55 protein-coding genes and 1 pseudogene are annotated in these 56229 nt (G+C 68.0%); 28 read left to right on the top strand and 28 right to left on the bottom strand.

Annotation, left to right across the window (positions count from 1 at the left end; genetic code table 11):
• The 6 genes and pseudogenes from Q0309_RS14440 to Q0309_RS14465 all read left to right on the top strand — a co-directional run.
• Positions 1 to 226 (top strand): annotated as a pseudogene (locus Q0309_RS14440) (phosphoribulokinase); the annotation flags it as partial.
• A 227-nt stretch (positions 227 to 453) separates the two neighbouring features.
• Positions 454 to 1377: a CbbX protein gene (cbbX, locus tag Q0309_RS14445; RefSeq protein WP_299442562.1), complete on the top strand. Its 924-nt coding sequence runs from the start codon at positions 454 to 456 to the stop codon at positions 1375 to 1377.
• A 51-nt stretch (positions 1378 to 1428) separates the two neighbouring features.
• Positions 1429 to 2127: a ribulose-phosphate 3-epimerase gene (gene rpe / locus Q0309_RS14450; RefSeq protein WP_299442565.1), complete on the top strand. Its 699-nt coding sequence runs from the start codon at positions 1429 to 1431 to the stop codon at positions 2125 to 2127.
• Positions 2128 to 2234: 107 nt separating this feature from the next.
• A complete protein-coding gene (locus tag Q0309_RS14455) occupies positions 2235 to 3002 on the top strand; it encodes a hypothetical protein (protein WP_299442568.1) in 768 nt (255 codons plus the stop codon).
• A 134-nt stretch (positions 3003 to 3136) separates the two neighbouring features.
• Positions 3137 to 4240: an efflux RND transporter periplasmic adaptor subunit gene (locus Q0309_RS14460; RefSeq protein ID WP_299442571.1), complete on the top strand. Its 1104-nt coding sequence runs from the start codon at positions 3137 to 3139 to the stop codon at positions 4238 to 4240.
• Between the two features lie 9 nt (positions 4241 to 4249).
• Positions 4250 to 7315: an efflux RND transporter permease subunit gene (locus tag Q0309_RS14465; RefSeq protein ID WP_299442574.1), complete on the top strand. Its 3066-nt coding sequence runs from the start codon at positions 4250 to 4252 to the stop codon at positions 7313 to 7315.
• Between the two features lie 8 nt (positions 7316 to 7323).
• Here the strand turns inward: Q0309_RS14465 and Q0309_RS14470 are convergent, their stop codons facing one another.
• A complete protein-coding gene (locus tag Q0309_RS14470) occupies positions 7324 to 7785 on the bottom strand; it encodes a DUF3429 domain-containing protein (protein ID WP_299442578.1) in 462 nt (153 codons plus the stop codon).
• Between the two features lie 199 nt (positions 7786 to 7984).
• Between Q0309_RS14470 and Q0309_RS14475 the strand changes: the two genes are divergently transcribed.
• Both Q0309_RS14475 and ubiA read left to right on the top strand, forming a co-directional pair.
• Positions 7985 to 8710, top strand: coding sequence for an alanyl-tRNA editing protein (locus Q0309_RS14475; RefSeq protein WP_299442581.1), 726 nt, complete (start codon positions 7985 to 7987; stop codon positions 8708 to 8710).
• 117 nt (positions 8711 to 8827) lie between these two features.
• Complete coding sequence (gene ubiA, locus Q0309_RS14480) at positions 8828 to 9772, top strand: 4-hydroxybenzoate octaprenyltransferase (RefSeq protein WP_299442584.1); 945 nt, start codon at positions 8828 to 8830, stop codon at positions 9770 to 9772.
• A gap of 16 nt (positions 9773 to 9788) precedes the next feature.
• On the opposite strand, the gene Q0309_RS14485 is transcribed toward ubiA, so the two are convergent.
• On the bottom strand, positions 9789 to 10541 hold the full coding sequence (locus Q0309_RS14485; protein WP_299442587.1) for a winged helix-turn-helix domain-containing protein: 753 nt from the start codon (positions 10539 to 10541) through the stop codon (positions 9789 to 9791).
• Between the two features lie 133 nt (positions 10542 to 10674).
• Here Q0309_RS14485 and ribA point away from each other — a divergent pair, with 133 nt between their 5' ends.
• Positions 10675 to 11820: a GTP cyclohydrolase II gene (ribA, locus tag Q0309_RS14490; RefSeq protein WP_299442804.1), complete on the top strand. Its 1146-nt coding sequence runs from the start codon at positions 10675 to 10677 to the stop codon at positions 11818 to 11820.
• A gap of 21 nt (positions 11821 to 11841) precedes the next feature.
• Here ribA and Q0309_RS14495 read toward each other — a convergent pair whose 3' ends face one another.
• From Q0309_RS14495 to Q0309_RS14580, 18 genes are all read right to left on the bottom strand, one after another.
• A complete protein-coding gene (locus Q0309_RS14495) occupies positions 11842 to 12333 on the bottom strand; it encodes a hydrogenase maturation protease (protein WP_299442590.1) in 492 nt (163 codons plus the stop codon).
• Positions 12330 to 13649: a Ni/Fe hydrogenase subunit alpha gene (locus Q0309_RS14500; protein ID WP_299442592.1), complete on the bottom strand. Its 1320-nt coding sequence runs from the start codon at positions 13647 to 13649 to the stop codon at positions 12330 to 12332. Before Q0309_RS14500 ends, Q0309_RS14495 begins: the two co-directional genes overlap by 4 nt.
• Positions 13649 to 14428 (bottom strand): oxidoreductase, encoded by a 780-nt coding sequence (locus Q0309_RS14505; protein WP_299442595.1) that lies wholly within the window; start codon positions 14426 to 14428, stop codon positions 13649 to 13651. The genes Q0309_RS14500 and Q0309_RS14505 overlap by 1 nt, the downstream gene beginning before the upstream one ends.
• Entirely contained in the window at positions 14428 to 15285 is an 858-nt protein-coding gene (locus tag Q0309_RS14510; RefSeq protein ID WP_299442598.1) for an FAD/NAD(P)-binding protein, read from the bottom strand. Before Q0309_RS14510 ends, Q0309_RS14505 begins: the two co-directional genes overlap by 1 nt.
• Positions 15269 to 15760 carry a Crp/Fnr family transcriptional regulator gene (locus Q0309_RS14515; protein WP_299442601.1) on the bottom strand — a complete coding sequence of 164 codons (492 nt, stop codon included), beginning with the start codon at positions 15758 to 15760 and terminating at the stop codon, positions 15269 to 15271. Before Q0309_RS14515 ends, Q0309_RS14510 begins: the two co-directional genes overlap by 17 nt.
• Positions 15723 to 16901 carry a 4Fe-4S dicluster domain-containing protein gene (locus tag Q0309_RS14520; protein WP_299442604.1) on the bottom strand — a complete coding sequence of 393 codons (1179 nt, stop codon included), beginning with the start codon at positions 16899 to 16901 and terminating at the stop codon, positions 15723 to 15725. Before Q0309_RS14520 ends, Q0309_RS14515 begins: the two co-directional genes overlap by 38 nt.
• A gap of 129 nt (positions 16902 to 17030) precedes the next feature.
• A complete protein-coding gene (locus Q0309_RS14525; RefSeq protein ID WP_299442607.1) occupies positions 17031 to 17522 on the bottom strand; it encodes a thioesterase family protein in 492 nt (163 codons plus the stop codon).
• On the bottom strand, positions 17519 to 18523 hold the full coding sequence (gene hcrB, locus Q0309_RS14530) for a 4-hydroxybenzoyl-CoA reductase subunit beta (protein WP_299442610.1): 1005 nt from the start codon (positions 18521 to 18523) through the stop codon (positions 17519 to 17521). Before hcrB ends, Q0309_RS14525 begins: the two co-directional genes overlap by 4 nt.
• A gap of 4 nt (positions 18524 to 18527) precedes the next feature.
• Entirely contained in the window at positions 18528 to 20825 is a 2298-nt protein-coding gene (gene hcrA / locus Q0309_RS14535; RefSeq protein ID WP_299442613.1) for a 4-hydroxybenzoyl-CoA reductase subunit alpha, read from the bottom strand.
• Positions 20822 to 21295: a 4-hydroxybenzoyl-CoA reductase subunit gamma gene (hcrC, locus tag Q0309_RS14540; protein ID WP_299442616.1), complete on the bottom strand. Its 474-nt coding sequence runs from the start codon at positions 21293 to 21295 to the stop codon at positions 20822 to 20824. The genes hcrA and hcrC overlap by 4 nt, the downstream gene beginning before the upstream one ends.
• Complete coding sequence (locus Q0309_RS14545) at positions 21292 to 22926, bottom strand: benzoate-CoA ligase family protein (RefSeq protein WP_299442619.1); 1635 nt, start codon at positions 22924 to 22926, stop codon at positions 21292 to 21294. The genes hcrC and Q0309_RS14545 overlap by 4 nt, the downstream gene beginning before the upstream one ends.
• Before the next feature lie 28 nt (positions 22927 to 22954).
• On the bottom strand, positions 22955 to 23674 hold the full coding sequence (locus Q0309_RS14550; RefSeq protein ID WP_299442622.1) for an ABC transporter ATP-binding protein: 720 nt from the start codon (positions 23672 to 23674) through the stop codon (positions 22955 to 22957).
• Positions 23671 to 24429 (bottom strand): ABC transporter ATP-binding protein, encoded by a 759-nt coding sequence (locus Q0309_RS14555; protein ID WP_299442625.1) that lies wholly within the window; start codon positions 24427 to 24429, stop codon positions 23671 to 23673. Before Q0309_RS14555 ends, Q0309_RS14550 begins: the two co-directional genes overlap by 4 nt.
• Positions 24422 to 25453: a branched-chain amino acid ABC transporter permease gene (locus tag Q0309_RS14560; RefSeq protein ID WP_299442628.1), complete on the bottom strand. Its 1032-nt coding sequence runs from the start codon at positions 25451 to 25453 to the stop codon at positions 24422 to 24424. The genes Q0309_RS14555 and Q0309_RS14560 overlap by 8 nt, the downstream gene beginning before the upstream one ends.
• A 6-nt stretch (positions 25454 to 25459) precedes the next feature.
• The gene (locus Q0309_RS14565) at positions 25460 to 26296 is read right to left on the bottom strand and encodes a branched-chain amino acid ABC transporter permease (protein WP_299442631.1); all 837 of its coding nucleotides are present in this window, start codon (positions 26294 to 26296) and stop codon (positions 25460 to 25462) included.
• Between the two features lie 136 nt (positions 26297 to 26432).
• Positions 26433 to 27623, bottom strand: a complete 1191-nt coding sequence (locus Q0309_RS14570; RefSeq protein WP_299442633.1) for an ABC transporter substrate-binding protein — start codon at positions 27621 to 27623, stop codon at positions 26433 to 26435.
• Positions 27624 to 27998: 375 nt separating this feature from the next.
• Complete coding sequence (locus tag Q0309_RS14575) at positions 27999 to 28514, bottom strand: GNAT family N-acetyltransferase (protein WP_299442636.1); 516 nt, start codon at positions 28512 to 28514, stop codon at positions 27999 to 28001.
• Positions 28515 to 28524: 10 nt separating this feature from the next.
• Positions 28525 to 28998 (bottom strand): GNAT family N-acetyltransferase, encoded by a 474-nt coding sequence (locus Q0309_RS14580; protein WP_299442639.1) that lies wholly within the window; start codon positions 28996 to 28998, stop codon positions 28525 to 28527.
• A 149-nt stretch (positions 28999 to 29147) separates the two neighbouring features.
• On the opposite strand from Q0309_RS14580, the gene Q0309_RS14585 reads away from it, so the two are divergent.
• Positions 29148 to 29888, top strand: a complete 741-nt coding sequence (locus Q0309_RS14585; protein ID WP_299442642.1) for an SDR family NAD(P)-dependent oxidoreductase — start codon at positions 29148 to 29150, stop codon at positions 29886 to 29888.
• 290 nt (positions 29889 to 30178) lie between these two features.
• On the opposite strand, the gene Q0309_RS14590 is transcribed toward Q0309_RS14585, so the two are convergent.
• Together Q0309_RS14590 and ccrA are read right to left on the bottom strand one after the other, a co-directional pair.
• A complete protein-coding gene (locus tag Q0309_RS14590) occupies positions 30179 to 31864 on the bottom strand; it encodes an acyl-CoA dehydrogenase family protein (RefSeq protein WP_299442645.1) in 1686 nt (561 codons plus the stop codon).
• Positions 31865 to 31949: 85 nt separating this feature from the next.
• Positions 31950 to 33233, bottom strand: coding sequence for a crotonyl-CoA carboxylase/reductase (gene ccrA, locus Q0309_RS14595; protein WP_299442649.1), 1284 nt, complete (start codon positions 33231 to 33233; stop codon positions 31950 to 31952).
• A 250-nt stretch (positions 33234 to 33483) separates the two neighbouring features.
• Between ccrA and Q0309_RS14600 the strand changes: the two genes are divergently transcribed.
• Positions 33484 to 35499, top strand: a complete 2016-nt coding sequence (locus Q0309_RS14600; protein ID WP_366940632.1) for a protein meaA — start codon at positions 33484 to 33486, stop codon at positions 35497 to 35499.
• A 121-nt stretch (positions 35500 to 35620) separates the two neighbouring features.
• Here the strand turns inward: Q0309_RS14600 and Q0309_RS14605 are convergent, their stop codons facing one another.
• Positions 35621 to 36241 (bottom strand): polymer-forming cytoskeletal protein, encoded by a 621-nt coding sequence (locus Q0309_RS14605; protein ID WP_299442652.1) that lies wholly within the window; start codon positions 36239 to 36241, stop codon positions 35621 to 35623.
• Positions 36225 to 37547: a M23 family metallopeptidase gene (locus tag Q0309_RS14610; RefSeq protein WP_299442655.1), complete on the bottom strand. Its 1323-nt coding sequence runs from the start codon at positions 37545 to 37547 to the stop codon at positions 36225 to 36227. Before Q0309_RS14610 ends, Q0309_RS14605 begins: the two co-directional genes overlap by 17 nt.
• A 602-nt stretch (positions 37548 to 38149) precedes the next feature.
• On the opposite strand from Q0309_RS14610, the gene Q0309_RS14615 reads away from it, so the two are divergent.
• The 3 genes from Q0309_RS14615 (at position 38150) to Q0309_RS14625 (ending at position 40568) form a co-directional block, all read left to right on the top strand.
• A complete protein-coding gene (locus Q0309_RS14615) occupies positions 38150 to 38626 on the top strand; it encodes a phosphatidylglycerophosphatase A (protein ID WP_299442659.1) in 477 nt (158 codons plus the stop codon).
• Positions 38623 to 39204 (top strand): CinA family protein, encoded by a 582-nt coding sequence (locus tag Q0309_RS14620; protein ID WP_299442663.1) that lies wholly within the window; start codon positions 38623 to 38625, stop codon positions 39202 to 39204. Before Q0309_RS14615 ends, Q0309_RS14620 begins: the two co-directional genes overlap by 4 nt.
• A gap of 92 nt (positions 39205 to 39296) precedes the next feature.
• A complete protein-coding gene (locus tag Q0309_RS14625) occupies positions 39297 to 40568 on the top strand; it encodes a class I SAM-dependent RNA methyltransferase (RefSeq protein WP_299442666.1) in 1272 nt (423 codons plus the stop codon).
• Between the two features lie 11 nt (positions 40569 to 40579).
• Here the strand turns inward: Q0309_RS14625 and Q0309_RS14630 are convergent, their stop codons facing one another.
• Complete coding sequence (locus tag Q0309_RS14630) at positions 40580 to 40891, bottom strand: STAS domain-containing protein (protein ID WP_299442670.1); 312 nt, start codon at positions 40889 to 40891, stop codon at positions 40580 to 40582.
• 268 nt (positions 40892 to 41159) lie between these two features.
• Positions 41160 to 43178: a methyl-accepting chemotaxis protein gene (locus Q0309_RS14635; RefSeq protein WP_299442672.1), complete on the bottom strand. Its 2019-nt coding sequence runs from the start codon at positions 43176 to 43178 to the stop codon at positions 41160 to 41162.
• 27 nt (positions 43179 to 43205) lie between these two features.
• Here Q0309_RS14635 and Q0309_RS14640 point away from each other — a divergent pair, with 27 nt between their 5' ends.
• The gene (locus Q0309_RS14640) at positions 43206 to 43406 is read left to right on the top strand and encodes a hypothetical protein (protein ID WP_299442675.1); all 201 of its coding nucleotides are present in this window, start codon (positions 43206 to 43208) and stop codon (positions 43404 to 43406) included.
• Positions 43407 to 43951: 545 nt separating this feature from the next.
• On the opposite strand, the gene Q0309_RS14645 is transcribed toward Q0309_RS14640, so the two are convergent.
• Entirely contained in the window at positions 43952 to 44137 is a 186-nt protein-coding gene (locus Q0309_RS14645; RefSeq protein ID WP_299442677.1) for a hypothetical protein, read from the bottom strand.
• A gap of 361 nt (positions 44138 to 44498) precedes the next feature.
• Between Q0309_RS14645 and Q0309_RS14650 the strand changes: the two genes are divergently transcribed.
• From Q0309_RS14650 to Q0309_RS14710, 13 genes are all read left to right on the top strand, one after another.
• Positions 44499 to 45233: a DUF1538 domain-containing protein gene (locus tag Q0309_RS14650; RefSeq protein ID WP_299442679.1), complete on the top strand. Its 735-nt coding sequence runs from the start codon at positions 44499 to 44501 to the stop codon at positions 45231 to 45233.
• Between the two features lie 20 nt (positions 45234 to 45253).
• Complete coding sequence (locus Q0309_RS14655) at positions 45254 to 46045, top strand: DUF1538 domain-containing protein (RefSeq protein ID WP_299442681.1); 792 nt, start codon at positions 45254 to 45256, stop codon at positions 46043 to 46045.
• Complete coding sequence (locus Q0309_RS14660; protein WP_299442683.1) at positions 46042 to 46392, top strand: P-II family nitrogen regulator; 351 nt, start codon at positions 46042 to 46044, stop codon at positions 46390 to 46392. Before Q0309_RS14655 ends, Q0309_RS14660 begins: the two co-directional genes overlap by 4 nt.
• Positions 46389 to 46823: a CBS domain-containing protein gene (locus tag Q0309_RS14665; protein WP_299442686.1), complete on the top strand. Its 435-nt coding sequence runs from the start codon at positions 46389 to 46391 to the stop codon at positions 46821 to 46823. Before Q0309_RS14660 ends, Q0309_RS14665 begins: the two co-directional genes overlap by 4 nt.
• Before the next feature lies 1 nt (position 46824).
• On the top strand, positions 46825 to 47817 hold the full coding sequence (locus Q0309_RS14670) for a calcium/sodium antiporter (RefSeq protein ID WP_299442690.1): 993 nt from the start codon (positions 46825 to 46827) through the stop codon (positions 47815 to 47817).
• A gap of 11 nt (positions 47818 to 47828) precedes the next feature.
• On the top strand, positions 47829 to 48611 hold the full coding sequence (locus Q0309_RS14675; RefSeq protein WP_299442693.1) for an SDR family oxidoreductase: 783 nt from the start codon (positions 47829 to 47831) through the stop codon (positions 48609 to 48611).
• A gap of 98 nt (positions 48612 to 48709) precedes the next feature.
• Complete coding sequence (gene folB / locus Q0309_RS14680) at positions 48710 to 49135, top strand: dihydroneopterin aldolase (RefSeq protein WP_299442696.1); 426 nt, start codon at positions 48710 to 48712, stop codon at positions 49133 to 49135.
• A 604-nt stretch (positions 49136 to 49739) separates the two neighbouring features.
• Positions 49740 to 51635, top strand: coding sequence for an excinuclease ABC subunit UvrC (gene uvrC, locus Q0309_RS14685; RefSeq protein WP_299442699.1), 1896 nt, complete (start codon positions 49740 to 49742; stop codon positions 51633 to 51635).
• Between the two features lie 59 nt (positions 51636 to 51694).
• Complete coding sequence (locus Q0309_RS14690) at positions 51695 to 52666, top strand: Rpn family recombination-promoting nuclease/putative transposase (RefSeq protein ID WP_299442701.1); 972 nt, start codon at positions 51695 to 51697, stop codon at positions 52664 to 52666.
• Positions 52667 to 52704: 38 nt separating this feature from the next.
• Entirely contained in the window at positions 52705 to 53271 is a 567-nt protein-coding gene (gene pgsA, locus Q0309_RS14695) for a CDP-diacylglycerol--glycerol-3-phosphate 3-phosphatidyltransferase (protein ID WP_299442704.1), read from the top strand.
• Positions 53268 to 54521 (top strand): gephyrin-like molybdotransferase Glp, encoded by a 1254-nt coding sequence (gene glp / locus Q0309_RS14700; RefSeq protein WP_299442707.1) that lies wholly within the window; start codon positions 53268 to 53270, stop codon positions 54519 to 54521. The genes pgsA and glp overlap by 4 nt, the downstream gene beginning before the upstream one ends.
• Complete coding sequence (gene moaD / locus Q0309_RS14705) at positions 54518 to 54769, top strand: molybdopterin converting factor subunit 1 (RefSeq protein ID WP_299442710.1); 252 nt, start codon at positions 54518 to 54520, stop codon at positions 54767 to 54769. Before glp ends, moaD begins: the two co-directional genes overlap by 4 nt.
• A gap of 4 nt (positions 54770 to 54773) precedes the next feature.
• Positions 54774 to 55244 (top strand): molybdenum cofactor biosynthesis protein MoaE, encoded by a 471-nt coding sequence (locus tag Q0309_RS14710; protein WP_299442713.1) that lies wholly within the window; start codon positions 54774 to 54776, stop codon positions 55242 to 55244.
• Positions 55245 to 55325: 81 nt separating this feature from the next.
• Here Q0309_RS14710 and folD read toward each other — a convergent pair whose 3' ends face one another.
• Positions 55326 to 56222: a bifunctional methylenetetrahydrofolate dehydrogenase/methenyltetrahydrofolate cyclohydrolase FolD gene (gene folD, locus Q0309_RS14715; RefSeq protein WP_299442716.1), complete on the bottom strand. Its 897-nt coding sequence runs from the start codon at positions 56220 to 56222 to the stop codon at positions 55326 to 55328.
• Positions 56223 to 56229 lie beyond the last annotated feature (7 nt).

Here is a 56229-nt window from a genome sequence, read left to right on the forward strand (position 1 = left end):
CGCCCGCTGGAGCCCGACGGCGGACGAATCCCTGGTGGTGATCCGCTTCAAGAACCCGCGCGGCATCGACTTCTCGTACCTGACGTCGATGCTCCACGATAGCTGGATGTCGCGCGCCAACTCCATCGTCATCCCCGGCGGCAAGCTGGACCTGGCGATGCAGTTGATCCTGACGCCGATGATCGAGCGTCTGGTGGACCGCGCGCGGCGCGCCCGCAACGGCTGAGGACCTATACGGCTCCTCTCTTTGTCGCCACCTTACGCCTGCCCCCGTGCCCCATCGGGGACAGGCGTCGGCGGGCCGGCCCGTCTCTGGCACCGGACGGGCCGGGTGGGGAAGGCTCCTCCCTCCCAGCCTTCCCCACCCTCCGGCCCTGCGGCATATCGTTTCCGTGGCTTTGACCTGTTGGCCCGCGGGCCGGCAGCCCCATGATCTAGGCAAGAGGACACCCGATGCAGGACGCCAGCGAAGAGACCCCCACCTCGGTCGACCTGCAGCAGGAGTTCGAGAACTCCGGCGTCAAGGAGGTTCTGGAGGACCTGGACGCGACCCTCATCGGGCTGGCGCCGGTCAAGCAGCGCATCCGCGAAACCGCCGCGTTGCTGTTGGTGGAACGCGCCCGCAAGCGGCTCGGCCTGGCGCACGACACGCCGACCCTGCACATGAGCTTCACCGGCAACCCGGGGACCGGTAAGACCACGGTGGCGCTGCGCATGGCCGACCTGCTGCACCGCCTGGGGTATATCCGCAAGGGGCATCTGGTGTCGGTCACCCGCGACGACCTAGTGGGCCAGTACATCGGCCACACCGCGCCGAAGACCAAGGAAATCCTCAAGAAGGCCATGGGCGGCGTGCTGTTCATCGACGAGGCGTACTATCTGTACCGCCCCGAGAACGAGCGCGACTACGGCCAGGAAGCCATCGAGATCCTGTTGCAGGTGATGGAGAACCAGCGTGACGACATCGTGGTGATCCTGGCCGGCTACGGCGACCGCATGGACAAGTTCTTTGAGAGCAACCCGGGGTTCCGCTCGCGCATCGCCCACCATATCGACTTCCCGGACTACACCGACGAAGAACTGTTCCACATCGCCGGGCTGATGCTGAAGGACCAGAACTATACCCTGACGCCGGAGGCCGAGACGGCCCTGCGCGAATACGTCGGCCTGCGCCGCACGCAGCCCCATTTCGCGAATGCGCGGTCCATCCGCAACGCGCTCGATCGCGCCCGGCTGCGCCAGGCCAACCGCCTGTTCCAGAGCGCCAGCGGGCCGCTCGACGCCGCCGCGCTGTCGGCCATCGACGCGCCCGACATTCGCGCCAGCCGGGTGTTCCAAGGCGCGCCCGACTCCGAACCGGACCCCAACGCCAAATAAGTCTTCGCGGCACCGGCCCGCGCCCCACTTCACGAGAGGGACGTCCTTGCCATGACCTTTGATCGTTCGCTGAAGATCGCCCCGTCGATCCTGTCCGCCGACTTCGCCAACTTCGGCGCCGAGTGCCGGGCCATCGAGGCCCAGGGCTGCGACTGGGTGCACGTGGATGTCATGGACGGCCACTTCGTCCCCAACATCACCTTTGGTCCGGCCATGTGCAAGGCCATCCGCCCGCACGTAAGAACCGTGATGGACGTGCACCTGATGATCGCGCCGGCCGACCCGTACCTGGAGGACTTCGCCAAGGCCGGCGCCGACGTCCTGACCATCCACCCGGAGGCCGGGCCGCACCTGGACCGCTCCCTTCAGTTGATCCGTTCGTTGGGTTGCAAGGCCGGCGTGGCGCTCAATCCGGCGACGCATGAATCGGCGATCGAACACGTGCTGGACGGGATCGACTTGGTGCTGGTGATGAGTGTGAACCCCGGCTTCGGCGGGCAGAGCTTCATTCCCAGCGCGGTGGAGAAGGTGCGCCGCGTGCGGGCGATGATCGGCGACCGGCCGATCCACATCCAGGTGGACGGCGGCATCACGCCCAAGACGGCACCGATGGTCACAGAGGCCGGCGCGGACGTGCTGGTGGCCGGCTCGGCCGTGTTCAAGGGCGGGTCGGTGGACAATCCGTCCGTCTACGGCGACAACATGCGCGCCATACGGGAAGGGGTGGCGGCGGGCGCGCGCGCGGCGTAACCGCAGGGCATTTTGCACAAAACCACTGGTCAGCACCGGGCAAGGGTGGTATCGTTCCGTTTGAGCAAGAATGTTCATCACCGCAACCGTGGACCAGGATGGATCCCATGCTTGTGAACGGCACCGCCCCCGACGCGTCCGCATTGGCGTCCCAGATGTCCGAGAGGGCCAGACGCCTGCAGACATCGTTGGACAGCCACGAGAATCCGCTGATCGCGATCGTTGACGTGAACGATCCCTCCCAGGCCAAAGCCATGGAGGATGATCTCGCGTTGTCGGAAGATGCCATCGGCCGCCTTGAAGCCGCCGAACAGGAAATGCGGGAGGCGCGCAAGGAGGCCGCCCGCCAAAAGCTCGAACGCCTGAAGGCCCAACTCCAAGCTTTGCGGATGCTGGCCGCCAACGACCCGGAGGCTGCCGCGCGCGAGGCCGCTCGGCTGGCCCGTCAGCTTGCCTCGGCGGTCCGCGAGTATGTGAGCGCTGGCGGCGACGCCAGCGAGGCGGCCTCGGCGACCGGCGCGCCGCCCCCAAGCGTGCCCACTCCGTCGAATGATGACGGTGCCTCGGTCGAACGGGACGCGGGGTCAGGCGCGGCCGGATCGGACCCCATCGACACGGCCGTCGCGGCGAGCAACGCCGAGGCGGCCGACCGCCGGGCGGACGCAGCGTTCGTCAACGACGCCCGCCTCGTGCGAAGCGGGCTGAAGGCGATCATTGAGGAGGCGCAGCGCCGCAAAGAGGACGATCCGCTTGCGGCCGACATCGACACCACCGCCGCCGACCGCACCCTGACCGCCGTGGACGCGATGCTGGCGGGACAGGCCGCGACACCCGACACGACCCCATTCGTTCCTAGCGTGACCCTCCTCGTGTGACACAAAGGCGGTCGGACCTGCGCCGCGCGCAACAGGGTCCGCGCCTGTCGCATGGCTCGGGAGTCGCAATTTTCCGAGTCTCTCCCTATGGTGGGCGGCCTTCCTTCCCGCGTCACGCAAGGAACCGTCAGCCCATGACCCCGCGCCAATACCCGCCGGTCCCGGTATGGGTCCTGGTGGCCGTTGCCGTCCTGATCGGGTTCATGCCCGGCATCGTGATGGCCGAGCCGGACATCGCCCGCCCCGCCCGCATCGCCGAAGCCAAAGCCGCCGACGCCATGGAGGTCCACACCTTCCCCGCGCGCACCGAGGCGGTGCAGGTCGTCGACCTGTCCTTTCGCGTGCCGGGCCTGCTCCAGGACCTGCCGGTCAAGGAAGGCGAACTGGTTCCCGAGGGCGAGGTGATCGCCCGACTGGATCCGACCCAGTACGAGCGCAACGTGCGCGAGGCCGAGGTGAACCTGACGTCGGCGCGGCAGGACTTCGAGCGCAAGAGCCAGCTGGTGGCCGAGAATGCCGTCTCCCGGCAGGCCTACGACGATGCGCGCAACGCCCTCGATCTGGCCGAGGTGGCGCTGGAAAAGGCGCGGCAAGACCTAGCCTACACGACCCTGTCGGCCCCCTTCGACGCCATCGTCAGCCGCCGCCTCGTGGAATCGTTCACCAACATCCAGGCCGGCCAGCCGGTGGTCCGCCTGCAGGACGTCAGCGAGATCCGCGTCTCCGCCGACATCCCCGAATACCTGATCGCCACGCATTCCCAGGATGATCCCCTGGCCGTCGAGGCCGTGTTCCCGTTCCTCGCCGATCGCGTGTTCCCGCTGGCGTTTCGCGAGATCTCGACCGAGGCGGACGACGTCGCCCAGACCTACCGGGTCGAGTACGGAATGCCGCGCCCCGAGGATGCCGGCATCCTGCCCGGCATGACCGCGACCATGCGGGCGCGGCTGCCGCGCGCCAACACCGTCGAGGGCGCGGTCACCGTGCCGCCGGGCGCGCTGGTCCCCGCGACACCCACCGCCGAAAACGGCGACGGCGCGGACGCCGAGGACTCCTTCTTCGTCTGGGTGGTCACGAGCGACAACGGCGCGGTCAGCCGCCGCCCGGTCACGGTCGCCCGCATGACCAACGATCTGGCCTTCATCGCCGCCGGACTGAAGGCCGGCGACAAGGTGGTGACCGCCGGGGTGCATCACTTGCGCGAGGGGATGCGTGTCCGCCCCCTGGGTAAGGAGTAGGGCGGACCCATGGATGTCGCGCGCGTCTCGATCGAAAAGCCGGTCAACACCTGGCTGATCGTTCTCATCTGCCTGATCGGCGGCCTGGTCGGCCTGATGTCCGTGGGCCGCCTGGAAGACCCGGCCTTCACCATCAAGGAAGCGAAGGTCATCACCGCCTACACCGGTGCCACCGCCGTCGAGGTCGAGGAGGAGGTCACCGAGCCCCTCGAATCCGCCATCCAGCAAATGGCCCAGCTCAAGGAAATCCGTTCGGTCTCCAAACCGGGCGTGTCCGAGATCACCGTCGAGATCCAGGACACCTACGACGGCGCCGAACTGCCGCAGGTGTGGGACGAACTGCGCCAAAAAGTGAGCGACGCGCACGCGTCGCTGCCGGACAACGCCGGCACGCCCGCCGTGTTCGACGACTACGGCGACGTGTTCGGGTTGTTCTACGCCATGACGGCCCCCGGCTATTCGGACCTGGAGATCATCGAGATCGCCAAGTCCCTGCGGCGGGAGCTGCTGACCGTGCCCGGCGTGGCCAAGGTGGAAACCGCCGGAGAGCCGTCGCCCGAAATCCACATCGAGATCTCCCAGGACAAGCTGAAGCGCTTGGGCGTGTCGATCAGCTCGGGCATCACCCTGCTCGACGTCGAGAACGCCGTGCAGCCCACCAGCGTCGTGACCATCGGCGACGAGCGGGTGCGCATCACCATCGACGATGCCTTTGACACGGTGGACGCCGTCGAGAACCTGATGATGGGCGCGCCCGGCAGCACGGCCATGATCCGCCTGCGCGATGTCGCCGAGGTCAGCCTCGGGCGACAGGAGCGGCCCGACCTGCTGATCCGCCACAACGGCGAACCGGCGGTGACCTTGGCCATCGCCGCCGTGGGCGACACCAACGTCGTCGAGGTCGGCAAGGCGGTGCAGGCGAAGCTGAACGCCCTGACGCCGTTCCTGCCGGTGGGCGTGGAGCTGCACACCATCTACAACCAGGCCACCGTGGTCGACGAGGCGGTCGCCGGCTTCCTGGTCAACGTGCTGGTCTCGGTGTCGATCGTGGTGGCCTCGCTGTGCGTGTTCATGGGCTGGCGCGCGGGTGTGGTGGTCGGCTGCATCCTGTTCCTGACCGTGTTCGGCACGTTGCTGTTCATGTGGTTGGGCGGGATCGAACTGGAGCGCATTTCGCTGGGCGCGCTGATCATCGCCATGGGGATGCTGGTCGACAACGCCATCGTCGTGGCCGAGGGCATGTTGATCGGAATGCGGCGGGGCAAGAGCGCCCTGCGCGCCGCCAGCGACGTCACGCGCCAGACGCAATGGCCCCTGCTGGGCGCCACGGTGATCGGCATCATGGCGTTCTCGGGGATCGGCCTGTCACCCGACGCCACCGGCGAGTTCCTGTTCTCGCTGTTCGCCGTCATCGGCATTTCTCTGCTGCTGAGCTGGGTGCTGGCGGTGATGGTCACGCCGCTGTTCGGGTCGTACCTGTTCAAGCAGGGCAAGGCGGCGGCCGACGGCGACGCGGCCGACGATCCGTACGGGGGCCGGATGTTCGGCGCGTATCGGGGTGTGCTCCGGGCCGCCCTGCGAAATCGCTGGCTGACGGTGCTCGCGCTGGTCGGCGTGACCGCCGCGTGCGTGGTGGGGTTCGGTTCGGTCAAGCAGGGCTTTTTCCCCTACTCGGACACGCCGATGTTCTACGTCGACGTCTGGATGCCCCAGGGCACCGACATTCTGGCCGTCGAAGAGCTGATGAAAGAGGCGGAGGCGTTCGTTCTCGACCAGGAGGCCACCGAGACCGTCAGCACCTTCATCGGTCAGGGTGCGACGCGATTCATGCTGACCTATTCGCCGGAGGCCGCCAATCCGTCCTACGGCCATATGATCGTGCGCACCACCACGCGCGAGGACATCCCGGCGTTGATCGACACAATCCGGGGGCCGCTGGCCGAGCGTTTCCCCAGCGCCCAGGTGTTCACCCGGCGGCTGGTGTTCGGTCCCGGCGGCGGCGCCAAGCTGGAGGCTCGCTTCTCCGGCCCGGACGCCACCATGCTACGGACACTGGCGGCGAAAGCGGAAGCCGTCTTCCGCGCCGACGGCGGCATCATCGATATCCGCACCGACTGGCGCCAGCGCGAGAAGGTCCTGCGGCCGCAGTTCGCCGAAAGCCGCGCCCGTATCGCCGGCGTCAGCCGCAACGACCTGGCCCAGAACCTCTTGTACTTTTCCGACGGCCTGCGGATCGCCACGTTCCGCCAGGGCGATGAGTTCATTCCCATCGTCATGCGTGCCCCCGACGACGAACGCGGCGACCTGACCGCCATCGACGACCGGCTGGTCTGGAGCAACGGCCAGAGCCGCTACGTGCCCGTGGGCCAGATCCTGGACGGCGTCGCGGTCGAGACCGAGGACACCATCATCCGCCGCAAGAACCGCGTGCGCACGCTGAACGTCCAGGGCGACCCGGCCGGCGAGCAGAGCGCCGCCGAGGTCCACGCCCGCATCAAGGACGAGATCGAAAGCCTTCCCCTGCCGCCCGGATACAGCCTTGAATGGGGCGGCGAGATCGAGGACACCGCCGAGGCCCAGGGCGCCTTGATGAGTCAGGTTCCCGTCGGGTTCCTGGTGATGGTGCTGATCACCGTGTTGCTGTTCGCCACGGTTCGCGAGCCGCTCATCATCTGGCTGGTGGTGCCGATGTCGATCTGTGGCGTGACGGTGGGCTTGCTCGGCACCGGGCTGGCGTTCGACTTCATGTCGCTGCTGGGCATCCTCAGCCTGTCGGGAATGCTGATCAAGAACGCCATCGTGCTGGTGGAGGAGATCGACCTGCAACTGGAGGAACAGTCCGACCGCTTCGCCGCGCTCGTCCAGGCCGGCGTCAGTCGATTACGGCCCGTGGTACTGGCGGCCGGCACCACCATCCTCGGCATGGTGCCGCTGGTGACCGATCCGTTCTTTGCCTCGATGGCGGTGACCATCTCGGGCGGCCTGGCCTTCGCCACGGTGCTGACGCTGGTGGCCGTGCCGGTGTTCTACAGTCTGTTCTACCGCATCCGGCCAGCCAAGACGGCCGCCGCCTGATCGTCGCCTCAGGTGAGCGCGCCGGCCACGGCGGTCAGCGCCAGGCACAGCACCGCCCCGGTGGTCAGCGCCAAACGGAGGCCGATCCACCACGCCGGCACCAGGGACAGGTCGCCCATGCGCTTGTCCAGCAGGAGCTGCCCCAGGAAGGCCAGCGCGAGCAGCGTGAATCCGTGCGTGCCTTGCAAAAACAGCGCCGACCAGCCGAGCAGCGGCGGCACGACACTGAAGGCGAACAGCTCGGCGGCGTGCTCGCGGTCCAGGCGATGGCTCTGCGCCGCCGCCACGCCCCATACGATCCCGCCCAGGAAGGACAGGATCACCGCGCCGTAGGTCTGCACGGCATAGGCACCAACCCCCGCCGCTCCGCCGGTCCCGATCCACGCCAGGGCGGTCCCGGCGGCGAAGGGCAGCAGACCGGCGACCCCGAGCAGAACGACGGCGGGCGGCATGGACGAACCTGGGCGCATGATGGGGAATCCTTGGCACACGAACATGAACGACGACCATATCACCGTACCGGACTCGCGTGGCGAGGAGAAACACCGCTGCTCAAGTGCGCGCGACACCGCGCCGACCCGCCGGACGGCGGGTGACCCTGATCCTCTGCGATGGTAGCGTGGGCCACCTGCCCCGCTTTCGTCGACTCCGGACCCGGATGGAGCCCCCATGACCGAAGAGTTGTTCCGCGCCGACTCGTACCAGCGCTCATGCGACGCCACGGTGGTTGCCGCCGCCCCCGACGGAATCCGCCTCGACCGCACGGTGTTCTATCCCATGGGCGGCGGCCAGCCGGGTGATACGGGCCGGCTATGCCTGGCCGACGGCACCACCATCGAGATCGTCGATACCCGCAAGGCCCCGGACGGCGACGCCGGGATCCTTCATGTCCCGGCCGAGGGCGCGGCCCTGCCCGCCCCCGGGGCCACCGTGACGGCGGAGATCGACTGGGACCGCCGCCACCGCCTGATGCGGATGCACACCTGCCTGCACCTGTTGAGTTCGCTGGTGGCCGGCGGCGTCACCGGCGGCAGTGTCGGCGACGGCAAGGGCCGGCTCGACTTCGACCTGCCCGAGAAGACGGTGGACAAGGACGATTTGACCGCTGCCCTGAACGACCTGATCGGGCGCGACGCGCCGGTCTCCATGCGCTGGATCACGGATGACGAGCTGGACGCCCAGCCCGAACTGGTCCGCACCATGTCGGTGCAGCCGCCACGGGGCAGCGGCCGCGTGCGGCTGATCGCCGTGGACGGCATCGACCTGCAGCCATGCGGTGGCACCCATGTCGCGCGCACCGGCGAGATCGGCGGCATCGCCGTCACCAAGATCGAGAAGAAGGGCAAACACAACCGCCGCATCAACCTTGTGTTCACCGACCCGCCCAGCACCTGAATACCCATCGCGCACGACAGCCGACACTTGAGCCGGGCGGATCATCCCCGTAAGTTTCCGGCGGCGCGCCGGCAGGCTGGGCGCGCATCGCAGCGGCAACGGAGGGGCGAGAAAACCATGGCCAAGAGCGCGGACCTGATCGGCGACATGCCCGTGAAGAGTTGGGTGGACCGGCTGGTGCCGGCGCCGTTGCTGCCCTACGCGAAACTGATCCGGCTGGACCGGCCGATCGGCTGGTGGCTGCTGATGTGGCCGTGCTGGTGGAGCACGGCGATGGCCGCCGATGCCTCCACATACTACCTGCCGGACCCGGTGCTGCTGCTGCTGTTCCTGATCGGCTCGGTTGTCATGCGCGGCGCCGGCTGCACCTATAACGACATCGTCGACAAGGATGTGGACGCCAAGGTGGCCCGCACGGCGGCGCGGCCGATCCCGTCGGGCGCCGTCTCACCGGCGCAGGCCAAGATCTTCCTGGTGATCCTGCTGCTGATCGGGCTGGCGGTGCTGCTGTCCCTGAACTGGTTCGCCATCATCCTGGGCGTCATCTCCCTGCCGCTGGTGTTCGCCTATCCGTTCATGAAGCGCATCACCTATTGGCCGCAGGCCTGGCTGGGCATCACCTTCACCTACGGCGCCCTGATGGGCTGGGCGGCGGTGCGCGGCGACTTGGACTGGGCGCCGATCGCCCTGTACGTCGGCTGCTGGTTCTGGACCCTGCACTACGACACCATCTACGCCCACCAGGACAAGGAGGACGACCTGCTGGTCGGCGTGAAGTCCTCGGCCCTGGCGCTGGGGCACAACACCCAGCCGGCCCTGCTGCTGTTCAGCACCGTGTTCATCGGCTTGGTGGCGGTCGCTGGGGCGCTGGCCGGGCTGAACTGGCTTTTCTTCCTGTGGCTGGTGCTGCCGTTCGGGCACCTGCTGTGGCAGGTTGTGACGGTGGACATCAACGACTCGAACGACTGCCTGACCAAGTTCAAGTCCAACCGGTGGATGGGCGCCCTGTTGTTCGTCGCCATCATCATCGGGCGCGTGCTGGCCGGCGACGGGGGCGCGTGAGCCCTTTGTCTTCCCCTCAACCGCCCAGGCTGTAGCCACCATCGTCCGTGCGCAGCAGGCTGGGCTGGCGCGGGTCCGGCTCGATCTTGCGGCGCAGGCGATGGATGTGGGTTTCCAGGGTGTGGGTACTGACGCCGTCGCCGTAGCCCCACACCCGCGCCAGCAGGACATCGCGGGCCACCGGTCCGTCGGCGGCGCGCAGGCAGGCGAGGATGGCCGCCTCCTTCTCGGTCAGCGCCACGACGCGGCCGCTGGCGCGTTCGACCAGGGTCCGCCCGCCCGGATCGCACAGATACGGGCCGAGCAAGAAGCGGCCAGTCTGTCCCTGGTCCCGGTCCGGCCCGGCCGGGTTCACGGCCAGCACCGCCCGCAGTGCCGATACCATCGCCGCCAGCCGCGCCGGCCGGTCGGTGCTGGCCACTCCCGGTGGCCAGACACGCATCCGCGAGCCTTGCGGCATCATCAACAGCACCGGCAGTCCGGGCACGGTGGCGCGCAGGCGCGTGACGACGCCATGGCCCTCGTCGGCGTCGGTGACCGACACCAGCGCCACGTCCCAAGCCGGCACCCCCCCGTCAACTCCGTTGACCAGCGCCGCCTCGACCGAGTCCATGTCGTCGACCCGTGCCTCGGCCTCCGCGTCGGTCAGGCTCGACGCCAGTTGACCGGCCAGCGCCCGGCGCGGGGCCTCCGCCCCATCCACCAGCAGCACGCTCAGAACCCTGCGTCCCGCCGCCGGCGTCCCAGCCCGTGCTTGCGTCTCCGTCATGGCTTTGTCTTATATCTCGGTTCCCATGGCCGCACACGAGCCAAGGCGGGCCAAGCCCGGTTCGTTGGTCATAGACCTTTCCGCGCGCCCCGACCAGGGGGACGTCTCCCGCCAAAGGATCGGTACCCTCATGATGCCGCAGTCCCTGCCGCCCAGCACGCCGACGCCGCCCGCGACCGCCCTGTCCCCGCTGGACCGGGTCGGCCGCGCGGTCGCCGAACTCCGCCGCGGCGCGCCCGTGGTCGTGACCGGCCCCGGCGACGCGGTTGTCTGCATGAGCGCCGAGGGCATGGACGGCGAGGCCCTGGCTCGCGTCTCGGCACTTGGCGATGCGCCGCCCGCCCTTTTGGTGACGGCCCGGCGGGCGGCCGTCCTGCACCTGTCCGCCCCCGGCCCGGGTGCCGTGCGGCTTGTCATTCCCGGCGGCCTGACGGTCGAGCGCCTGCGGTTGCTGGCCGACCCGGAGGCGCGGGACTCGGCGCCGGTTCCCCCGGGCACCAGTGTCGAGCCCTTGCCGGTGGACAGCGGCGCCGGCGCCAGCGTCGCCTTGGCCAAGCTGGCCCGGCTGTTGCCAGCCACAGTGGCGACGCCCTGCCCCTGCCCGGCCCTGGACGCCGAGGCCTGGGCGGGCTCCCGTGATCTGGTGGCGGTGGCGGCGGAGGACGTCCTCGACTACCACGAGGCGGCGGCGCGGGCGCTACGGCCGGTCGGCGAGGCGCGGGTTCCGCTCGACGGAGCCGAGGATACGCGAATCGTCGCCTTCCGCCCGGTGGATGGCGGCATCGAGCATCTGGCCATCGTCATCGGCCGGCCCGACCCGGCGGCGCCGATTCTCGCCCGTCTGCACTCCGAATGCTTTACCGGCGATCTGCTGGGGTCTCTGCGCTGCGACTGTGGCGAGCAACTGCGCGGGGCCATCGCCGCCATCGCCGCCGAGGGCGCCGGCGTGCTGTTGTACCTCGCCCAGGAAGGGCGCGGCATCGGCCTGGTCAACAAGCTGCGGGCCTACTGCCTGCAGGACGGCGGGCTGGACACCGTCGAGGCCAACGAGCAACTCGGTTTCGACGACGACGAGCGGCTGTATTCACCGGCCGCCGAGATTCTGCGTCAGCTCGGCTTCGCCCGGGTCCGGCTGATGACGAACAATCCGCGCAAGGTCGCGGCGCTGGCCCGGCACCGCATTGAGGTCGTCGAGCGCGTCCCCCACACCTTCCCGGCCAATGCCCACAACGTGGGATACCTGCGCGCCAAGGCGCGTCGCAGCGGGCATTTGTTCTGACCGCCGGGCGGACCGGGCCGATCAGCGGGAGACGGTCGCGTCGCCGGCCTCCCGCCCCGCTCCAAGCGACTCGAGAATCTCGTCGACGACCGCGCCCTTGGCCGCCAGCACCGGCGGCGACAGGTCCGCGCCGATGTCGAACACCGCGCCCTCGACGCCGATGAACCGCACCCACGGCGGCAGCGTGCCCAACACGCGGGCCAACTCCACGGCCTGGGCCAGGCCGAACGCGTGCGTGGAACACGGCGCCACGTCCTCCGGCAGGGGCTGGCGCGACAGGTCGAACCGAACAATCTCGCCGGGCGCGCGCCCTGACCGCACCGCGTCGATCAGCACCACCCGCGCCGCCCCTTGCCAGCCGTCCATCAGCGCGGCCGGTTCGCCATCATGTTCGAGGCACGCCACACCCGGTGGCGCCCGTTTGGCGACCGCCCGCGCCACGATCCGGCCGAACGCGTCATCGCCGCGATCCGGGTTGCCGATCCCGATCACCAGCGTCCGCCCCCCAGTCATGCGCGGTCGATGTGCAGGGTCAGGAAATGCGTCGCGCAGGAAATGCACGGGTCGTAATTGCGGATCGCCTGTTCGCAGATGTACTGGATCTCGTCGTCCGGCTTATCGATCCAGTCCGGCACCAGCCGGCGCAGATCATCCTCGATCATCGGTTGGTTTTGCGAGGTCGGCGGCACGATGTTGGCCCCGGTGATGAGCCCGGCGTCGTCGAGGCTGTAGCGGTGATACAGCAGCCCGCGCGGTGCCTCGGTCGCGGCGTGGCCGGTGCCGGCCGTGGGGACAACATCGATGGCCGACCGCTCCGGCGGCGCATAACCGTCGATGAGGCGCAACGCCTCGATCACGGCATACAGCGTCTCGACCGCGCGCACGGTGATGCTGCGGAACGGGTTGGTGCAGACGGGTCCCAGCCCGGCCGCTCTCGCCGCCTCCCGGACCTCCGGCGGCAGGCGGTCGAAGTTGTTGGCATAGCGCGCCATCGGCCCGACGTGATAGCTGCCGCCGTCCGGGATCATGACGCAATGCAGGGCGTTGGAACGCTCGACGTGGCGTTCCTCGAAATGCGCCTCGAACGCCGCGACGTCGATATCGAGGCCCGTGTTGGACACCACGCGCCCCTCGTTCATCGGGTATTCGTCCGGGTGCCGCAAGGAGACGAATGTGTAGTCCTGCTCGAACGCTGGAAAGTCGAGCGTGCCGGTCCAGGCCACCGTCTCGAACGCCAGGTCGCGCGCCCGCAGCAGGGTTGCGCGCAACGCCGACAGGTCCGCCCGCCCGGGCGCGCGATGGAACCCGCCGACGCGGACGTTGATGGGGTGGATCTCCCGCCCGCCCAACAGGTTCATGATTTCGTTGCCGGCCTTTTTGAGCTGAAGCCCGCGCTGGGCGGCCTCCGGGTGGTCTTTGGCCAGTTCGACCACGCTCGGATAGCCCAGGAAGTCCGGCGCGTGCAGCAGGTAGATGTGCAGGGCGTGACTGGAGATCCATTCGCCGCAGTAGAACAGCCGCCGCAGATCCCGCAGAGCGCCGCCGACCGTCACGCCGCAGGCCGCCTCCATGGCGTGAACGGCGCTCATCTGGTACGCGACGGGGCAGATGCCGCAGATGCGCGCCGTGATGTCCGGCGCCTCGGTGAAGGCGCGGCCGCGCAGCAGCCCCTCGAAAAAGCGCGGCGGTTCGAAGATCTTCAGCGCCACGTCTTCAAGGGCGTTGCCGCGAATGCGGATGGACATCGCCCCCTCGCCCTCCACACGGGCGAGGTAGTCGACCTTGATCGTGCGCGGCGCACCATCGCCGCCCGGCATATCGCTGCCCATCACGCCCCTCCCCCATGGCGGTCCCCTTCGCGCCGGAACTCCGGCGCGCTGGCGTTGTAGGTGCGGAACAGGCGTTGCACGGCGTCGTCCGCCACGCCGAGTGCGCCCAGATGGTGCGCGAGGGAGGCCGTGTTGGGCCGCTCCATCGGCCCGAAACAGGCGTAACAGCCGCGATTGTAGGCCGGGCAGATGGCGCCGCACCCGGCATGGGTCACCGGCCCCAGGCACGGCGTGCCGTGCGCCACCATGATGCACGGGGTGCCGCGCATCTTGCATTCGATGCATACGCTGCCCTGCGGGACGTTCGGCTTGCGCCCGTTCAGCAGGGCGCTGACCACCTCCAGAAGCTGCGCCTTGTTGATCGGGCAGCCGCGCAGTTCCATGTCGACCCTCACATGCGCCGACAGGGGCGTGGAGGTTTCAAGGGTGCTGATGTACTCGGGGTGGGCGTAGACCATGTCCGTGAACGCCCGGACATCGGCGAAATTGCGCAACGCCTGGATGCCGCCCGCCGTGGCGCAGGCGCCGATGGCGATCAGCAGCCCGGACTGCTCGCGCACGGCCTCAAGGCGCTCGCGGTCGTGCGCGGTGGTGATCGATCCCTCGACCAGCGACACGTCGTAGGGGCCGTCCAGCACGGCCCGGCTCGCCTCCGGGAAGTTGGCGATGGTGATCGCGTCCGCGACGGCCAGCAACTCGTCCTCGCAGTCGAGCAAGGTGAGCTGGCAGCCGTCGCACGAGGCGAACTTCCACACGGCGAGTTTGGGTTTGTCGGCCATCACACCTCGCGAATTCTGAACAGGTGTTGGACACGGTCGAAGGAGAACACCGGTCCATCGTCGCAGACGAAGAACGGCCCGTACTGACAGCGCCCGCACATCCGCACCCCGCACTTCATGTTGCGTTCCATCGAGATGTGGATGTTCTCCGCCGCGACCCCGCGATCCAACAGCGCATAGGCCGAAAAGCGCATCATGATCTCTGGCCCGCAGATCAAGGCCGAGGTTCGATCCGGATCGAGGCGCCGCCAGTTGAGGAAGTCGGTGACGACGCCGACCTTGCCGGTCCAGTCGCGCCCGGCGTTGTCGACTGTCACGTTGATGTCGATCGAATCGTTGGCGCTCCACCCGGCAAGCTGATCGGTATAGAGGATGGTCCGGGGCTGACGCGCCCCGTAGAGCAGGGTCAGGTCCCCGTAGCGGTCGCGGTGGTTCAGCAGGTGGTAGACCGCCGGCCGCAGCGGCGCGAGGCCGAGCCCGCCGCCCATGACAATCACGTCCCGGCCTTCGATCTCGTCGACCGGCCACACGCTGCCGAACGGCCCGCGCAGGCCGATGATACCACCGGGTTGAACAGCGCACAGCGCGTCCGTCACCGTGCCGACGGCCATGACGGTGAAGGTCAACTCGCCCGTCCGCGCGGGGTCGCCGCTGATCGAGATCGGCACCTCGCCCTGGCCGAACACATAGATCATATAGAACTGGCCGGGCGCGAAGGCGCAGGCGCCCGCCGCGTCCCCGGTGCCCGCCGGTTCCACGCGCAGACTCATGCAGCCGGGGATCTCCTCCCATGTCTCCAGCACCCGGAAGGGCGTGGGAAGCATCGGCCGGGGAAGCTGTTCAGCCGGCTGCGCCATACGTCGCCCTCCCGCTCGCGTAGATGTCCAGCATCTGCCGCCGCGTCGCCTGCAACCGTTCCAGCATGAGCTGGGCGAAGCGTTTCATGAGTTGGTAGCCCAGTTCGTGGTCGGCCTCGGCCTTGCCGCGCAGGCAGGCGCCGTCAAGCGCCACGGCCGAGCCGTCGGTCAGGGCGTGGGTGTCGAAGCCGTTGCGATATGGCGGGAACAGCCAGGAGTATCCGGCGATGCCGCCCGCGCCGACGCGAGCGATCGACAGCGGCCCGCCCGCCGGCATGTGGCTTTCGATCGCCACCTCACCGCCCCGGATCAGGTAGAAGGTGTTGGCTTCCTCCCCCTCGCGCAGCAGGAAGTCGCCCGCGCGGAAATGGATCAGTCGGCCGCAGCCCGACAAGGTCTCGAACTGATCCTCCGACAGGCCGTCGAAGAACGGGTTCTCAGTCAGAAGCGTGTGGATGTTCTTGAACGTGACCATCGGCGGCGTCCTTCTTGCGTTCGCTATCCCGGATCAGACGGACTTCCTCGGTCAGATCGATTCCAACGGGGCACCAGGTGATACAGCGGCCGCACCCGACACAGCCGGAGGTGCCGAACTGGTCCTGCCAGGTGGCCAGCTTGTGGACCAGCCATTGCCGATAGCGGGAGCGAATCGTCGGCCGCACACTGCCGCCGTGGATGTAGGAGAAGTCGGTGGTGTAGCAGGACTCCCAGTGCCGCCAGCGTTCGGCATGGGTCCCGCTCAGATCGGTGACGTCCTCGACCGTCGTGCAGAAACAGGTCGGGCACACCATCGTGCAATTGCCACAGGCGAGGCACCGCCGCTCCAGATCGGCCCAGCGGCGGCTTTCATAACTGCCGTAGAGCAGGTCCTTGACGCCGGTGGTGTCGAGCGTGCGGCCCATCTGGTCCACGGCCCGTTTCGTGCAGGCCTCGGCGGCGGCGAGATCGTCCGGCCGGGCCTCGGAATGCGGAATCTCGGCCAGCACGGACGCACCCGCCGCGCTGCCCGCCTCAACGACGAACGAATGCCTGTCGGCGTCCAGGATCTCGGTCAACGCGAGGTCGAACCCGCCATCGGCGCGCGGGCCGGTGTCCATCGAGGTGCAGAAACACGTCTTCGCCGCCTGTCCACACTGGATCACGACGGTGAACGCCTTGCGTCGGCGCCGCGCATACAGCGGGTCGGTGTTCTGTTCGGCCATGAACACGGCGTCCTGCACCTGGATCGCGTGCAGGTCACAGGGCCGCACGCCGATGAAGGCGAAGGCCTTGGCCGCGTCCGGAGTCTCCCGCATGGAAAACCCGCCGTCGGGTGTTTTCTCCGCCTCCCACAGCTTCGCTTTCGGCGGAAAAAGGTACGGCTTCCACGCGTGCTGGCCGTTGTTGAACCCGAACAGGGCGGCGTCGGCGCGGCGCATCAGGCGGTAGGTCGCGGCGTCCTGGTCCTCGGTCCAGCCCTCGGGCAGGTCGTCCACGCCGCGCAGCTCGTCAAGGACGATGACCCCCTCGCGCACCGTCGGCCCCACAGGCACATAGTCCCGCGCGATCAAGGCATCGAACAGGCCTTCCAGGCTGTCGCGCGAGATGACGCCGGCCTTGTTGGTCGTCGCGGTCATGCGCCCTCCGCCCCGTGATCCCCCAGCCCCGGCGCCGCCCATCGGACTGGAACCGCGTCGCCCATGCCCACGAGTATACACCCAAATGGCCCCGGGACGGGAGGAGAACTCGGCGTCGGCCACCAGTCTTCAGGGCGAATCAGCGGGCGGCGCGATGGTCGCCCGGATGCGATCGACCACATCCTCGGGCGGCCCGATCGGCGTCATGGCGCCGGCCTCGACGAAGACGGCGACGAACTCGCCGGTGAAACACAGGACGCCGTCCTGGTATCCGCTGACCTCATGAGTCACCGACGTCCGCCCCAGCCGTGTCATCCGCACCGCGCAGTCCAGGGGATGGCGCGGCGTGATCGGGGCGCGGAAGTCCAGCCGCATGTGCACGAACGGCGTCCCGATGCGGCGATCAATGTTGAAGCGGTACCAGTCATGGTCCGTGTGGTGGCTCCACCAGGACTCGATGGCCTCCAGCGCCCAGGCCGGAATGTTCGGCGTATAGGCGATGGCCGCCGGGTCGCAGTCACCCCAGCGCACCCGAATGCGATGCTCGAAGGGCGTGGCCTGCGGCCCGAGCGTGCCGCCTTCGGTTTGCATTCGGCGGTCCCCCTCCTCGGGCGCGGTCATACCGGCGATTCCTCCGACCCCGCCTCGGACCACAGATCGCCCAGCAGTCGCACCGCCGACCCCATGGCCACGGCGCGGCGGTAGCGGGGCGAGGCGGCAGTGGTGCGCAGCGGAATACACACCTTGCCCACGGCCTCGGAGACGTTTGCGGCCGCCAACTCCGCCCACGGCTGGCCGATCAGCCCGTCCAGCCCGGGCACGGGGACCGGCGCCGATGCCACCCCGGTCAAGGCGATACGCACGTCCGCCATTCGATCCCCGTCGCGGCGCACCAAGCCGGCGACCCCGGCGAGGGGAAAGTCGATGGACTCCCGCACGCGCACCTTGGCGTACCCGGCCACGGCCCCGTGCATCGGCGGCACGATGACGGCGGTGACCAGGGCGCCGGGCGCCAGGGCCAGATGCGCGCGACCATCGGCCCGGAACAGATCAAGCAGCGGGTGGCGGCGCGATCCGTGACCGTCCAGCACCTCCACCGACGCGCCGAGCACCAGCAGCGCCGGAGCGAGATCCCCGGCATAGGCGGCGTGGCAGCGGTCGCTCTTGGGGACAACGTGGCACGTCTCGCCGCCGGCCTTCATGCAGAAACCGTTGGCGGCGCGCCACCATTCGCTTTGGTTCACGAACACGCACCGGGTGTCCTGACACAGGTTGCCGGCCACGGTGGCGGCTTCACGATGCGTCGGCCCGGCCACGCAGGCGGCGGCGCGGGCCAGCACCGGCCAGCCGTCCAGGACCAGGGGATCAGCGGCCAGCCGCGCCAGGGTGACGGAGGCCCCCAGCACCAGCGCGCCGGTGTCCTCGTCCACCGTGATGCCGTCCAGGCCGGGAATGGCGGACAGATCCACCAGGGCCGGCGGCGCCTCCAGGCCATAACGAATATTGACCAGCAGGGCGGTGCCGCCGGCCAGGGGACGGCTTCCCGGCGCGTCGGCCAGCGCGGCCAAGGCGTCGGCGGTCGACGTCGGGCGATGCAGGCGAAAGCGCGGCATGGACGTCATGGCGTCAGGCTCCGTTTGGCGCAAAAAGCTCGAACACCCGCTCGGGGCTCAGCGGCAGGGCGCGGGCGCGGACGCCGGTGGCGTCGTGGACGGCGTTCATGATGGCGGCGATGCTGCCGGCCAACGGCCCCTCGCTGGCCTCCTTGGCGCCGAAGGGTCCATTGGGGTCCAGGCTCTCCACGATATGGACCTCGATCTCCGGGCTGTCGGCGGTCGTCGGCACACGGTAGTCGAGCAGGTTGGTGGCGATGCCGCGTCCGTCGCGCCAGTTGGTTTCCTCCGACAGGGCCTGACCCACGCCCATCCAGGCGGCACCCTGGATCTGCCCCTCGACGGCCAGGGGATTGATGGCTCGGCCGACGTCGGCGGCGACCCAGAGTTTGTGGACCGTGACCCGGCCGGTCACCGGGTCGACCGAGCATTCCGCGACCTGGGCGGCGTACGAAAAGCCCATGGAGGCGCCGATGGCGCTGCCCCGGATGGCCTTGTCGCCCTGGAACTCGACAGGGCAGGTGAACGTGCCCTTGACGGTGATGGTGCCGGTGTCGATCAAAGCCTCGCGCACCACGTCGCCGAACGACAGGCCGGTGTCCTGGATGCCGGCCACGCGGAAGGTCTCGCCCAGGCATTCGATCTGGTCGGGCGCGGCGTCCAGCCGGCGCGCGGCGGCCTCGACCAGAATGGCTTTCAGACTCTCCGCCGCCTGGATGGTGGCGTTGCCGACCATGAAGGTTACGCGGGACGAATAGCTGCCGTTGTCCTTGGGGGTCACCGCGCTATCGCTGCTGATCACCCGCAGCCGGCCAGGGTCGCAGCCCAGCACCTCGCCGACCACCTGGGCAACCACGGTGGACGACCCCTGGCCGATGTCGGAGGCGCCGGTCAGGATGGTGATGGCGCCGTCGAAATCCAGCTTCAGATTGATGACGGCGTGCGGTTCGCCGGTCCAGTGCTTGGGCTTGGAGGTGCCGGAGACGTAGTGCGAGCACGCCATGCCCAGGCCCCGCCCAGGCGGCAGGCTTCCGCGCCGCTTGTGCCAGCCGGAGGCCCGCTCGACCCAATCCAGGCACTCGGCAAGACCGTTGCTCAGGACCTTCTGGCCCATCAGGGTCGTGGCGGGCGCGGTCAGCAGGTTGACGCGCCGCACGGCGAAGGGGTCGAGCCCCAGGTCCGCCGCCATCTCGTCCAACAGCGCCTCGAACGCCGCGCGCATGTCCACGGTGCCGTGACCGCGCATGGCCCCGCACGGCGGCAGGTTGGTGTAGACGCGCCAGCCGTCGTAGGTGACAGCCGGGATGTCATACAGGCCATGCAGCAACGCGCCGGCATACAGGATGGTGATGATGCCATAGCCGGCATAGGCGCCGCCCCGCTGCACGCAGGTGGCGGCGCAGGCGGTCAGCCGGCCGTCGGCCGTCAGGCCCAGCTTCAGCGTAATGTCGGCCTGCGGCCGGCCGCGATGGGTCAGGAAGGTGTCCTCGCGCGACAACGGCAGGAACACTGTGCCGCCGGCCTTGCGCGCCAGCAGAGCGGCGATGACCTCGAAGCCCAGCGCCTCGGTGCGGGCGCCAAAGCCGCCGCCCAGGAACGGCTTCACCACACGGATGCGCGCGGTGTCCACCTCCAGGCACTGGGCCACGGTCAGGTGCACGTAGTACGGCACCTGGGTCGTCGTGTGCAGCGTCAACCGGTCGCGTTCCGGGTCGTACTCGGCCAGCGTGGCGTTGGGCTCCAGGTGGACGTGGTTCACCTCGGCGAAGGTGAAGGTGCCCTCGCGCACCAGGGCGGCGGCGGCGAACCCGGCCTCCACGTCGCCGAACGACTGGTGCACCTCGCGCTCGATGTTGCCGGGCTTGTCGTCGTGCAGGAGCGGCGCCTTGGGGCCTCGTGCCTTGGCGCTTTCAAACACCGCCGGCAGCGGAGCGATGTCGGCGCGAATCAACGCCAGCGCCTGGGCGGCCGTGCGGTCATCCACGGCGGCCACGGCGGCGATCGGCTCGCCGCGATAGCGTACCCGATCCCGCGCCAAGGGGTATTCGTTCCGCGCGATGGGCAGCACGCCGAAGGGAACGGCGCAGTCGGCGCCGGTGACCACCGCCAGCACGCCGGGCAGCGCCTCGGCCGCCGTTGTGTCGACGCCGCGCAGGATGCCGTGGGACACCGGGCTGCGCAGGATCGCCCCCGCCAGCGCATCGGCGGGCCGCAGGTCGGCGGTGTAGCGGGCGCGGCCGGTCACCTTCTCGATGCCGTCCACCAGCGGCGTCGGCACCCCGATGCCGCCCTTGGGGGGAAGAACGGTCATGGCGCGGCCTCCTCGGTTGCAGCGGCCTGGACGGACTCGATGATCTTCACGTACCCGGTGCAGCGGCACAGGTTGCCGGACAGGGCCTCGCGGATCGCCTCCGGCGACGGTGCCGGGTCGCGGCGCAACAGGCCCTCGGCGGCCATGATCATGCCCGGGGTGCAATAGCCGCACTGGGTGCCCAGGCGTTCGTGAAAGGCGGTTTGCAGGCGACTCATGCGGCCGCGTTTGGCCTGTCCCTCGATGGTTTCCACGCGCCGGCCGGCCACCTGATGCGCCAACGTCGAGCACGCGAGACGCGGGCGGTCGTCCACCAGCACCGTGCAGGCGCCGCACTCGCCGCCGTCGCAGCCCTGCTTGGTGCCGGTCAGGCCGGCCACGTCGCGCAGGTAGTCCAACAGCAGGGCGGAGTCCTCCACCAGATCCTGCCGCGCGCGGCCATTCACGGTGAGGTCAAGAACCGACGTCATGGGCTGTCCTGTCGTTTGGGATCGGAGGTCTCCGCGGCCGCCATCTGGCGCAAACGGAAGCGCTGGATCTTGCCGGTGGCGGTCTTCGGCAGATCGTCCAGAAAGTGGATGCAGCGGGGATATTTGTAGGGCGCCAGCCCGTCCTTGCAGTGCCGCACCAGGGCCTCGCGCAGGCGGTCGCTCTCACGCACGCCGTCGCGCAGCACCACCCAGGCCTCCGGCTTGACCAGGCCGTCGGAGTCCTCCCGACCGACGACGGCGGCCTCCAGAACGTCGGGATGGGTGACGATGCGGTTCTCGATCTCGATCGGCGAACACCAGATGCCGCCCACCTTCAGCATGTCGTTGCTGCGACCGCAGTATTGATAGCGGCCGTCCGCGTCGCGGCGGAAGGTGTCGCCCGTGTCCAGCCACTCACCGCGCATGGTGGCGGCGGTCTGCTCCGGGTTGTTCCAGTAACACGCGGCCGTCGACCAGCCTTTCACCTGCAGGCGGCCGACCTCGCCCGCCGGCACCTCGGCGTCGGTGTCGTCGACGATGCGCACGTCATAGCCGGGTACCGGCCGACCGCTGCTGCCGGGCTGGGCGTCGCCGGGCCGGCTGCAAAGGAAGATATGCAACGCCTCGGTGGAGCCGATGCCGTCCAGGATCGTCAGCCCGGTGCGCGCCCGCCAGCGGCGGAAGATCTCGGCCGGCAGGGGTTCCCCGGCCGAGAAGCACAGCCGCAGCGACGACAGGTCGGCGTGCGTGGTCTCCAGCGCCTGAAGCTGGGCGGCGTACAGGGTCGGCACGCCGTAGTAGACGGTGGGCCGGAAGCGTTCGATGACGGCCAGGGTATTCACCGGCGTCGGCTTTTCGTCCAACAGCACCGCCGGAGACCCGGTCCACAGCGGCACGGTGGCCGCGTTGCCCAGCCCGTAGGCGAAGAACAGCTTGGAGGCCGAGAACGTCAGATCCTCGGGACCGACGCCCAGCACCTCGCGCCCGAACCACTGGCTGGTGACGACCATGTCGCGGTGGCGATGCACCGCACCCTTGGGCCGCCCGGTCGAGCCGGACGAGTAGAGCCAGAAGCACGGGTCCATCGCGTCGGCCGGCTCGGCCGCCAGGGTGTCGGCGGCGGCGTCCATCAGCGACAGCAGCGTGCGCCCCTCGCCCTCGACCGGCAGCGCCACCGCCGGTCCCGGGTCGGCGGCCTGCACGGCGGGGACCACCTCGCCGGCGAATTCGGGGCTCCAGATCACGGCCGCGCACCCGGAGTCCTCGATGATCCCCCGATAATCCGCCGTCCGCAGCAGGGTGTTGAGCGGTACCGGAACCAGACCGGCCTTGATGGCGCCCCAGAACAGGAACAGGAACTCCGGGCAGTCCTTGACCACCAGAATGACCCGCGCGCCCGGGTTCAGTCCCTGCCCCCGCAGGACGTTGCCGCAGCGGTTCACCCCGGCGGCCAGGTCGGCATAGGTGACGGTGCGGCCGGTCGTCGTGAGGTACGCGGTCCTGTCGCCCCGCCCCTCCTCCAGGTGGCGGTCGATGAAGGGCACGGCGACATTGAAGCCCGGACCAAAGCGAATGGTCGCGGGCGACGTCGCCGGATCGACGGTCAGTGTCGGTGTCCGTACCTCCACCATACGCTGTACCCCCTCCGCTGCCCGGTCTCTAAAGGCTCAGGTGCCGGGTCAGGGCGTCCTGGTCCCGCGCGATCTCGGCGGCGGCGCCCGCCATGACAATGCGGCCCTTGACCATGACCATGGCCCGGTCGCTGAAGGCCAGTAGGTCCTTGACGTTCTTGTCCACCAGAAGGGCAGCGATGCCGGACTCACGGACCGTCCGGATGACCGCCCAGATCTCCTTGCGGATCAGCGGGGCCAGCCCCTCGGTGGCCTCGTCCATGATGAGCAGGTCCGGATTGGTCATCAGCGCCCGGCCGATCGAGACCATCTGCTGCTCGCCCCCCGACAGGCGGTCACCCAGACTGCCGATGCGCTCGGCCAGGCGCGGAAAGGTGTCGAGCACCCGCTCCAGGGTCCAGTCGCGGCGGCCGTCCAGGCCAGGACGCGCCGCCATCACCAGGTTCTCCCGCACCGTCAGGTTGGGGAACACGCCCCGCCCCTCCGGCACCACGGCGATGCCCTGGCGAACGATGGCCTTGGGCGGTGCCCCCGTCATGACCCGGCCGTTGACCCGCACCGCGCCGTGGGTCGGCCGCAGCAGGCCCAGCAGCGTGCGCAGCGTGGTCGTCTTGCCCATGCCGTTGCGGCCCAGCAGGCACACCACCTCGCCGCGTTCCACCCGCAGCGACACCCCGTGCAGGATGTGGCTGGAGCCGATGTGCGTGTGCAGCCCGTCGCCCTCAAGGATCGGCGGCGTCTCCGTCATGGCTCCGCCTCCTCGCCCAGGTAGGCCTCGCGGACGGTGGCGCTGGCGCGGATCCGCTCGACCGACCCCGTTTCCAGCACGGCGCCGTTGACCATCACCGTGATGCGCTCGGCGATGGCGAAAACCGCGTCCATGTCGTGCTCGATCAGGATCATGGTGTGGTCGGCGGCCAGTCGCCGCAGCAGGTCCGTGACCCGCCGCGATTCCTCCTGCCCCATTCCCGCCAGAGGCTCGTCGAGCAGCAGCAGGGTCGGCTCGGTGGCCATCATCATGCCGATTTCAAGCTGGCGTTTCTCGCCGTGGCTGAGGGTGGCGGCGACGGTGCCGGCGCGGGCCTCCAGCCCGCACAGCGCCAGGGCGTGCTCGGCCCGCGCCTGGACCTGGCGGCGGGCGGCGCGCGAGGGCCGGATGCGGGCCAGCCCGCCCGGCAGCCGGGACAGCGCGCCCAGGCGGCAATTGTCCAGGCAGGTCAGCTCGGGCAGGATGTTGGTCTTCTGATAGCTGCGGCCGATGCCCATACGCACGCGCCGCTGCACGGGCCGCGCGGTGATGTCCCGCCCCCGGAACCGAATGGTGCCGCTGGTGGGCGGCAGGTCGCCGGACAACAGATTGATCGCCGTCGTCTTGCCCGCGCCGTTGGGACCGATGATGGCGTGAACCACCCCCTCGTCGAAGGCGATCGAGGCGTTGTTCACCGCCCGCAGGCCGCCAAACCGCCGGGTCAGGGCGCGGGTTTCCAGGATCGGCTCAGCCATCGTCGCCGCCCTCCGCCTCGGCCGGCGCGGCCCGTCGGCGCCGGAGCCAGGGCGGCCCCGCCCCCCGCGTGAGCAGACTGACCAGGCCATTCGGCAGGAACAGCACCACGGCGATGACGAACAGGCCGACGGCCAGCTTCCAATGACTGGTCAGGTCGGCGACCCAGTCCTCCAGCAGCACCAGGGTCAGCGCGCCGATGACCGGCCCCACCAGAGTCCCCATGCCGCCCAGGATGACGATGATCAGCACCATGGCGGACTCGTGCCAGCCCAGGTGGGCCGGGCTGATGAAGCCGCTGCGGGCGACCTCCAGGAACCCGGCCAGCCCGGCCACCGTGCCGGCGATGACGAACACCGCGAGCTGATAGCGCTGCACGTCGTGGCCCAGCGCCCGCGTCCGGCCCGGGTTGATGCGCACGCCACGCACGATCTGCCCGAACGGTGCCTGCATCAGCAGCCACAGCAGCGCGTACACCGCCACCAGGCAGGCCCAGGCGGTGTAGTAGAAGACCGTGCGGTCGGACAGGTCGAGCAGCGTCAGGCCACCCACCGCCAGCACCGGCTTGTCCCAGACGGTGACGCCGTCGGTCCCGCCCCAGTACGACACGTCGTGGAAGAACAGGTAGGTCATCTGGCCCAGGGCCAGCGTGATCATGATGAAGTAGATGCCGGAGGTGCGCACGCTGATCCAGCCGATCACCAGCGCCAGCAGCGCCGAGACCGCCAGCGAGGCCGGCAGCAGCAACGCCATGTCCGTCACCCCGGCCTTCAGGATCAGGGTGGCGGTGATGTACCCGGCGGCGCCCGAAAAGGCCGCGTGCCCCAGGCTCACCAAGCCGGTGTAGCCGACCAGCAGATCCAGACTCATGGCCAGGATGCCCAGGACGATGATCTTGGCCATCAGACGGACGTAGAAGGTTTCGCCGACCAAGGGGTAGAAGGCGAGCGCCACCGCCACGACCACGAACAGCAGCGGCAGAACCAGGGACGGTGACAGTGGCGATGAGGGGAAGCGAGGCGTCATGACCCGTCACCGTGGCGCGAACAGGCCGCTCGGCCGCCAGACCAGCACCAGCGCCATCAGGGCATAGACCACCACGCCGGCGGCCTCGGGCACGAACACGGCGCCGAAGGTGTCCGCCAGCCCGATCAGCATGGCGCCCCAAAAGGCCCCCTGGATCGACCCCACCCCGCCGACCACGACGACGACGAACGACATGATCAGGATATCGTCGCCCATGGTCGGATAGACGGAATTGACGGGCGCGGCGATCATGCCGGCGAACACGGCCAACCCCACCCCCAGGCCGAACACGGCCATGAACAGCCGGTTCACGTCGACCCCCATCAGTTCCACCATCTCGCGGTTGGAGGCGCTGGCGCGGATCATCATGCCCAGACGGGTGTAGCGGATCAGCGCCAGCAGCCCGAGCGCCGTGGCGATACACGCGGCGGAGATGAACAGCCGGTAGACCGGATAGGCCTGGGTGTCGGTCAGCGGGATTGATCCGGCCAATACGGCCGGCACGTCCACCCCATGCACGTCGTCGCCCCACAGGATGGTGATCAGTTCCCCGATCACCAGGATCATCCCGAAGGTGAACAGCACCTGCAGCAGGTGGTCGCGGTGGTACAGATGGACGAACCCCAGCCGCTCCAGCAGCAGGCCGAGCAGGACGCTGATCGGCACGCCGATGGCCACCCCGAGAAAAAAGTTCCCCGTCGCCCCGGCCAGCCAGAACGCCAGATAGGCCCCCACCATGTAAAAGGCGCCATGGGCCAGGTTGACGATGCCCATGATTCCGAAGATGAGCGTCAGACCGCTGGCCACCAGGAACAGCAGGAACCCGTACTGGATCCCGTTCATAGCCTGAATCAAATAATAAGTGTAGTCCGCGTCCATGCGATGCCCGCGCCCCCGCCGGTGCCAGGAAGACCAGGAATGGTGATCCGAGAGGGAATGAGGGCCGACGGCCGCGCGCGACGCGTCGGCCCCTCCGGGTTCAGAGCGCGCAGCCCGTGGCCGGGTCCTCCACATCCTCGGCGGCGACGCCCAGGATGTGGTCCTGGCCGTTGCGGACCTCCCGCAGGTAAATGTCCTGGATCGGGTTGTGCGCCTTCGACATGCGAAACGTGCCGCGCGGGCTTTCGATCTCGGCGGCCTCCATGGCGGCGAACAGGTCGCTCTTGGCCGAAATGTCGCCCTGAACGGCCTCCAGGCCCTTCGCCAGCAGGGTGGCGGTGTCATAGCCCTGGACGGCGAACACGTCGGACTCCCGCCCCGTGTTGGCCTGGAAGTCCTCGCGGAACTTCATGTTGAGCGGATTGTCGAGCGCGACCGAATAGTGCAGCGTCGTCTTGATCCCCTCGGCCGCGTCACCGGCGCCGCCCAGCACGCCCTCGGTCAGGAAGCCCGGCCCATACAGCGGGATCTGGCCATGCAGACCGGCGGCCGCGTAGTCCTTGATGAACTTCAGCGCCCCACCGCCGGAGAAGAAGGCGAACACCGCGTCGGGCTTCATGGCGGCGATCTCGGTCAGGTAGGCCTGGAACTCGTCGCGCGGGAAGTCGAGCAGGAACTCCTTGGCGACCGTGCCGCCGCCGGCGGTGAAGGACTCCTTGAAGGCCTCCATCATTTCCAGGCCGGCCGCGTAGTTCCAGGTGATCAGCGCCACGTTGCGGTGCCCGTCCTTCAGGACCACGTCGCCGCACGGGTAGTTCGGCTGCCAGTTGGAGAACGAGGTCCGGAAGATGTTGGGGGCGCACAGCTCACGGGTAATGCGGTTGGCGCCGGCATTCGGCACGATGGTCAGCGTGCCTTCCTCGCGCACGATGGGCGCCATCGCCTGCACCACGCCCGAGTGGACGGTGCCCACGACGACGTCGACCTCTTCCTTGAGAACCAACTCGGTGACGTTGTCGACGGCCTTGGGCGGGGCGGACTCGTCGTCGACGCGCACGAATTCGACCTCGGCGCCGCCAAGGGTTCCGCCCAGTTCCGCCATGCGCAGCATGAAGCCGTCGGTGATGTTGTTGCCCAGCTTGGCGTAGGTGCCGCTGTAGGGCAGCATGAAGCCGACCTTGACGCGCGGCGTTGAGCCGATGGCGAACCGGGGCAGGCCGGCCATCGTGGCGGCGGCAGCGGCGCCGCCCAGAACGGCGCGGCGGCTGGGGGTGAACCGGATACCAGACATGACGTTTCCCTCCCGAAGTGAATTGTGTCGTTGTGGTGCGGCTCGCCCGGTGTCCCGGCCCGCTCGTGCCCGTCCCGGACCTCACGAACGGGCGACGAACGCCGCTTCAACGCGTTCTTTGTTGTTTTGCGGTCCCCCCGGTCCATCGGTACGTCCGCGTCTCCGGCTGGCCTTCCCCTCACCGGAACGCCGCCCACAGGATGGCCGCGAGGATGCCCATACGATACCTGCGGCTAAATGCGCATTCAAGCACCATATTGCCAGTTGATGGGCTAAACCGCCTTGGGAGGGTCAAACTCGCCTCGCTTACCGCCGGAATACGGGCTTTTTGCGTCGCGCCAAAGCCATTGCGCTCTCCCGGGCACCGGACGGCGCTCAGTCCAGCCTGCGGGTAAACGACAGGCGCGGGCGCGGCGCGAAGCCCAGGTCGATCAGGAACGCCCGCAGACCGATGTCGTCCCAGGCCAGGCGCGTGACGACGCGGTCCACCCGCAGCGACGACAGATTGCGCATGAGCTGCGCCAGCAGGGCGCGTCCGATGCCGCGCCGGTTGAACAGCGGCACCACGCCGATGGTGTCCAGCACCGCCGTCGTCTCGATGCGGCCGAAGTCGCCGTAGTCCACCCGGGCCATCACGAAGCCCGCGAACTGGCCGTCGATCTCGGCGACCAGGGACAGGCGCACACCGCTACCGCTCATCATCTCGGCCACCTTGCGCCTGTAGTAGGCGGTGCGGTCGCGGCCGGTGATGCGGCGGTCGGTGGCCACGATCATGGGCAGGTCGGCCTCGACCATGGAACGGACGGTCACGGGATCGCTCAGCAGCGGGTCGGTTTCGGCGTCTTCGGACCGAGCGCCGGCGCGCTCGACCAGGGGATTGGCACGGGTCATGGCATGGGCCTCACGGATGGGCGGTTTCGAGGTCCGGGGTCACGGGGCGTTCCAGCACCTGGTCGGGGGCCAGTTCGAACCCGCGCGCCGCGAAGAAGCGGATCAGGTCCGTCTCGGACCAATCGGCCTCGCTGCGGATCTCGGTCACCCCCAGCGCCCGGGCGCGCGTTTCCAGATCGGTCATCAGGGCACCGGCGACGCCTTTCCCGCGAGACGTCGGCTCAAGGCCCACCGCGTCGATGACCGCCGAGGCGCGGACATCCCCGAATTCGCCGTCCTGCACGCGGGCCAGCAGGTAGCCGACCGGTGTCAAGCCATGGAGCGCCACCAGGGCGACGGTCGCGCCGCCCTCGGCTTGGCTGTCGGCCATGCGACGGGTGAAGAAGCCCTTGCGTGACTGGCCCGTCAGGCGCCGGTCGAGAGCGATGACGGCGTCCAGGTGCGCGGCCGTCATCGGAGTGATCTGGACATCTGGTTCGGTCATGGGGGTTCCAGCGGTTGGGGCCGGGCGATCGGCGGAGCCTTGACACGGCACGGGTCACGCGTCACGTTAAACCCGCATTGTGGTGCGTGAATACGATTGAAGCGTGCCAGCGTTTTTTCCGTCCGTCAAGAGAGAGGGGCACGGGGCTGATGCAGAGCGAACCCCAGACCGGCCGGGCCGATGGGCCGGCCTTCCAGGGTCGGGTGGCCATCGTCACCGGTGGGGCACGCGGCATTGGCCGGGCCATCGCCGACGCGCTGGCCGGCCAGGGCGCCGAGGTGCATGTGTTCGACCGCGACGCCCCCGAGGAAAGCGCCTCCGGTTTGGTGCCGCACACCCTCGATATCCGCGACAGCGCTCAGGTGGCCGAGGCCGTGGGCGGTCTCACCCGGCCGCCGACGCTGCTGGTCAACAACGCAGGCATCACGCGCGACCGCTCCATCGCGCGCATGAGCGACGAGGAATGGGAAACCGTGCTGGCGGTGAACCTGACCGGGGCCTTCAACCTGATCCGCGCCGTGGCCGCGCCGATGACCCAGGCCGGCGGCGGCCGGATCGTCAACATGGCCTCCATCAACGGGTTGCGGGGCAAGTTCGGGCAGGCCAACTACGCGGCATCAAAGGGCGGGTTGATCGCCCTGACCAAGACGGCGGCGCGCGAACTGGGGCCGAAGGGGGTGACCGTCAACGCCATCGCCCCCGGCATGGTGATGACCGACATGGTGCGGGCGCTGCCCCAGGAGGTGCGCGACCGCGCCGCCGCCGAAAGCGTGCTGCCCGCGCTCCCGGAGGTGGACGACGTCGCCGCCGCCGCCCTGTTCCTGCTGTCCGACGCGGCGCGGTGCATTACGGGGCAGGTGCTTCAGGTGGATTCGGGGCAATACATTTAGAACCCCTCCCCAACCCCTCCCCGTAGTCGACTATCTGAGTCACACACTTCTTCTTCATCTCGTCATTGCGAGGAGCGTAGCCCAAAAAACCAAAACTGGGGCAATCCAGGGCGAATTATTGCGTCCTCCGCTCTGGATTGCTTCACCCTCGTCTTGCGACGAGGGTTCGCAATGACGAGTCACATCATTGCGCGGGCAAAGAGCGGCCGCTTCGGCGGAAAGATGTGTGACTCAGAAACGCCGACGGCGGACGAGTGCACCTCATCCGCCGTCGGGAGATCGCAAGGTGATCAGGCCGCGCTCTTTCGGTTCTGAACGCTGCCACGACCGCTCAGCAGGCCGCGCGCCACGACCTGAGCCTGAATCTCAGCCGCGCCCTCGAAGATATTGAGAATGCGGGCATCGCAGAGGATCCGGCTGATCGGATACTCGAGCGCATAGCCGTTGCCGCCATGGATCTGAAGCGCGTTGTCGGCGTTCGACCACGCCACCCGCGCGGCCAGCAGCTTGGCCATGCCGGCCTCGATGTCGCAGCGGAGGTCGTTGTCCTTCTCGCGCGCCGACATGTAGGTGATCTGGCGCGCGACCATGGTTTCGACCATCATGGCCGCCAGCTTGCCATGGACGCGTGGGAACGCGTACAGCGGCTTGCCGAACTGGACGCGCTCCTGGGCGTACTTCAGGCCCTCTTCCAGCGCGCACTGGGCGACACCGACGGCGCGGGCGGCGGTCTGAATGCGCGCCGATTCGAAGGTTTCCATGAGCTGCTTGAAGCCCTGGCCCTCGACGCCGCCCAGAAGGGCATCCTTGGGCATCTTGAAGCCGTCGAAGGAGATCTCGTACTCCTTCATGCCCCGGTAGCCGAGGACCTCGATCTCGCCGCCGCTCATGCCCTCGGCCGGGAACGGGTCCGCGTCGGTGCCGCGCGGCTTGGGCGCCAGGAACATGGACAGACCCTTGTAGCCGGGCTCGTCCGGGTTGGTGCGCGCCATCAGGGTCATCAGGTCGGTGCGGGCGGCGTGCGTGATCCAGGTCTTGTTGCCGGTCACCACCCACTCGTCGCCCTCCAGCACCGCGCGGGTCCGCACGGAGCCCAGGTCCGACCCGGTGTTGGGCTCGGTGAACACGGCGGTCGGCAGGATTTCGCCGGAGGAGATCTTCGGCAGGTAGTGCTGTTTCTGCTCCTCCGTACCACCCAGGCGGATCAGCTCGGCGGCGATCTCGGAGCGCGTCCCCAGCGAGCCGACGCCGATATAGCCGCGCGACAGTTCCTCGGTGACCACGCACATGGCCATCTTGCCCAGGCCGCTGCCGCCGAACTCCTCCGGCACCGTCAGGCCGAACACGCCCATTTCGGCCATCTGCTCGATGATCTCGATCGGGATCAGTTCGTCCTTCTCGTGCCAGCCGTGAGCGTGCGGCTGCACCTGATCGTCGACGAACTTGCGGAACTGGTCGCGGATCAGGTCCAGCGTTTCGTCCTCAAGGCCCAGCGTCCCGAAGTTCCCGTCCTTCATCAACTCGGCGATGCGCGCCTTGCAGGCGGCCGTGAAGCCGTGCTCGCGCAGCAGGGTCGTGTAAGGGGTCTGCAACGCCTTGCGCTCGCGGACCTCGATGCCGAAGTCGGCCAGACGCACGAACTCGCCCTGACTCATGGGCAGGCCGCCGAAGATCTGGTGCAGATACTCCGAGAACGCGCCCTGAACAATGAGCTGTTCCAACTCGCCGAACGTGCCCTCGGCTTCCAGCCGCTTGCCCCAGGCCAGCATCTCGCCCAGCGCCGTGACGTAGGTGGCGAACCAGGCGAAGCCATGGGTGGCGTGCTGTTCGCGTTCCATCAGGGCGGCGTCCAGCTTGCCGTCGACGCTCAACTCGTTGGCGATATGGTCGCGAATGGCCCCCAGCACCTGCCGTGCCGTCTCGTAGGCGCGTTCGCACGTATACAGAAGATCCTGAACAATCAAAGAGCCTGGCATTGTCTTCCCCTGAGCCCGTCATTCCAGCCGGCCCGAGCGTGTCGTGCCCGGGCGCTCCGTCTCTCCGGTGTGCGGCGGTCCGGCCTCAGCCCTCCAGGCACTCTTCCACCGTACGGCGGCCCGGCTTCACGGCCTGGACCATAACGGCCATGTTCCCCGGCTTGTGCTCGTTCTTCCACATCTTCATATGGGCGTACGGGATCTGATCCCAGGTGAAGACCTCGGACATGCACGGATCCAGCCGCCGCTCGATGACAAGCTGGTTGGCCTGCGAGGCCTGCAGCAGGTTGGCGAAGTGGCTGCCCTGGATTCGCTTCTGGCGCATCCAGACGAAGCGGGCATCAAAGGTCAGGTTGAAGCCCGTGGTACCGGCGCAGAACACCACCATGCCGCCCCGCTTGACCACCAGACAGGACACGGGGAACGTCTGCTCGCCCGGGTGCTCGAACACCATGTCCACGTCGTTGCCCTTGCCGGTGAACTCCCAGACGGCCCGGCCGAACTTGTAGGATTCCTTCATGTAGGCCTTGAAGTCCGGGCCATTGACGTCCGGCAGGCGGCCCCAGCAGTTGAAGTCCTTGCGGTTGATGACACCCTTGGCACCCAGCGACATGACGAAGTCGCGCTTGGTCTCATCGGAGATCACGCCAATCGCGTTGGCGCCCGAAACGGCGCACAGCTGGACCGCCATGGCCCCCAGGCCGCCGGACGCGCCCCAGATCAGCACGTTCTGGCCCGGCCGCAGCACATGCGGGCGGTGGCCGAACAGCATCCGGTAGGCGGTCGCCAGCGTCAGGGTATAGCAGGCGCTCTCTTCCCAGGTCAGGTGCTTCGGGCGCGCCATCAACTGCTGCGCCTGCACATTGGTGAACTGCGCGAACGAACCGTCCGGTGTCTCATACCCCCAGATGCGCTGGCTGGACGAGAACATCGGATCGCCGCCGTTACACTCCTCGTCGTCACCGTCGTCCTGGTTGCAGTGAATGACGACCTCGTCGCCCACCTTCCACCGCTTCACCTGCGAGCCCACCGCGTAGACGATGCCCGAGGCATCGGAGCCGGCGATATGGAACGCGGCCTTGTGGACGTCGAACGGCGTGACCGGCTCGCCCAACGAGGCCCAGATGCCGTTGTAGTTCACCCCGGCGGCCATCACCATCACCAGGACCTCGTGCGACTCCAGCTTCGGCACGTCCACCACCTCGACCTGCATGGCCGTGTCCGGCGGGCCGTGCCGTTCGCGACGAATGGCCCAGGCGTACATCTGCTTGGGCACGTGGCCCAGGGGCGGGATCTCGCCCAGCTCGTAGAGGTCCTTCTTCTCCTGGCCCGGATGCAGTTCGACGACCTCGGCGGCGGCGTTGCTCATGCCTCTGAACTCCCTGTACTGGTCTCTCTTCCGTCGTCGCCGACTCCCGCGCTGGGTCATGCGGCGGTCGCGAAGAGCGGCGGTCTCGTTTGATGTCAGAGTAAGGCTATACCCACTCCAGGCTTCCATCGCAATGCACAAACTGATAAATAATTACGCCTGACCGACGGCCAAAGTAATTATTGTTCTGCGATAACGCGCCCCTTGGTAGAGTGCCGCACCCTTTTGTCGCGGCCTGATGGAGACGAGCATGACCGGCACGCCCGATTCCCCCGCCCCGCCTGCTGCACCGCAGCGCGACAAGCCCTGGCTGTTCCGGACCTATTCGGGCCACTCCTCGGCCAAGGCCTCCAACGAGTTGTACCGAACAAACCTGGCCCGCGGGCAGACCGGGTTGTCGGTGGCCTTCGACCTGCCGACCCAGACCGGCTACGATTCGGACCATGTCCTGGCCACCGGCGAGGTCGGCAAGGTCGGCGTGCCCATCTGCCACCTGGGCGACATGATGACGCTGTTCGACCAGATCCCGCTGGAAAAGATGAACACGTCGATGACCATCAACGCGCCGGCCGCCTGGCTGCTGTCGCTGTACATCGCCACGGCGGAGAAGCAGGGCGCCGACAGGTCCAAGCTCCAGGGCACCATCCAGAACGACATCATCAAGGAATACCTCTCGCGCGGCACCTACATCTTCCCGCCCGAGCCCTCGATGCGCCTGATCAACGACGTCATCGCCTTCACCTACAAGGAGGTTCCCAAGTGGAACCCCATCAACATCTGTTCCTATCACTTGCAGGAAGCCGGCGCGACGCCGGAGCAGGAACTGGCCTACGCGCTGGCCACGGCCCGTGCCGTGCTCGACACCGTGCGCGACTCCGGCCAGGTGCCGGCCGATGACTTCCCCGTGGTGGTCGGGCGCATCAGCTTCTTCCTCAACGCCGGAATCCGCTTCGTCACCGAACTGTGCAAGATGCGCGCCTTTGCCGAGCTGTGGGACGAGATGTGCCGCGAGCGCTACGGCGTCGAGAACGAAAAGTACCGCCGCTTCCGGTACGGTGTGCAGGTCAACAGCCTGGGCCTGACCGAGCAGCAGCCGGAGAACAACGTCTACCGCATTCTGCTGGAAATGCTGGCCGTCGTGCTGTCCAAGAACGCGCGTGCGCGCGCCGTGCAGTTGCCCGCCTGGAACGAGGCCCTGGGCCTGCCGCGCCCGTGGGACCAGCAGTGGTCGCTGCGCCTGCAACAGATCGTGGCGTATGAGACCGACCTGCTGGAATTCGGCGACATCTTCGACGGCTCCAGCGAGATCACGCGCAAGGTCGAGGACCTGAAGGCCGAGGCCCGCGAGGAACTGGCCCGCATCGAGGCCATGGGCGGCGCCGTGCCGGCCGTCGAGTCCAGCTACATGAAGCAGAAGCTGGTGGAATCGAACACGCGGCGTCTGGCCGGGATTGAGTCCGGCGAGATGATCGTGGTCGGCGTCAACAAGTACACCGAGGGCGCGCCCAGCCCGCTGTCCACCGGCGACGGCACCATCATGGCCGTGGACCCGCAGGCCGAACACGAGCAGATCGAAGGCCTGAAGGCATGGCGCGCGCAGCGCGATGACGCGGCTGTTCAGAGCGCCCTGGCCGACCTGGCGGCGGCGGCGCGCGAGGGCCGCAACATCATGGAACCCTCGATCGCCTGCGCCCACGCCGGGGTGACGACCGGCGAATGGGGCCAGACGCTGCGCGACATTTTCGGCGAGTACCGCGCCCCCACGGGCGTCGCCCGCAACGCCAGCGAGGTGACGGCCGGCGAGCGCATGACGGCCGTGCGTCAGCGGGTCGAGGACGTCTCCGCCCGGCTCGGCCGGCGGGTCAAGATCCTGGTGGGCAAGCCGGGCCTGGACGGACATTCCAACGGCGCCGAGCAGATCGCCGTGCGCGCCCGCGATGCCGGCATGGAGGTGGTTTATGAGGGCATCCGCCTGACCCCGGCGCAGATCGTCAACGCGGCGCTGGAGGAAAGCGTGCACGTGGTCGGGCTGTCGATCCTCTCCGGGTCGCACGTCACCCTGGTGACGGACGTCCTGAACCGGATGCGCGCCGCCGGCCTGGGCGATATTCCGGTGGTCGCCGGCGGCATCATCCCGGCGGAGGACGAGCGCACCCTGCTGGCCGCCGGTGTGGCGCGCATCTACACGCCCAAGGACTATGACGTCACCGCCATCATGGACGACATCGTGACCATCATCGACCCGGACCAGAAACGGGCGGCATGAGCCGCCACGATCGGCGCACCGGGTCGCGGTCGACCGCGACCGGTTCGACATGAAGACCCCGGAGTCACGGCGTGGCTCCGGGGTCTTCGCGTGATCGGGTTGGCGAACACAGGCAGGCGGATCAGGCCCCGGCTTTCTTGGCGCTGGGCCGATCCGTCGACACCGTCGAGGGATCGCCGCTGTCGTCCTCGGCGGGGATCGGGTCCTCGGCGGCGCCATCCATGTCCGGCGTCTCGCCGGCCGTCGTCGCAAGGCGTGGCGCGTCCGCGTACTGGCCGGTGGCGGCGTTCCGTTCCGGCAGACCCAGGTCCGGCATTTCGGCCATGCGGCGGCAGTGCCCCTCCATGAAGGCACCGGGCTCGATGGCCAGGCTTTCGTGCGTGACGTCGCCGATCATGCGGGCCGTGCTGGCCAGGAACACCGACTTGGCGATCACCTGGCCGCTGACGGACCCATGCATTCGCACGGTCTGGGCGCTGACCTCGCCCGTCACCGCCCCGGAAATGCCAATGATCAGCGAGGCACACTTGATATCGCCCTCGACCCGACCGTCGATCTGGATTTCTCCGGCGCTGACCAGATCGCCCGTGATGGTGAGATCGGCGCTGACAATCGAGGGAACGGACCGCTCGGCCGGAGCGTCCGACCCCGTCCGACGCTCGCCCTTGCGCGTTTCCGGGGCGGGGATCGGCGCGGGAGAGGAAGAGGGTGCTGTCGGCTTTGGATTAGCCCTGGAAAACATGCTGACCGGCCTTCATGAACTGCGCGGGGTTGCGCGGCGCGCCCTTGACGCGAATTTCGTAGTGCAGGTGCGGTCCCGTGCTGCGGCCGCTGTTGCCGAGTTTTCCGATCTCATCGCCCCGCGCCACGGTATCGCCGACCTTGCGCGAAATGCTCGACAGATGGCCATAGCGCGTCACCACGCCCATGCCGTGGCTGATGTCCACGCTGCGACCATACCCACGGCGCCAGCCGGCGTAAACCACCTTCCCCGCGGCGGTCGCCACGATCGGCGTCCCCATGGGCGCCGCATAGTCCATGCCCTCGTGCCGGGCCGCCCGGCCGTTGAAGGGATCCTGACGGATGCCGTAGGCGCTGGTGAGGCGGTGCTGTGCCAGGATCGGTTGGGACAGAGGCAGAGCGTCGGTCAGCGCCCGCAGCGCGTCCAGACGGTCGACGTAGGTGTTCAGGTCCGTCACCGAGTCCTTGTAGACCGGCTTGTCGAGGATCGGCAAATCGGCCGGCACGAACGGGCCACCCCGGCCATCCGCGTTTGCCGTCAGGGCGTCGAGCATACTGTCGATGTCCAGCCCCACCTCGGCCAGACTGCCCTCGATGTCGGTGATGCGGGTGCGGGCGACCGCGCCGAAGTGCTCCAGCAGAGCCGCCTGGGCGGTCTCCATCTCGATGACCAGATCTTCCAGGTCGGTGACCCGGTCTGTCAGGGCTTGGTTCTCCTCCAGCGCCAGATCGCGCTGCAGCACCATCTTGCGCATCTCCAGTTCGAAGTCATCGAACTGGGTCAGGAGTTGGTGCGCCTCCGACAGCTCCGCCATGCCCTCTTCCATTTCGGCGAGCTGCGCGAGCAGGGCATCACGGGCGCGGCCCGCCTCCTCCTCCCAGGTGGCGAGATCGGGCTCGGCGTCCCCATGGACCTCGCCCCCGGTCTTTTCGGCGTCGCCCGTATCCACGTAGCGCGAGATGACGGCGTGATTGTTTTCCAGCCCCCGGGTGACCTCGGCGATCTGATCGCGGTACAGGGCCACCTCGGCCAGAAGTTGCTTGTAGCTGTCCTGTGCTTCCTGGACTTCCGCCTTTTTCGCGTCGATCACGGTGTCGACCCAGATCACCATGGCGAGGCTGTAGGTCACGATGCCCAGAAGAACGACACCGACGGTGGCCGTGATCGCCTGTGTGAGGCTGCCGAGACTCAATGACTGGAACCCGCCGGAATCGGTGCGGATCATCACATGGCGTTCGGGGAAAGCCCGCCGCAGGGCTCGTTTCCAGGGGGGAAGATTGAGATGCTGAGGGTCAAACTCTGACATGTTGTCCTGTCTTTCCAGTCAATGGCCAACCTGCTTGGCGACGCGGCGCCGCCCGCGCTCCCGAGGCTGTCGCGTCCAACGCCGATGACCTGGGCCGGTCCTGGCCTCGCAGCCGCAGAATGCTTACCTGCTTCGCGTGGACCCGACCATGCGGGGCGTCACAGCGGCTGACACCGGCGCGCAACGCCACGCTTATGGAACCCGCCATCCTCGTCCGCACGCCAAGGCGCGCGCCATGGAACGAGTGTCATCGTGTCGCATGATGAGCGCCAGCCCTCGACTCGGCGCCGTGATCCACCGACCTGACACGGCTCGGCCCCGTTCCCTCCGCTCGTCGCGGGGTCCGACTCCCCACGGAACGCATATGAATAAAAATGACCGCACGCAAGCCACACACTGAAGTGCCTTCCGCTGCTGGGACTTCACCGCCCCATCTTAGACACATTGTGGTAACAATTCACAAACTGTGGGGCCGAATCGAGTGCGCCTGCGAACAATCACGCCGCGCCGTTGCCAAACTCACCGGCGGACGTCATGGTCGGGCGATGATGTCCTATCACGATCCCCCACCAACCGACACACCCAAAGGCGTCCGACACCACATGGTTCGCTGGTTGGCCACGTGGTTCGGCAGCGGGCTCAGCCCCGTCGCGCCGGGAACGGCGGGATCCCTGGCCGCCCTTCCATTCGCCTGGCTGCTGGCCTGGGCGGGAGGGGCCTGGACGCTACTGGGCGCCACGGTGATGGTCTTCGGCGTCGGCGTCGTCGTGAGCGAGGCCTACCGCCAGACCGCCGGCCGCAAGGACCCGTCCGAGGTGGTCATCGACGAGGTGGCCGGGCAATGGCTCACCCTGGGGCTGGTGCTGCTGGTTTGGCCAATGGACAGCCTGATCGTGGCCCTGTCCTTCCTCGCCTTCCGGATCGCCGACATCACAAAGCCATGGCCCGCCAACGCCATTGACCGCAGGATGGATGGCGGCCTGGGAATCATGCTTGACGACATGGTGGCCGGCCTCTACGCAGCCGGGGCCGTGTTGATCACCCTCATCGGACTGCGGAACGGGATTGTCGCGTCATGACCGCCCTCGCCAAGGAGTTGGAAGAGCACGCCCGCGCCGTGCTTGCGGTATGCCGCCAGGAAGGCCTGGTGGTGGCCGTCGCCGAGTCGTGCACCGGCGGCCTGCTGGCCGCCAGCCTGACCGCCGTTCCCGGCTCCAGTACCGCGTTCGACCGTGGTTTCGTCACCTATTCGAACGAGGCCAAAACGGACATGCTGGGGGTCGAGCCCGAATTGTTGCAGTCGGCCGGTGCGGTTAGCGAGGATGTCGCGGTGGCCATGGCGCTGGGCGCGCTGGCGGCCAGCGGCCAAAGCCTGAGCGCCGCCATCACCGGCATCGCCGGCCCGGACGGCGGCAGCGACGCCAAACCGGTCGGCTTGGTTCACATGGCCGCCGCCCGCCTGGACGGCCTGGTGCGTCCGAAGCGGTACGTGTTCGCCGGTGGTCGCGACGACATCCGCCTGGCCAGCGTCCACGCTGCCCTGGACCTCCTGCTGGAACTGGCGACCCTGCGCGACGACGAGGACGAGGACGAGGACGACGGCGAGGGAGCGGCCAGGACCACGCCGGGCGACGCAACGCCCGAGGCCGGGCGGTGACACCGCCCCCGAACCGCACCCGATCCTCGACCCGCCGGTCCCGCCGCGCCACTCCGTCCCCGTCCCGGGTCCAGTGGACCGGTCCTGACCGCGTGCGCGTCCCTGTGACGGACCTGGGCGCCCACGGCCACGGCTTGGCCCGCCACGACGGTCAACCGCTGTACATCCCGGATGCCCTGCCTGGCGAGACCGTCGAGGTGCGGATCGTCGACCGCGTGGGCGATGGCTGGCGCGCCGAAGTGCTGTCGCACCTGGACCCCTCCCCGGACCGGGTGGAACCCGTGTGTCCGCACTTCGGGCCGTGTGGCGGCTGCACCCTGCAACACCTGCGCCCGGCGGCCCAGGCCGCGTGGAAGCGTCAGCAGATCATCGACGCGGTGACCAAGCGGGGCCTGCCGGTGCCGGACGTCGATCCGGTGGTGGCGATCCCGCCGGGGCACCGCCGCCGCTGTACGCTCGGCTGGCGCCGGACGGCCCGGGCGGTCCTGCTTGGCTTCCACGGGCAGGACAGCCATCGCCTGGAGGACGTGCACACGTGCCCCATGGTCGCCTCCGACCTGTTTGTGCTGTTCGCGTCGTTGCGGGCGCTGCTGGAGGACATCACGGGCGCGGGCGATGCGGGGCAGGCCATTCTGACCCTGACCGACACCGGCGCGGACTGCACCCTGACGCTGGACCGCCCGCCCACCCTGGCGATTCGCGAGCGGCTGGCCGCCTTCGCCGAAGACGCCGATCTGGCCCGCCTGGGGTGGTTGTCCAACGGCACCGTGGAGCCGGTCGTGGAACGGCGGCCGCCGACGGTGCTCATGGCTGGCACGCCCGTCCGCCTGCCGCCGTTGGCCTTTCTCCAACCCTCGCGGGAGGGCGCGGAGGCCATCATTGAAGCCGTGCGCGCGCGCCTGCCGGCCAGCGATGGCGCGGCGCTGGACCTTTATGCAGGGATGGGGACGGTCACGTTTCCGCTCGCCGCCGAGGGCCGTGCGGTCCACGCGGTCGACGAGAACGCGGACTCGATCGCGGCACTGTCCGCCGCCGTGGCCCCGGGACAGCCGATCACCACGGCCGTGCGAAATCTGGACTCGGACCCGGTTGGCGGCGCCGCGTTGCACGCCTTCGAGGCGGTGGTGTTCGATCCGCCACGGGCCGGCGCCCGCGCCCAGGCCACAGCCCTGGCGTCGGACGGACCGCCTCACATCGTTGCCGTCTCGTGCCGACCGGCCACGTTCGCCCGCGATGCCCGGATCCTGGTCGATGCCGGCTATGCGCTGGGCCGTATCACGACCATCGACCAGTTTCCCTGGGCGGCCCATGTGGAACTCGTCGCCGGCTTTGAGCGTCGCCCTGCCGCCGCCCTCTCGGACTGATCTGACTGACGTCAGACCGTCTGGCGGATCGAAAACAGGGTGTCGAACCGGGCCAGGTCGAGCATTTCCCGAACGGTCCCCTTGGGGTCGGCCAGCACGACGGCGCTGCCGGTCTTTTTCGCCTGCTCGCGCAGGGTCAACAGGAACCCGAGGCCGGCGGAATCCATGTACGTCAGGCCCCCGAAGTTGACCTCGACCTGCCCGGGACGGCCGGACAGCGTCTCGCCGACGACGCGATCAAAAGTCGAACGATCGCTGTGGATGAGCTGATCCGACAGGTACAGGACGATTTTGCCACTCTCTGATTTCACTTCGTACTTCAAGGCCTCTCCTCCTTGTGGCGGTCTTTGAGCCTGAACAAACCCCTAGGCTGGCGCCAGATACCGAACACCTGCTCGCCTTGCGCGCCGGAGCATTCCGAGACGACATGGAGACATCCTGCGATCACACCGGATCCCAGCCCCGCATTCTATCCGAATCTATCCGCACGTTCATTGTTCGAATTTGGGCCGCCCCTTGGATCACAGGCCCTTGGATTACAGGAAAGCGGGGCTTGGCCAGCGATCGAAGGCACGGACGGCCGCGACCGATCTAACGCCGGTTGCCGATCATGCCATTCAGCCCATCCTGCTGTTGGTCGTTCAGTTCCAGGCGGATGTGTGTGGCGTCGTCGGTCTTGGCGACGATGGCACCACTCACAGTCCCAAGACCCGGGATATCGATCTTGAATTCCTGACCCCGCTCGCCGTCCAGCGCCCGATCGAGCGTGCCCACACCGCTCCGGGCGAGATCGTGCAACAGGGCGGACTGTTGGCCGCGCCCCGGGATCTCCAGGGTCACGGCCAGGTTGACCGTATGCAGTTCGCTGTCCAGACGGTCCTCCTCCGACCCGCTGCGCATCAGCTTGTCGAGCGCGGCCTGCATCTGGTGCACGCGGTTGCGCACCTCGGCCGCCGCCTGCTGGACCGAGTTGGCGTGTTGGCCGGTCTCGGTGCTGCTGCTCGACACCTGGCCGATGTTCTCCGAGGAGTCCTGCGTGCTGCGCGAGGCCTGCTGCGCATTCTGGCTGATTTCCCGGGTGGCGGCGGTCTGTTCCTCCACGGCCGCTGAAACGGCGGTGGCGATCTCGTTGATCTCGGCGATGACCTTGGCGATCCCGTCGATGGCGTCCACCGCCTCGCGCGTGGCGGACTGCATCCCGCCGATCTGCTTGGCGATGTCCTCGGTCGCGTTGGCCGTCTGGTTGGCCAGCGTCTTGACCTCGTTGGCGACGACGGCGAAGCCCTTGCCGGCCTCCCCGGCCCGCGCGGCCTCGATCGTGGCGTTGAGGGCCAACAGGTTCGTCTGCTTGGCGATGTCGCTGATCATGTTGACGACTTCGCCGATCTGGTTGGCCGCCTGGGCCAGCCCCTGGATCCGCTCGTTGGTCGTCTCCGCCTGTTCCACCGCCCGATGGGCCGTCGCCGCCGAAGCGCTGACCTGCCGGCTGATCTCGTCCACCGAGCTGGCCATCTGTTCGGCGGCGGCGGCCACGGCATCGACACTGTGCGCCGCCTCCCGCGACGCGGACGCGGCGGCATCGGACCGGTTTTCCGTCTGCCTGACCGCGTCGGCCATCTGTTGGGCCAGCGTATGCATGGTCTCGGCCTGCTGTTGGACAAGGCTGATGGCGTTGCGGACCTCCTGGTCGAGGGCGTTGGTCATGGCGAACATCTCGGCCTTGACCTTGCGCGCGTTGCGCCGGTGCATGGCCTCCTGCTCCGCCGCCAGTTCCTTCAGCTTCAGGCCATTGTCCTTGAACACCTGAACCGCGCCCGCCATTTCGCCGATCTCGTCGGAACGCTGACGCCCGGGCACCTCGACGGTAAGGTCGTCGTGCGCCAGCCGTTCCATGGCCTCCGTCATGCCCTTCAACGGACGGCTGAGCAGCCGGCGCAGCATGAGGACGATCAGCCCCATCACACCCAACGTGGCCAGCGGGTTGACGACGGCCTGCACCGAGGTCGACCGAAGCTGCACCTCCTCCAGGTGCTCCACCCGATCGTGCAACCGATCGGTCTCCGCCTGAGATGTCTCGCGCACCTCTGTGCGCTGCTTCTCGGCGGCCCGCATCAACTCGGCCAGTTCGCGCTCCTGGGCTTCCTCCAGGGTTTGGATTTTCTTTTCTGCCCGCTCCTCAAGCGCGATCAGGGCCGCCCGTGTGACGGCCACCTCGAGAACGCCGCGCGGCTCATCGCCGCTTCCGTGGCAGCCCTGGCATTCCATGTCGTTGGTCAGGGTGGAGTAGGAGAACAGAACCGGCTGCAGGGCGCCGTCGTCGTCCTCGACCTCGCCCGGGTGTGTGGCCTTGCCATCGCCGACCGCCAACGCGTCGTCCAGACCCGCCTTGCGGTCCGCCGGAATCTCCACCGGATCCTCGCTTGACCGGGCTTGAAAATACGTCGTGCCCAGACGCTCGTTCACCTCCATGATGGTGGAATTGTCGGTGAAGGCCTCCACCCCTGTCGTCCGCCACAACCGGATCGACATGACCCCCGGAATCTCGGACAGGGAGAACATGATGTCCTCGGCGGTGGAGGCTTCGCCGCTGAGCATCGCGGAGCGGATCATGCTTGTCGCCGACGACGAGATCCCCTGATGCATCCCGGCGATGAACCGCCGTTCGATCTCGGTTTCGCTGACCGTCTCCGTCTCGACCAGATCATGGTGCGCCTTTTGGCGAGCAATCTGCGTCTCGACAACCTCATCGACCGTGTTTTCAATAAACTCGTCTTTCTTCGCAATGACCCCGTCAACGTCTTCAGAAAACGCCTCTGTCTCGGACCGGACAACAGTTGAAAAGTAATAAACCAAGGCTATATTTACGATGGCAATAATTGAAACCAAGGCCACGACAACGGCCGTAATCTTAGCATTCAGCGACTTCATCATGCCCATTTCTCGCCGTCCTGACGTTTTGCCTTGACCCAGGCCTCATGCACAGCCATGCCGTGTCATAGTGGGCCGGGGACCGCGAACGCACGACCCCGGCACACGACTCACGACCCCATCGGTTCGAGGCAGACCACCGGTCCCCCGCCGACACTGTTTAGCATCGAATCTCTACCGAATCGCTAATCTCGTCTGTTCTGTTTGCCGAAACGTTAATCGGATCAGCCGGGACGGCGCATGGCAGCCGCGCTAGCCCTGCATGTGAAAATCACGCGAAGTGAATTGAACACGGTCAAGTATCATCGGCCCGCCGACACACGAAGCGAGCGGTTAGGCAACACGAAAACGACGCCTTGCCAGCCGCAAGGCGCGCCATGATTGCCTCTCATCAGAATTCAGGCCGTTACACCAACAATAGTGAGTCGGATATTGTGCCGTCCGCCCACCCTCTGTCAGGTCGCCGACTCGTCCTCTTCGACGCGGCCACCGGTGACGATAATGGTGATCGCCATGATGACAATCGTCAGGGCCAAAACCAGGTAGATGACCCACCATTGCTGGAAGATGAATACGGCCAAGTAGGCCAGCAGGCCCGCGAGAGCGACAGCAAGGATGAGACTCAACTTGACGGTTACCATGGCCGGCCTCCCTTCCGTTTCAGATGCCCGGTTGCGGCCCCGCCGCCACTGACCGGCGCCGCCGCCCTCGCCGCCTCAAAAACGAAGGCTTTCGAGACGGTATTGTTACGTTTTAGATATAGCAGTTGGCATTCGTTGTCCACCCAATCGCCCCACCCAATCGCCCCCCAACGCCCTGGATCCGCCCGTCCCGTCCGCTGCTCTTCCGGCACCCCTGCATTGACAGGCTCCCGGGGTGCCCCCACGTTCTTGAGTACTATCGTGGCTTGTGTGATCGCCGCGGTCGCCTCACTCTCCGGACTCCGCTCATTCTCGCGGCGGTTCGCCCCTTTCCGCCCACTGTCGAACTGTCCCCCCAGGCATGATCACGCCCTTCCGATCCTTTCTCGGACTCATCCTGGGTGCGCTGCGCGATCTGGCGCCGATCATCCTGGTCATCAGCTTTTTCCAGATCGTCGTGCTGCAGCAACCGTTTCCGAACCTCGGGCCGATCATCGTCGGCTTGCTGCTGGTGTTGCTGGGGCTGGCGCTGTTCATCCAGGGGCTGGAGATGGGGTTGTTTCCCCTGGGCGAGTCCATGGCCCATGCCTTCGCCCGCAAGGGCAGTCTGTTCTGGCTGCTGGCGTTCGCCTTTGCCCTCGGCTTCGGGACCACGGTGGCCGAGCCAGCGCTGATCGCGGTGACCGGCGAGGCGGCCGAGGCCGCCGCCAAGGCCGGCCTGATCGCGCCGGGACCGGACAGCAAAGCGACCTATGCGGTCGGGATGCGCTACACCGTGGCTTTCGCGGTTGGCATCGCCATCCTTGTGGGGGTCTTCCGCATCATCAAGGGCTGGCCGGTGCAGATCCTGATCATCGGCGGATACCTCATCGTCGTGGCGCTGACCTTCATCGCGCCGGCGGAGATCGTTGGCGTGGCGTACGATTCCGGCGGCGTCACCACGTCGACCATCACCGTGCCGCTGGTCACCGCGCTGGGCGTCGGGCTGGCCTCGATGCTGCGCGGCCGCAATCCGTTGATTGACGGCTTCGGGCTGATCGCCTTCGCCAGCCTGACGCCGATGATGTTCGTCATGCTCTACGGCCTGCTGTACTGACCCGGAAGGAACCGCGCCCCGTGGCCACGCTGATCCAGCTTGTCGATACGCTCTGGACCACCATTCTGGACGTGGCGCCGATCCTGCTGATCCTGGTGCTGTTCCAGGTGATGGTGCTGCGCCAGAAGGTGCCGCACCTGCGACGCATGATCCTGGGGTTCATCTACGTGGTGCTGGGGCTGGACCTGTTCCTGGTCGGGCTGGAGATGGCGTTGTTTCCCCTCGGCCAGATCATGGCCGGGCAACTGACCGACCCGGCATTCATGGGCGTCTCCGAGCAGGGGGCCATCGGGGCCAACTGGCGCGACTACCTGTGGGTCTATGCCTTCGCGGCCGCCGTCGGCTTTTCCACCACCATCGCCGAGCCGGCGCTGATCGCCGTCAGCCTGAAGGTGAAGGAGGTCTCCGGTGGCGCGGTGAAGGCGTGGGGCCTGCGGGTGGCGGTGGCCGTCGGTGTGGCGGTTGGCGTGACGCTCGGCGCGCTTCGCATCGTCACCGGCTGGTCCTTGCCCCTGCTCATCGTCATCGGCTATGTGATCGTGATCATTCAGACCCTGATCGCGCCGCGTCAGATCATTCCGCTCGCCTACGATTCCGGGGGAGTGACCACGTCCACCGTCACGGTGCCCCTGGTGACCGCGCTCGGCCTGGGCCTGGCCTCGAACATTCCCGGGCGCAGTCCCCTCATCGACGGCTTCGGGCTGATCGCCCTGGCCAGCCTGTTTCCCATGATCACCGTCATGGGCTACGCGCAGGTGGGCGACCTTCTCGCCCGTCGCGCCGCCCGCCGCAAAGCGCGTGAGGAGTCATGAAGTTCAAGTTGATCATCGCCAGTGTCCCGGACACGACGACCGACGCCATCGTCGACGCCGCCCGCAAGGAGGGCGCCACCGGCTGCACGGTCCTGACCAACGCCCGCGGCGAGGGGCTGAAAAAGGCCAAGACGTTCCTGGGCCTGGACCTGGCGGGCGGGCGCGACCTGGTGCTGATCATCGTCGAGCAGCATCTGGCCCGGCGCATCCTGGAAACCATCGACGCGGCCGGCAAGTTCGACACCAGCCCCGGGGCCGGCATCGCCATCATGATCGATGTCGAGGACGCCGTCGGCCTGGGCAGCCAGATTCACACCATCCAGACCGAGATCGAGGACGAGGTATGAGCAGCAGGCCGTATAAGCCGGTCCGGCAGGTCATGTCCGACACGCCGTACCTGATCGAGGGCATGGCCACCGTCACCGAGGCGGTGGCCATGATGAAAGAGAAGCGCGTCAGTTCCCTGGTCATCCGCAAGCGCCACGAGGGCGACGAATACGGCATGGTCGTCATCCAGGACATCGCCGACAAGATCGTCGCCCAGGATCGCTCGCCCGACCGCGTCAACGTCTACGAAATCATGAGCAAACCCCTGATCGCCGTGCAGGCCGACATGGACGTCCGGTACGCCATCCGCCTGCTTGGCCGGTTCCGCCTGTCGCGGACCATCGTGATGGACCAGGGAGAGCTGGTCGGCATCGCCACCCTGCGCGACCTTGTCCTCGCCTACCTGACGGGCGACGATCAAGTCCCGCCCGCCCCAACGGAGACATCGTGACATGCTCACCGCCGTGGTGTTCTTGATCCTCGGATTCGTCCTCTTGCCTGTCGGCGCCAACATCCTGGTCAGCGGCGCCGTCGCCCTGTCGGAACGCCTGGGCGTCTCGCCCCTGGTGGTGGCGTTGACCGTCGTGGCCTTTGGCACGTCGCTGCCGGAACTGGTGGTCTGTCTGGACGCCGCGCTGGGCGGCGCGCCGGGCATCGCCATGGGCAACGTGGTCGGCTCGAACATCGCCAACGTGCTGTTGATCCTGGGGGCGGCGGCCCTGATCATGCCCGTCGCCTGCGGCGAGCCGCGCGCGTTCCTGCGTGACAGCCTGATCATGCTGGCCGCCACGGCCCTGTGCGTGGGCGCGGTCCTGTCGGGTGTCATCCCGCGCTGGCAGGGCGGCGGGATGCTGGTCCTGCTGGTGGTTTTCCTGGTGTACTCCTATTGGCGTGACTCGACCGACAAGGACGCCGCCGAGTCCCATCTGTCAGAGGTCGAGGAGTTCGAGGGCCTGAAGGACCGGCCCTGGGCGATCATCATTGGCGCCATCGTGCTCGGGCTTGCCGGGGTGGTCGGTGGCGCCCACCTTCTGGTCGAGGGCGCCGTGGTGGTCGCGCGCGGCCTGGGTGTGTCCGAGGCGGTGATCGGTCTGACCGTTGTGGCCCTGGGCACCTCGCTGCCGGAACTCGCGGTGGCCGTCGCGGCGGCGATGAAGAAAGAGCCGGATGTGATCGTCGGCAGCATTGTCGGCTCCAACATCTTCAACATCCTGGCCATCCTGGGCGCCACCGCGCTGGTGATCCCGATCGAAGTGCCGGCGCAGGTGGCGTCGTTCGACATCTGGGTCATGGTCGCCGTCGCCGTGCTGTTGCTGCCCGTCATGATGAGCGGGCGCCGCATGAGCCGGGTTGAGGGGGGCCTGTTCCTGACGGCCTACGCGGGGTACACGGCGATCCAGTACGTCGGCGTGGATCGTGTGTTGATGCTGTCCCCGGTGTCTTGAGGCCGCCAACCATGGTGCACGCCATCCCGCCTTTCGCCCTGGTGACCGGAGCGGGCCGCCGGATCGGCCGTGCCCTGGCGCTGGAATTGGCGGACGTCGGTTTCGCGGTGGCCGTGCACTATTTCGGCTCGGCCGAGGCTGCCCACGAAACCCGTGCCTTGATCGAGGCCCAGGGCGGTCGCGCCGTCACCGTGCGCGCCGACCTGGGGACCGAGGACGACGCGGCGCCCCTGGTGCGCCGCGCGTCCGAGGCGCTCGGCGGCCCCATCGGCGTCCTGGTCAACAATGCCTCGACGTTCGACTACGACGCCTGGGACACCGTCGACCGCGAGAGTTGGGATCGGCACATGGAACCCAACCTCCGCGCCCCGTTCGTGCTCGCCCAGGCCATGGCCCGCGCGTTGCCGGCCGAGGCTGAAGGCTTGGTGCTCAATATGATCGACCAACGGGTCTGGAACCTGACGCCGCACTTCGTCAGCTACACGGTCAGCAAGGCCGGGCTGTGGACCCTGACGCAAACGCTGGCGCTGGCGCTGGCCCCGCGCGTACGGGTCAACGCCGTTGGCCCGGGGCCGGCGCTGCCAAGTCCGCGCCAGACACAGGCGCAGTTCGATGCCCAATGCGCGGCCCTGCCCTTGCGGCGGGGAACCTCGCCCGAGGAAATCAGGACCGCTCTCCGGTTTGTCCTTGCGGCCCGCTCCATGACCGGGCAAATGATAGCGCTCGATGGGGGTCAGCATCTGGCCTGGGCGTGGCCGGCCACGGGCGGTCTCGCCAAGGCGCCCGAGGAGTAGGCCCCCGGCACGCCCGACATCCAATCGGCCCCCAGCCTTGGCCCGTCTGCGGCGCGTCATGTCCGCGCCCCTGCTGTTCCTTCTGGCAAGGTGGGTTCATGAGCCCTCGCTCCAAGCTATACACGACCACACCGTCAAACCCGTTGGCGGATGCCGAGGCTGGCCTGCGTCATGTGTTTGTCCGCGACCTCGTGCTGCCGGCGCGGATCGGGGTGCACACGCACGAAAAGACCGGCCCGCAACGAATACGCCTGAACCTGGACCTGGGCGTGCGGGAGGGCGCGGTCGCCCTGGAGGATCGGCTGGAGAACGTGGTGTGCTATGAGTCGGTGCTCAACCGTGTTCGCGCCATCGTCGCGACCGGCCATGTGAACCTCGTGGAGACACTCGCCGAACGGATCGCGCAGACGTGCCTGGAGGATGCCCGGGTCCGGCGCGCCGTGGTCCGGATCGAGAAGCTCGACGTCTTTTGCGACGCCGCAAGTGTCGGCGTCACAATCGAACGGCTCAATCCGTTTGGATGAGGCCACGGGGGCGCCCGCTGGCCATTTGCACGCGCCGCGCTCCTTCCTCCGCACTGAAGGTTTTCCTCAAATCCTAGACGTTCGGCATAGGCCGAGTCGGATGAGCCGAATGTGCCGGGAATGCACGGGATTTCTGTCAATTCCTGCTATGCAACGAGTTGTGCACAGGGCCATCGCCGTCACAGAACCGACGCACCCCTGTCAAGAAGCATCACCCGGACCGCCTCCAATTTGTCGATCGGATGCTAATCTACTTTAAAAACAGCGACTTACGAAAATTGCCCAAAAGTTAATCAGGGTGACGGATTCCCCGGATTTCCAGGGAGTCGGGGAGCCGGGCCACACATCACCCACAGAGTTATCCACAGCTTTCGTGGATACATTGGCCCTTGCCAATCGGCCAAACATATCACAGCCATGCGATTCGCTGGTGTATGAAACAACTGTTACAGCCTTCCATCCTTTGGAACAGAGCCGATGGGCGTGACGCACCCGACCGTCCGATATACTGTCCCCCCTATGAACCATGATCGGACACTCCGTTTCGGCGAGGCCATAGGTCGATGGAACGGGATCCTCCTGTGCCCAGGAGGGAGCGGCCGTGATGGCCGATAACCGCCCCGACCTTGATGCTCCAGAGGCGCCGTCGGCGGTCCCCGTGCCGACCGGCGTCGGCGTGATCGCCGCCGCCGTCCGCACGCTGCCCAACACCCCCGGTGTGTATCGGATGCTCGACCGGTCCGGCGACGCATTGTACGTCGGCAAGGCGCGCAGCCTGAAGAAGCGGGTGGTCACGTATACCCACCCGGAGCGACTGCCCACCCGGCTGCAGCGCATGATTTCCGCCACGGCGCGCATGGAGGTGGTGACCACCCACACCGAGGCCGAGGCCCTGCTGCTCGAATCCAACCTGATCAAGAAGCTGAAGCCGCGCTACAACATCCTTCTGCGCGACGACAAGTCGTTCCCCTATATCCTGATCGCCGATGACCACGCCTGGCCGCGCGTGCTGAAGCATCGTGGCGCCCGCACCCGGCCCGGGCAGTACCACGGTCCCTATGCCTCCGCCGGCGCGGTCAACCGAACGCTGGTGGCTCTTCAAAAAGCGTTTCTGCTGCGCTCGTGCTCCGACAGCGTATTTGCCAACCGCACGCGTCCGTGCCTGCTGCACCAGATCAAGCGCTGCTGCGCGCCGTGCGTCGGCCGCGTCAGCGAGGACGAGTACCAGGGGTTGGTGGAGCAGGCCCGCGCCTTCCTGGAAGGCCGCAGCCAGGACATGCAGCGCGACCTGGCGACGCGCATGGAGGACGCCAGTGCGCGGCTGGCGTTCGAGGAAGCGGCCATCTACCGCGACCGCATCCGCGCCCTGACCAGCGTGCAGTCGCACCAGGACATCACCCTGCCCGGCCTGGGCGAGGCCGACGTGGTGGCCGTGCATCAGGCCGGCGGGCAGACCTGCATTCAGGTGTTCTTTTTCCGCGCCGGCAACAACCACGGCAACCGCGCCTACTACCCCAGCCACGCCCGCGAGGACGAGGCCGGCGCCGTGCTGGAGGCGTTCCTGGGACAGTTCTACAGCCGCCAGATGCCGCCGAAGGTGATCCTGCTCAGCACGGACATTCCCAACCCCGAGCTGGTGGCCGAGGCGCTGTCGATCCGCGCCGAGCACAAGGTGACACTGCACGTCCCGCAACGCGGCGCCCGGCGCAAGGTCGTGGACCACGCCCTGACCAACGCCCGCGAGGCGCTGGCCCGGCGCATGGCCGAGACGTCGGCGCAACAGACGCTGTTGGAGGGGCTGGCCGAGGTTCTGGGCCTGGAGGGGCCGCCCGAGCGCGTGGAGGTCTATGACAACTCCCACATTTCCGGCACCAACCCCATCGGCGCCATGATCGTCGCCGGGCCGGAGGGCTTCCAGAAGACGTCCTACCGCAAGTTCAACATCCGCCACGCCGAGGCCACCGCCGACGACTACGCCATGATGCGCGAGGTGATGGAGCGCCGCTTCGCCCGCGCCCTGAAGGAGGACCCCGACCGCACGCGCGGCCAGTGGCCCGACCTGGTGCTGATCGACGGCGGCCAGGGGCAGGTGAGCGCGGCGGCCGGGGTGCTGGAGGACCTGGGCATCGAGGACGTGCAGCTGGTGGGCGTGGCGAAGGGACCGGACCGCGACGCCGGGCGGGAGCGGTTCTTTGTTCCGGGCCGGCCGTCGTTCCTGCTGCCGCCGAACCACCCGGTGCTGTATTTCGTGCAGCGCCTGCGGGACGAGGCGCACCGCTTCGCCGTGGCCGGCCATCAGGCGCGGCGCAAGAAGGCGGCGGCGGCCAATCCTCTGGATGCCATCCCCGGCATCGGCGCGGCGCGCAAGAAGGCGCTGATGCACCACTTCGGCTCCGCCAAGGCGGTGTCACAGGCCGGGCTGGCCGACCTGGAGGCGGTGGAGGGGATTAGCGAGGGATTGGCACGGAAGATTTATGAGAGGTTTCATGGGGAGACATGACGCGGCTAGAGTGCCGGTCTCAATCAATGTGACCCAGACCGCAATGCCATGCCACGCCCATGACCGACACCGACACCCTTTATCACCGCCTGTTCTCCCATCCGCTCATGGTGGAACATCTTGTGCGCGACTTCGTGCCCGACGCCATGGCGGTGGGCCTGGATTTCACCCACATGGACCGGGTCTCCGCCAAGTTCCATGGCGACCGCGTCAGAACCCGCCGGGAAGGCGATATCATCTGGCGCATTCCGGCCCACGAGGGACCGGACATCTACCTGCACCTTCTGCTGGAGTTCCAGTCCACGTCCGACTGGTGGATGGCGGTTCGGGCTCAGGTCTACGAAGGCCTGCTATGGCAGCATCTCATCAAGGAAAACGACCTGAAGGACGGAGACCGACTGCCGCCGGTGTTGCTGGTGGTGATCCACAACGGCGCCCGCGCCTGGACGGCACCCACCGACACAACGGACCTGATCAATCTGCCCAAGGGCTCCCCGTTGTGGCCTTGGCAACCGCGACTCCGGTATCATGTTCTGGACATGGGACGGGTGCCCGAGGACACTCTCACCGGCCGGGAAACGCTGACGTCCCTTCTGGTGCGCCTGGAGCGGCCGCAGGAACCCGGGGCGCTTCGGCACGTCGTTGACGGCGTGATTGCGTGGTTCCGGGCGCATCCGGACTATACGGATTTGAAGCAGCTGTTCACGGCGTTGGTCGGACAGGCATTGCGGGGCTCGGGTTTGCCGGACCGGATCCCCGACGATCTACGGGAGGTGCGAACGATGCTGGAAACCCTCGGCGAGGAATGGACAAAGAAGTGGCGGGCTGAGGGCCGGGCTGAGGGCCGGGCTGAGGGCCGGGCTGAGGGACAAGTTCACATGCTCGCCCGGTTGATCGAACACCGCTTTGGGCCTCTGACGGATGATCAGCGGACACGCATCCTGTCGGCTGATGAGGCCACGGTGGCACTTTGGGAAAAGCGCTTGTTCGAGGCTACCTCCATCGACGATGTACTGTCCCAGCCACATTGATGCGGAACCGAACCTCTTCGGACTCACCAGCTCCGCCCATGCTCTCCTCTCTCCCCAACGCCCTCACCGTGGCCCGGATCGCTGTGGTTCCGATCATCGTCGCAACGGTCTTCATCCCCGGCCCTGAAGCCCGTTGGGTGGCCGCCGGACTGTTCGCCGTGGCGGCGGTGACGGATTACCTCGACGGCTGGCTGGCGCGGGCGCTGAAGGTGGAATCCGACGTCGGCCGCGCGCTCGACCCCATCGCCGACAAGCTGCTGGTGGCCGCCGTGTTGCTGATGCTGGCCGGGGTGGACCGCCTGAGCGACCTGGGGGTGGTCGCCGCCGTGATCATCCTGGCACGCGAGATCCTGGTCTCCGGCCTGCGCGAGGCCCTGGCCGGGCACAGCGTCGTCATGCCCGTGACCCGGCTGGCCAAGTGGAAGACGGCGTCGCAGCTCGTGGCGCTGCCGTTGCTGCTGGTGGGAGACGCGGCCTACGTCATCGGACTCTCGCTGCAATGGCCCGGCGAACTCCTGTTATGGATCGCGGCGGGGCTGACGGCGCGCACGGGCTATGACTATCTTCTTCAGGCGCTCGCCCATCTGCGGAAGGATTCGTCGTGACCGTCCCCACCGACCCTGTCTCCATCGACGATCGCCTGCTGCCGCTGGACGAGGCACTGGAGCGGCTTCAGCGCGAATTGCGCCCGGTGGTCGCCCCCGAGCGCGTCCCGCTGCGCGCGGCCGCCGGGCGCATCCTGGCCGCCGATGTGGTGGCCGCCGTCGATCATCCTGGCCATGCCGTCTCGGCCATGGACGGATACGCCGTGCGGCACGCGGACCTTTCGGCCGATGCGCCGGTGACGCTGCCCGTGTCCGGGCGCGCGGCGGCGGGCCATCCCCTGCCCCACCCACTGGAGCCGGGCTCGACCGCGCGCATCTTCACCGGCGCGGTGATGCCCGAGGGGGCGGACACCGTGATCATGCAGGAGGACGTCACCGAGGCCGGCGACGGGGGCGTCACCCTCCCCGCCGGCGCGTCCCATGGGCGCCATGTGCGCGCCGCCGGCAGCGACTTTCACGCCGGCGCCACGGTGCTGGCCGCCGGGCGTCGCCTGCGGCCGCCGGATATCGCCCTGGCCGCCGCCGCCGGACAGGCCCACCTGCCGGTGTTCGAGCGCTTGCGCGTCGGCGTCTTCTCCACCGGCGACGAGGTGGTCGAGCCGGGCCAGCCGTTGCCCCCCGGCGGGCTGTACGACAGCAATCGCCACGGGTTGTTGGCGCTGGTGGAGGCGATGGGCGCGGCGGTCACCGACCTGGGCAATCTGCCCGATGACCGCGCCCGGATCACAGCGGCGCTGGACCGGGCCGCCGAGGAGCACCATGTGCTCATCACCTCCGGCGGTGTGTCGGTGGGCGGCGAGGACCACGTGCGCGACGCCGTGGCGGCGCTCGGCACCCTCCACTTCTGGCGCCTGGCCATCAAGCCGGGCAAGCCGACCGCGCTGGGCAGCATCCGCGACACGACGTTCATCGGCCTGCCCGGCAACCCGGTCTCGGCCCTGGTGACGTTCCTGCTGGTCGCCCGGCCGGTGCTGCAACGCCTGGGCGGCGCGCGGGTGGTCCCGCCCCGCCGTTACCCCGTGCCGGCCGGGTTCTCGCACGAAAACACGGGCCACCGCCGCGCCTTCCTGCGGGCCTGGGTCGAGGACACGGCCGAGGGACCGCGCGTACGGCTGTTCCGCTCGCAGGACAGCGCCATGACCACGTCGCTCGGCGCCGCCACCGGCCTGGTGGACCTGCCGGCGGACACGGACACGGTGGCCCCGGGCCAGCCGGTGGACTACCTGCCGCTCACCGAGGTGCTGTCATGAAGGTGCTGTATTTCGCCTGGGTGCGCGACTTTGTCGGCACGGGTCAGGAGACCGTGGAGCCCCCAGCCGAGGTCGCCACCGTCGGAGACCTCATGGGCTGGTTGGCTCAGCGCAGCCCGGGACACGCGCGGGCGTTTGCCGACCCAGCGGTCGTCCGCTGCGCGGTGGATCAGGACTTCGCCGGTGCCGAGGCCCCTATTGCCGGCGTGTCGGAAGTGGCTTTCTTCCCGCCGGTGACCGGAGGCTAGGGCCGTGATCCGCGTGCAGGCCGAGGCCTTCGACGTCGGCGCCGAGATCGCCGCCTTCACGCGCGGTACGGGGCGGGTCGGCGCGGTAGCGACCTTCACCGGGCTGGTGCGTGACTATCTCGGCGACAGGCCCGAGGGCGCGCCGCCTGTGCGGGCCATGACCCTGGAGCACTACCCGGGCATGACCGAACGCCAGTTGGAGCGGATCGAGGCCGAGGCCCGAAGCCGCTGGGACCTCGCCGACGTGCTTGTCATTCACCGCGTCGGGCGGATGGAACCGGGCGAGCCCATTGTGCTGGTGTGCACGGCGTCGGCCCATCGCGCGGCGGCGCTGGACAGTTGCGCGTTCCTCATCGACTGGCTGAAGACCCAGGCCCCGTTCTGGAAACGCGAGGAAACGCCGGACGGTGACCGCTGGGTCGAGGCGCGCGCCAGTGATGATGACGCGGCCAAGCGGTGGAATCAGTGTTCGTAGGGCGGGTTCGCGCCTTTAGCGCAACCCGCCATGGGCACTTTGCTTGCGGCGGATTGGCCCGCTGCGCCGGCCGAATCCGCCCTACCCGTTCGACGACCGGTCCCGCTCCACCCCCGCCGACCGACACGCCGCCTCCACGGTGTTGTCGAGCAGGCAGGCGATGGTCATGGGGCCGACGCCGCCCGGCACCGGGGTGATGGCCCCCGCCACCTCCTTCGCCGCCTCGAAATCCACGTCGCCGACCAGCCGGCCCTTCTCCTGGCCCGAGTCCGGCGGCAGGCGATTGATGCCGACGTCAATCACGGTCGCCCCCGGCTTGATCCAGTCGCCCTTGACCATCATCGGCCGGCCGACGGCCGGCACCAGGATATCGGCGCGGCGGCATTCCTCGGCCAGATCACGGGTGCGCGAGTGGGCCATGGTCACCGTGCAGTTGGCGGCCAGCAGCAACTGCCCCATCGGCTTGCCCATCAGGTTGGAGCGGCCAATGACCAGCGCCCTGGCTCCCGTCAGGTCACCCAGCACATCCCGCAACAGCATCATGCAGCCCTTGGGCGTGCACGGCAGCAGCGCCGGCGCGCCCGAGGCCAGATTGCCCACGCTCACGGGGTGCAGCCCGTCCACGTCCTTGGCCGGGTCGATGGCCTGCACCACGCGCTGCGGGTCCAGCCCGGCGGGCAGCGGCAACTGCACCAGGATGCCATGCACGGTCTCATCGCCGTTCAGGCGGCCGATCAGGGCGTCCAACTCCGCCTGGGTCGTTTCGGCGGGCAGTCGGTAGGCGGTCGAGACCATGCCGGCCTCGCGCGCCATGCGTTCCTTGCTGCGCACATAGACCTGGCTGGCCGGATCCTCGCCCACCAGAACCACCGCCAGACCCGGTACCAGACCGCGTCCGGCCAGCGCCGCAACCTCTTCGGCGACACGGGCGCGCAACGCGGCGGAGAAGGCTTTTCCATCAATGATACGGGCGGTCATGGCGGCT

Origin of the sequence: uncultured Rhodospira sp. (assembly GCF_937138205.1) — a bacterium.
GTDB lineage: Bacteria > Pseudomonadota > Alphaproteobacteria > Rhodospirillales > Rhodospirillaceae > Rhodospira.

Coding starts and splice junctions, on each gene's coding strand:
- pgsA (WP_299442704.1), top strand. CDS start 52,705: ATGCTCTCCTCTCTCCCCAACGCCCTCACCGTGGCCCGGATCGCTGTG.
- Q0309_RS14585 (WP_299442642.1), top strand. CDS start 29,148: ATGCAGAGCGAACCCCAGACCGGCCGGGCCGATGGGCCGGCCTTCCAG.
- Q0309_RS14470 (WP_299442578.1), bottom strand. CDS start 7,785: ATGCGCCCAGGTTCGTCCATGCCGCCCGCCGTCGTTCTGCTCGGGGTC.
- Q0309_RS14455 (WP_299442568.1), top strand. CDS start 2,235: ATGCTTGTGAACGGCACCGCCCCCGACGCGTCCGCATTGGCGTCCCAG.
- hcrA (WP_299442613.1), bottom strand. CDS start 20,825: ATGACCGTTCTTCCCCCCAAGGGCGGCATCGGGGTGCCGACGCCGCTG.
- Q0309_RS14640 (WP_299442675.1), top strand. CDS start 43,206: ATGCATCCCGGCGATGAACCGCCGTTCGATCTCGGTTTCGCTGACCGT.
- ccrA (WP_299442649.1), bottom strand. CDS start 33,233: ATGAGCAACGCCGCCGCCGAGGTCGTCGAACTGCATCCGGGCCAGGAG.
- Q0309_RS14495 (WP_299442590.1), bottom strand. CDS start 12,333: ATGACTGGGGGGCGGACGCTGGTGATCGGGATCGGCAACCCGGATCGC.
- Q0309_RS14615 (WP_299442659.1), top strand. CDS start 38,150: ATGGTTCGCTGGTTGGCCACGTGGTTCGGCAGCGGGCTCAGCCCCGTC.
- Q0309_RS14575 (WP_299442636.1), bottom strand. CDS start 28,514: ATGACCCGTGCCAATCCCCTGGTCGAGCGCGCCGGCGCTCGGTCCGAA.
- hcrC (WP_299442616.1), bottom strand. CDS start 21,295: ATGACGTCGGTTCTTGACCTCACCGTGAATGGCCGCGCGCGGCAGGAT.
- Q0309_RS14475 (WP_299442581.1), top strand. CDS start 7,985: ATGACCGAAGAGTTGTTCCGCGCCGACTCGTACCAGCGCTCATGCGAC.
- Q0309_RS14525 (WP_299442607.1), bottom strand. CDS start 17,522: ATGACCGCGCCCGAGGAGGGGGACCGCCGAATGCAAACCGAAGGCGGC.
- Q0309_RS14580 (WP_299442639.1), bottom strand. CDS start 28,998: ATGACCGAACCAGATGTCCAGATCACTCCGATGACGGCCGCGCACCTG.
- folB (WP_299442696.1), top strand. CDS start 48,710: ATGAGCCCTCGCTCCAAGCTATACACGACCACACCGTCAAACCCGTTG.
- Q0309_RS14635 (WP_299442672.1), bottom strand. CDS start 43,178: ATGATCCGCTCCGCGATGCTCAGCGGCGAAGCCTCCACCGCCGAGGAC.
- ribA (WP_299442804.1), top strand. CDS start 10,675: ATGCCGCAGTCCCTGCCGCCCAGCACGCCGACGCCGCCCGCGACCGCC.
- Q0309_RS14560 (WP_299442628.1), bottom strand. CDS start 25,453: ATGACGCCTCGCTTCCCCTCATCGCCACTGTCACCGTCCCTGGTTCTG.
- Q0309_RS14620 (WP_299442663.1), top strand. CDS start 38,623: ATGACCGCCCTCGCCAAGGAGTTGGAAGAGCACGCCCGCGCCGTGCTT.
- Q0309_RS14515 (WP_299442601.1), bottom strand. CDS start 15,760: ATGGTCACGTTCAAGAACATCCACACGCTTCTGACTGAGAACCCGTTC.
- Q0309_RS14510 (WP_299442598.1), bottom strand. CDS start 15,285: ATGGCGCAGCCGGCTGAACAGCTTCCCCGGCCGATGCTTCCCACGCCC.
- Q0309_RS14670 (WP_299442690.1), top strand. CDS start 46,825: ATGCTCACCGCCGTGGTGTTCTTGATCCTCGGATTCGTCCTCTTGCCT.
- folD (WP_299442716.1), bottom strand. CDS start 56,222: ATGACCGCCCGTATCATTGATGGAAAAGCCTTCTCCGCCGCGTTGCGC.
- Q0309_RS14500 (WP_299442592.1), bottom strand. CDS start 13,649: ATGGGCAGCGATATGCCGGGCGGCGATGGTGCGCCGCGCACGATCAAG.
- Q0309_RS14555 (WP_299442625.1), bottom strand. CDS start 24,429: ATGGCTGAGCCGATCCTGGAAACCCGCGCCCTGACCCGGCGGTTTGGC.
- Q0309_RS14505 (WP_299442595.1), bottom strand. CDS start 14,428: ATGGCCGACAAACCCAAACTCGCCGTGTGGAAGTTCGCCTCGTGCGAC.
- Q0309_RS14675 (WP_299442693.1), top strand. CDS start 47,829: ATGGTGCACGCCATCCCGCCTTTCGCCCTGGTGACCGGAGCGGGCCGC.
- Q0309_RS14600 (WP_366940632.1), top strand. CDS start 33,484: ATGACCGGCACGCCCGATTCCCCCGCCCCGCCTGCTGCACCGCAGCGC.
- hcrB (WP_299442610.1), bottom strand. CDS start 18,523: ATGACGTCCATGCCGCGCTTTCGCCTGCATCGCCCGACGTCGACCGCC.
- Q0309_RS14645 (WP_299442677.1), bottom strand. CDS start 44,137: ATGGTAACCGTCAAGTTGAGTCTCATCCTTGCTGTCGCTCTCGCGGGC.
- Q0309_RS14520 (WP_299442604.1), bottom strand. CDS start 16,901: ATGACCGCGACGACCAACAAGGCCGGCGTCATCTCGCGCGACAGCCTG.
- Q0309_RS14590 (WP_299442645.1), bottom strand. CDS start 31,864: ATGCCAGGCTCTTTGATTGTTCAGGATCTTCTGTATACGTGCGAACGC.
- Q0309_RS14465 (WP_299442574.1), top strand. CDS start 4,250: ATGGATGTCGCGCGCGTCTCGATCGAAAAGCCGGTCAACACCTGGCTG.
- moaD (WP_299442710.1), top strand. CDS start 54,518: ATGAAGGTGCTGTATTTCGCCTGGGTGCGCGACTTTGTCGGCACGGGT.
- Q0309_RS14550 (WP_299442622.1), bottom strand. CDS start 23,674: ATGACGGAGACGCCGCCGATCCTTGAGGGCGACGGGCTGCACACGCAC.
- Q0309_RS14570 (WP_299442633.1), bottom strand. CDS start 27,623: ATGTCTGGTATCCGGTTCACCCCCAGCCGCCGCGCCGTTCTGGGCGGC.
- Q0309_RS14610 (WP_299442655.1), bottom strand. CDS start 37,547: ATGTCAGAGTTTGACCCTCAGCATCTCAATCTTCCCCCCTGGAAACGA.
- rpe (WP_299442565.1), top strand. CDS start 1,429: ATGACCTTTGATCGTTCGCTGAAGATCGCCCCGTCGATCCTGTCCGCC.
- uvrC (WP_299442699.1), top strand. CDS start 49,740: ATGGCCGATAACCGCCCCGACCTTGATGCTCCAGAGGCGCCGTCGGCG.
- Q0309_RS14690 (WP_299442701.1), top strand. CDS start 51,695: ATGACCGACACCGACACCCTTTATCACCGCCTGTTCTCCCATCCGCTC.
- Q0309_RS14650 (WP_299442679.1), top strand. CDS start 44,499: ATGATCACGCCCTTCCGATCCTTTCTCGGACTCATCCTGGGTGCGCTG.
- Q0309_RS14545 (WP_299442619.1), bottom strand. CDS start 22,926: ATGGTGGAGGTACGGACACCGACACTGACCGTCGATCCGGCGACGTCG.
- Q0309_RS14565 (WP_299442631.1), bottom strand. CDS start 26,296: ATGAACGGGATCCAGTACGGGTTCCTGCTGTTCCTGGTGGCCAGCGGT.
- ubiA (WP_299442584.1), top strand. CDS start 8,828: ATGGCCAAGAGCGCGGACCTGATCGGCGACATGCCCGTGAAGAGTTGG.
- cbbX (WP_299442562.1), top strand. CDS start 454: ATGCAGGACGCCAGCGAAGAGACCCCCACCTCGGTCGACCTGCAGCAG.
- Q0309_RS14660 (WP_299442683.1), top strand. CDS start 46,042: ATGAAGTTCAAGTTGATCATCGCCAGTGTCCCGGACACGACGACCGAC.
- Q0309_RS14460 (WP_299442571.1), top strand. CDS start 3,137: ATGACCCCGCGCCAATACCCGCCGGTCCCGGTATGGGTCCTGGTGGCC.
- Q0309_RS14605 (WP_299442652.1), bottom strand. CDS start 36,241: ATGTTTTCCAGGGCTAATCCAAAGCCGACAGCACCCTCTTCCTCTCCC.
- Q0309_RS14485 (WP_299442587.1), bottom strand. CDS start 10,541: ATGACGGAGACGCAAGCACGGGCTGGGACGCCGGCGGCGGGACGCAGG.
- Q0309_RS14665 (WP_299442686.1), top strand. CDS start 46,389: ATGAGCAGCAGGCCGTATAAGCCGGTCCGGCAGGTCATGTCCGACACG.